At 37.9% G+C, this 57,671-nt stretch carries 48 protein-coding genes, 1 rRNA gene and 1 riboswitch (2 of these 50 cut by a window edge); of the genes, 6 read left to right on the forward strand and 43 right to left on the reverse strand.

Annotation, left to right across the window (positions count from 1 at the left end; translation table 11 throughout):
- The 13 genes from IGJ18_RS12710 to pth form a co-directional block, all read right to left on the reverse strand.
- Positions 1–786 (reverse strand): 16S ribosomal RNA (locus IGJ18_RS12710) (it extends 774 nt beyond the left edge of the window).
- A gap of 887 nt (positions 787–1,673) precedes the next feature.
- On the reverse strand, positions 1,674–3,170 hold the full coding sequence (gene lysS / locus IGJ18_RS12715) for a lysine--tRNA ligase (protein ID WP_010720573.1): 1,497 nt from the start codon (positions 3,168–3,170) through the stop codon (positions 1,674–1,676).
- A 118-nt stretch (positions 3,171–3,288) separates the two neighbouring features.
- The gene (gene dusB, locus IGJ18_RS12720) at positions 3,289–4,284 is read right to left on the reverse strand and encodes a tRNA dihydrouridine synthase DusB (RefSeq protein WP_034700012.1); all 996 of its coding nucleotides are present in this window, start codon (positions 4,282–4,284) and stop codon (positions 3,289–3,291) included.
- Positions 4,285–5,172 (reverse strand): Hsp33 family molecular chaperone HslO, encoded by an 888-nt coding sequence (gene hslO, locus IGJ18_RS12725; protein ID WP_010720575.1) that lies wholly within the window; start codon positions 5,170–5,172, stop codon positions 4,285–4,287.
- 175 nt (positions 5,173–5,347) lie between these two features.
- Positions 5,348–7,459 carry an ATP-dependent zinc metalloprotease FtsH gene (ftsH, locus tag IGJ18_RS12730; RefSeq protein WP_010720576.1) on the reverse strand — a complete coding sequence of 704 codons (2,112 nt, stop codon included), beginning with the start codon at positions 7,457–7,459 and terminating at the stop codon, positions 5,348–5,350.
- A gap of 90 nt (positions 7,460–7,549) precedes the next feature.
- A complete protein-coding gene (hpt, locus tag IGJ18_RS12735; protein ID WP_010737292.1) occupies positions 7,550–8,095 on the reverse strand; it encodes a hypoxanthine phosphoribosyltransferase in 546 nt (181 codons plus the stop codon).
- Positions 8,095–9,537, reverse strand: coding sequence for a tRNA lysidine(34) synthetase TilS (gene tilS, locus IGJ18_RS12740; RefSeq protein ID WP_207413799.1), 1,443 nt, complete (start codon positions 9,535–9,537; stop codon positions 8,095–8,097). The genes hpt and tilS overlap by 1 nt, the downstream gene beginning before the upstream one ends.
- Positions 9,538–9,647: 110 nt before the next feature.
- Complete coding sequence (locus tag IGJ18_RS12745; RefSeq protein WP_010720579.1) at positions 9,648–10,130, reverse strand: S1 domain-containing RNA-binding protein; 483 nt, start codon at positions 10,128–10,130, stop codon at positions 9,648–9,650.
- Positions 10,131–10,174: 44 nt separating this feature from the next.
- Positions 10,175–10,588 (reverse strand): FtsB family cell division protein, encoded by a 414-nt coding sequence (locus tag IGJ18_RS12750; RefSeq protein WP_010737290.1) that lies wholly within the window; start codon positions 10,586–10,588, stop codon positions 10,175–10,177.
- Between the two features lie 62 nt (positions 10,589–10,650).
- Positions 10,651–10,926, reverse strand: a complete 276-nt coding sequence (locus tag IGJ18_RS12755) for an RNA-binding S4 domain-containing protein (protein WP_010720581.1) — start codon at positions 10,924–10,926, stop codon at positions 10,651–10,653.
- On the reverse strand, positions 10,926–12,536 hold the full coding sequence (locus tag IGJ18_RS12760; protein ID WP_010720582.1) for a putative polysaccharide biosynthesis protein: 1,611 nt from the start codon (positions 12,534–12,536) through the stop codon (positions 10,926–10,928). Before IGJ18_RS12760 ends, IGJ18_RS12755 begins: the two co-directional genes overlap by 1 nt.
- Positions 12,537–12,551: 15 nt before the next feature.
- Entirely contained in the window at positions 12,552–16,073 is a 3,522-nt protein-coding gene (gene mfd / locus IGJ18_RS12765) for a transcription-repair coupling factor (protein WP_438843402.1), read from the reverse strand.
- 15 nt (positions 16,074–16,088) lie between these two features.
- Entirely contained in the window at positions 16,089–16,649 is a 561-nt protein-coding gene (gene pth / locus IGJ18_RS12770; protein WP_010720584.1) for an aminoacyl-tRNA hydrolase, read from the reverse strand.
- A gap of 353 nt (positions 16,650–17,002) precedes the next feature.
- Here pth and IGJ18_RS12775 point away from each other — a divergent pair, with 353 nt between their 5' ends.
- From IGJ18_RS12775 to IGJ18_RS12785, 3 genes are all read left to right on the forward strand, one after another.
- Positions 17,003–17,977: an L-lactate dehydrogenase gene (locus IGJ18_RS12775; protein WP_005875171.1), complete on the forward strand. Its 975-nt coding sequence runs from the start codon at positions 17,003–17,005 to the stop codon at positions 17,975–17,977.
- A gap of 170 nt (positions 17,978–18,147) precedes the next feature.
- On the forward strand, positions 18,148–19,554 hold the full coding sequence (locus IGJ18_RS12780) for a L,D-transpeptidase family protein (protein ID WP_438843403.1): 1,407 nt from the start codon (positions 18,148–18,150) through the stop codon (positions 19,552–19,554).
- Between the two features lie 111 nt (positions 19,555–19,665).
- Positions 19,666–20,109 (forward strand): hypothetical protein, encoded by a 444-nt coding sequence (locus IGJ18_RS12785; RefSeq protein ID WP_063627632.1) that lies wholly within the window; start codon positions 19,666–19,668, stop codon positions 20,107–20,109.
- A gap of 238 nt (positions 20,110–20,347) precedes the next feature.
- Here the strand turns inward: IGJ18_RS12785 and IGJ18_RS12790 are convergent, their stop codons facing one another.
- On the reverse strand, positions 20,348–20,854 hold the full coding sequence (locus IGJ18_RS12790) for a VanZ family protein (RefSeq protein ID WP_010720587.1): 507 nt from the start codon (positions 20,852–20,854) through the stop codon (positions 20,348–20,350).
- A gap of 118 nt (positions 20,855–20,972) precedes the next feature.
- Between IGJ18_RS12790 and IGJ18_RS12795 the strand changes: the two genes are divergently transcribed.
- Positions 20,973–22,775 (forward strand): M3 family oligoendopeptidase, encoded by a 1,803-nt coding sequence (locus IGJ18_RS12795; protein ID WP_088775058.1) that lies wholly within the window; start codon positions 20,973–20,975, stop codon positions 22,773–22,775.
- A 463-nt stretch (positions 22,776–23,238) separates the two neighbouring features.
- Here IGJ18_RS12795 and IGJ18_RS12800 read toward each other — a convergent pair whose 3' ends face one another.
- The 18 genes from IGJ18_RS12800 to IGJ18_RS12885 all read right to left on the reverse strand — a co-directional run bounded on the left by IGJ18_RS12800 (position 23,239) and on the right by IGJ18_RS12885 (position 41,443).
- Positions 23,239–24,801 (reverse strand): C40 family peptidase, encoded by a 1,563-nt coding sequence (locus IGJ18_RS12800; protein ID WP_034700024.1) that lies wholly within the window; start codon positions 24,799–24,801, stop codon positions 23,239–23,241.
- Between the two features lie 217 nt (positions 24,802–25,018).
- Complete coding sequence (gene mreD / locus IGJ18_RS12805; protein ID WP_010737284.1) at positions 25,019–25,528, reverse strand: rod shape-determining protein MreD; 510 nt, start codon at positions 25,526–25,528, stop codon at positions 25,019–25,021.
- A 3-nt stretch (positions 25,529–25,531) separates the two neighbouring features.
- On the reverse strand, positions 25,532–26,386 hold the full coding sequence (gene mreC, locus IGJ18_RS12810; protein WP_010720591.1) for a rod shape-determining protein MreC: 855 nt from the start codon (positions 26,384–26,386) through the stop codon (positions 25,532–25,534).
- A 155-nt stretch (positions 26,387–26,541) separates the two neighbouring features.
- The gene (locus tag IGJ18_RS12815; protein ID WP_053765936.1) at positions 26,542–27,177 is read right to left on the reverse strand and encodes a thiamine diphosphokinase; all 636 of its coding nucleotides are present in this window, start codon (positions 27,175–27,177) and stop codon (positions 26,542–26,544) included.
- Complete coding sequence (gene rpe, locus IGJ18_RS12820) at positions 27,178–27,828, reverse strand: ribulose-phosphate 3-epimerase (protein ID WP_010720593.1); 651 nt, start codon at positions 27,826–27,828, stop codon at positions 27,178–27,180. It abuts the gene before it with no gap.
- A 12-nt stretch (positions 27,829–27,840) separates the two neighbouring features.
- The gene (rsgA, locus tag IGJ18_RS12825) at positions 27,841–28,740 is read right to left on the reverse strand and encodes a ribosome small subunit-dependent GTPase A (RefSeq protein WP_053765937.1); all 900 of its coding nucleotides are present in this window, start codon (positions 28,738–28,740) and stop codon (positions 27,841–27,843) included.
- 128 nt (positions 28,741–28,868) lie between these two features.
- Positions 28,869–30,902: a Stk1 family PASTA domain-containing Ser/Thr kinase gene (gene pknB, locus IGJ18_RS12830; protein WP_161638052.1), complete on the reverse strand. Its 2,034-nt coding sequence runs from the start codon at positions 30,900–30,902 to the stop codon at positions 28,869–28,871.
- The gene (locus IGJ18_RS12835) at positions 30,899–31,639 is read right to left on the reverse strand and encodes a Stp1/IreP family PP2C-type Ser/Thr phosphatase (RefSeq protein WP_010720596.1); all 741 of its coding nucleotides are present in this window, start codon (positions 31,637–31,639) and stop codon (positions 30,899–30,901) included. Before IGJ18_RS12835 ends, pknB begins: the two co-directional genes overlap by 4 nt.
- Positions 31,640–31,651: 12 nt before the next feature.
- Positions 31,652–33,010 carry a 16S rRNA (cytosine(967)-C(5))-methyltransferase RsmB gene (gene rsmB, locus IGJ18_RS12840; RefSeq protein ID WP_010720597.1) on the reverse strand — a complete coding sequence of 453 codons (1,359 nt, stop codon included), beginning with the start codon at positions 33,008–33,010 and terminating at the stop codon, positions 31,652–31,654.
- The gene (fmt, locus tag IGJ18_RS12845) at positions 33,010–33,951 is read right to left on the reverse strand and encodes a methionyl-tRNA formyltransferase (protein WP_010737278.1); all 942 of its coding nucleotides are present in this window, start codon (positions 33,949–33,951) and stop codon (positions 33,010–33,012) included. The genes rsmB and fmt overlap by 1 nt, the downstream gene beginning before the upstream one ends.
- The gene (def, locus tag IGJ18_RS12850) at positions 33,944–34,435 is read right to left on the reverse strand and encodes a peptide deformylase (protein ID WP_010720599.1); all 492 of its coding nucleotides are present in this window, start codon (positions 34,433–34,435) and stop codon (positions 33,944–33,946) included. The genes fmt and def overlap by 8 nt, the downstream gene beginning before the upstream one ends.
- Positions 34,436–34,448: 13 nt before the next feature.
- Complete coding sequence (priA, locus tag IGJ18_RS12855) at positions 34,449–36,857, reverse strand: primosomal protein N' (RefSeq protein ID WP_088745194.1); 2,409 nt, start codon at positions 36,855–36,857, stop codon at positions 34,449–34,451.
- 245 nt (positions 36,858–37,102) lie between these two features.
- Positions 37,103–37,408: a DNA-directed RNA polymerase subunit omega gene (gene rpoZ, locus IGJ18_RS12860; RefSeq protein WP_010720601.1), complete on the reverse strand. Its 306-nt coding sequence runs from the start codon at positions 37,406–37,408 to the stop codon at positions 37,103–37,105.
- 4 nt (positions 37,409–37,412) lie between these two features.
- Complete coding sequence (gene gmk / locus IGJ18_RS12865) at positions 37,413–38,027, reverse strand: guanylate kinase (RefSeq protein WP_010720602.1); 615 nt, start codon at positions 38,025–38,027, stop codon at positions 37,413–37,415.
- A gap of 303 nt (positions 38,028–38,330) precedes the next feature.
- Positions 38,331–38,615, reverse strand: coding sequence for a hypothetical protein (locus tag IGJ18_RS12870; protein WP_010720603.1), 285 nt, complete (start codon positions 38,613–38,615; stop codon positions 38,331–38,333).
- Positions 38,616–38,630: 15 nt separating this feature from the next.
- Entirely contained in the window at positions 38,631–39,521 is an 891-nt protein-coding gene (locus tag IGJ18_RS12875) for a YicC/YloC family endoribonuclease (protein ID WP_063627638.1), read from the reverse strand.
- Positions 39,522–39,539: 18 nt separating this feature from the next.
- A complete protein-coding gene (locus tag IGJ18_RS12880; RefSeq protein ID WP_010720605.1) occupies positions 39,540–39,758 on the reverse strand; it encodes a YdbC family protein in 219 nt (72 codons plus the stop codon).
- Entirely contained in the window at positions 39,728–41,443 is a 1,716-nt protein-coding gene (locus IGJ18_RS12885; protein ID WP_438843404.1) for a patatin-like phospholipase family protein, read from the reverse strand. Before IGJ18_RS12885 ends, IGJ18_RS12880 begins: the two co-directional genes overlap by 31 nt.
- Before the next feature lie 261 nt (positions 41,444–41,704).
- On the opposite strand from IGJ18_RS12885, the gene IGJ18_RS12890 reads away from it, so the two are divergent.
- The gene (locus tag IGJ18_RS12890) at positions 41,705–42,481 is read left to right on the forward strand and encodes a hypothetical protein (protein WP_010720607.1); all 777 of its coding nucleotides are present in this window, start codon (positions 41,705–41,707) and stop codon (positions 42,479–42,481) included.
- 76 nt (positions 42,482–42,557) lie between these two features.
- Here the strand turns inward: IGJ18_RS12890 and thiT are convergent, their stop codons facing one another.
- The 9 genes from thiT to mprF all read right to left on the reverse strand — a co-directional run bounded on the left by thiT (position 42,558) and on the right by mprF (position 53,482).
- Positions 42,558–43,118 (reverse strand): energy-coupled thiamine transporter ThiT, encoded by a 561-nt coding sequence (thiT, locus tag IGJ18_RS12895; protein WP_010720608.1) that lies wholly within the window; start codon positions 43,116–43,118, stop codon positions 42,558–42,560.
- An 84-nt stretch (positions 43,119–43,202) separates the two neighbouring features.
- Positions 43,203–43,304: riboswitch (TPP riboswitch) on the reverse strand.
- An 18-nt stretch (positions 43,305–43,322) separates the two neighbouring features.
- Positions 43,323–44,291 carry a ribose-phosphate diphosphokinase gene (locus IGJ18_RS12900; RefSeq protein WP_010737274.1) on the reverse strand — a complete coding sequence of 323 codons (969 nt, stop codon included), beginning with the start codon at positions 44,289–44,291 and terminating at the stop codon, positions 43,323–43,325.
- A 93-nt stretch (positions 44,292–44,384) separates the two neighbouring features.
- Positions 44,385–45,758: a bifunctional UDP-N-acetylglucosamine diphosphorylase/glucosamine-1-phosphate N-acetyltransferase GlmU gene (glmU, locus tag IGJ18_RS12905; protein ID WP_438843405.1), complete on the reverse strand. Its 1,374-nt coding sequence runs from the start codon at positions 45,756–45,758 to the stop codon at positions 44,385–44,387.
- Positions 45,759–46,124: 366 nt separating this feature from the next.
- A complete protein-coding gene (purR, locus tag IGJ18_RS12910; RefSeq protein ID WP_010720611.1) occupies positions 46,125–46,943 on the reverse strand; it encodes a pur operon repressor in 819 nt (272 codons plus the stop codon).
- A 165-nt stretch (positions 46,944–47,108) separates the two neighbouring features.
- Positions 47,109–47,933, reverse strand: coding sequence for a metal ABC transporter permease (locus tag IGJ18_RS12915; protein WP_010720612.1), 825 nt, complete (start codon positions 47,931–47,933; stop codon positions 47,109–47,111).
- Positions 47,906–48,586, reverse strand: coding sequence for a metal ABC transporter ATP-binding protein (locus tag IGJ18_RS12920; RefSeq protein ID WP_438843406.1), 681 nt, complete (start codon positions 48,584–48,586; stop codon positions 47,906–47,908). The genes IGJ18_RS12915 and IGJ18_RS12920 overlap by 28 nt, the downstream gene beginning before the upstream one ends.
- A gap of 17 nt (positions 48,587–48,603) precedes the next feature.
- The gene (locus IGJ18_RS12925; protein ID WP_438843407.1) at positions 48,604–49,554 is read right to left on the reverse strand and encodes a metal ABC transporter substrate-binding protein; all 951 of its coding nucleotides are present in this window, start codon (positions 49,552–49,554) and stop codon (positions 48,604–48,606) included.
- Positions 49,555–49,878: 324 nt separating this feature from the next.
- Entirely contained in the window at positions 49,879–50,727 is an 849-nt protein-coding gene (gene ispE / locus IGJ18_RS12930; protein ID WP_081128934.1) for a 4-(cytidine 5'-diphospho)-2-C-methyl-D-erythritol kinase, read from the reverse strand.
- Between the two features lie 241 nt (positions 50,728–50,968).
- The gene (gene mprF / locus IGJ18_RS12935; protein WP_438843467.1) at positions 50,969–53,482 is read right to left on the reverse strand and encodes a bifunctional lysylphosphatidylglycerol flippase/synthetase MprF; all 2,514 of its coding nucleotides are present in this window, start codon (positions 53,480–53,482) and stop codon (positions 50,969–50,971) included.
- A 234-nt stretch (positions 53,483–53,716) separates the two neighbouring features.
- Between mprF and proC the strand changes: the two genes are divergently transcribed.
- Entirely contained in the window at positions 53,717–54,523 is an 807-nt protein-coding gene (proC, locus tag IGJ18_RS12940; protein ID WP_010720617.1) for a pyrroline-5-carboxylate reductase, read from the forward strand.
- A 153-nt stretch (positions 54,524–54,676) separates the two neighbouring features.
- On the opposite strand, the gene IGJ18_RS12945 is transcribed toward proC, so the two are convergent.
- A complete protein-coding gene (locus tag IGJ18_RS12945) occupies positions 54,677–54,838 on the reverse strand; it encodes a hypothetical protein (RefSeq protein ID WP_010720618.1) in 162 nt (53 codons plus the stop codon).
- Between the two features lie 124 nt (positions 54,839–54,962).
- Positions 54,963–57,671 carry the 3' portion of a type 2 lanthipeptide synthetase LanM gene (lanM, locus tag IGJ18_RS12950; protein WP_438843408.1) on the reverse strand. 195 nt of this gene lie beyond the right edge of the window, so the window shows 2,709 of its 2,904 coding nt (coding positions 196–2,904); its start codon lies beyond the right edge, outside the window; the stop codon is at positions 54,963–54,965.

Consider the following 57,671-nt stretch of genomic DNA (forward strand, 5'->3'; position numbering starts at 1 on the left):
TTTCGAGCCTCAGCGTCAGTTACAGACCAGAGAGCCGCCTTCGCCACTGGTGTTCCTCCATATATCTACGCATTTCACCGCTACACATGGAATTCCACTCTCCTCTTCTGCACTCAAGTCTCCCAGTTTCCAATGACCCTCCCCGGTTGAGCCGGGGGCTTTCACATCAGACTTAAGAAACCGCCTGCGCTCGCTTTACGCCCAATAAATCCGGACAACGCTTGCCACCTACGTATTACCGCGGCTGCTGGCACGTAGTTAGCCGTGGCTTTCTGGTTAGATACCGTCAAGGGATGAACAGTTACTCTCATCCTTGTTCTTCTCTAACAACAGAGTTTTACGATCCGAAAACCTTCTTCACTCACGCGGCGTTGCTCGGTCAGACTTTCGTCCATTGCCGAAGATTCCCTACTGCTGCCTCCCGTAGGAGTTTGGGCCGTGTCTCAGTCCCAATGTGGCCGATCACCCTCTCAGGTCGGCTATGCATCGTCGCCTTGGTGAGCCGTTACCTCACCAACTAGCTAATGCACCGCGGGTCCATCCATCAGCGACACCCGAAAGCGCCTTTCAAATCAAAACCATGCGGTTTCGATTGTTATACGGTATTAGCACCTGTTTCCAAGTGTTATCCCCTTCTGATGGGCAGGTTACCCACGTGTTACTCACCCGTTCGCCACTCCTCTTTTTCCGGTGGAGCAAGCTCCGGTGGAAAAAGAAGCGTTCGACTTGCATGTATTAGGCACGCCGCCAGCGTTCGTCCTGAGCCAGGATCAAACTCTCATAAAAAGTTCGAACAATCTTGCGATTGTTAAGCTCAATTGTTTGCTAGCATATTGCTTGCTTGTTAAAAATGTTTGTTGTCTTGAATCAATCAAGACGCCCTACACATTTGGTTTGTCTTTGCTTTGTTCAGTTTTCAAAGGTCTACTTGATTAAAAGCTAATCAGTTGAGATTGCCGTAGCAACTTTTATATCATATCAGAGCGACGTTTATTTGTCAACTCTTTTTTAAAAGTTTTTTTAACTTCATTTTTCAGAAGTGTTTCAGCAACTCATTTATCATAACTCATCATTTGTTATTTGTCAACAACTTTTTTGAAGTTTTTTTCGATAGAATCAAGCTTCGTAAGCTATTGTTTTTTAACGACTCAGTTATCTTATCATGTGATCTCTCACACGTCAAGAACTTTTTGAAGTTATTTTTTATTTTTGTCAGAAGTTATTTAGTGATAACTTTTGAACAAATAATAATATACCAACTAAACCTTTAACGGTCAACGAATTTTTTGTATTTTTTCAAGTTTTTTTTCATTGGACGATCATTTCTGTAATTTTAAAAATAATCATTCGTATTTTAATAGTTTTCCTGCGATATTACTCATCCCTTATTCTTTAATATTCGTTATAAATAAGAAGATCGTTTAATCAATCCACTCAAATACAAGCAAGCAATTCCTTTATCTATGCCTCCACATAATAAATTTCTCGATTATCCTCGCCTTGCGTTTTTTACCGTACCTCATTATTTCAAAAAAGAAACTGACAAAAAGTGGTGTAAGTTTTACGCTATCTATTAAAAATAGAGTGATCCTTTGACTTCTCTCTTTTACTAGATTATAAAAAAAGAAGCCAACAGTTCTTGGCTTCTTTTTTATTCATCATATTTACCATACCTAACGCATCGTTGGGAATAGTAAAACATCACGGATCGACTGTGCATCCGTCAATAACATAACTAAACGGTCAATTCCGATACCTAGACCGCCAGTTGGTGGCATACCATATTCTAAAGCTTCCAAGAAGTCTTCATCGACACCGTGTGCTTCATCGTTTCCTAGCTCACGTTCTTTTTCTTGGGCTTCAAAACGTTCTCTTTGATCAATTGGATCATTTAATTCGGTAAAGGCATTCGCAAATTCCCGACCAACGATAAACAATTCAAAACGATCGGTAAAGCGTGGATCTTCTGGATTCTTTTTCGCCAATGGAGATACTTCTACTGGATGTCCGTAAACAAAAGTTGGTTGTGTCAATGTTTCTTCCACAAAAGTTTCAAAGAACTCATTGATGACATGTCCTACGCCCATTGCTTCGGTCACTTCTACGTGATGCTCTTCAGCAAGTGCTAATGCTTCTTCTAATGTCATTTCTTTCCAGAAATCGACACCTGTTTGCTCTTTGATCGCATCTACCATATGGATACGTTTAAAGTCACTTTCCAAATCAACTGCTTGGCCATCATAAGTGATTTCTGCTGTACCAAGAACTTTTTGGGCTGCATTACGAATGATTCCTTCAGTCAAGTTCATGACATCCTGGAAATCTGTATAAGCGGTGTAAGCTTCTAACATCGTAAATTCTGGATTATGAGTTGTATCGATTCCTTCATTGCGGAAAACGCGACCGATTTCGTAAACTTTTTCCATTCCACCCACAATTAGGCGTTTTAAATGAAGTTCTAACGCAATACGTAAGTATAAATCAATATCTAGTGCGTTATGGTGTGTAATAAATGGACGAGCTGCAGCACCACCGGCTTCATTGTGTAAGACTGGTGTTTCTACTTCAATATAGCCATTACCATCTAAGTAACGACGGATTTCGCTAATAATTTGGCTACGTTTCATGAAGCGATCAAAACTTTCACGGTTACTGATCAAATCAAGATAACGTTGACGATAACGTTGTTCGATATTAGTCAATCCATGGTATTTATCTGGTAGCGGACGTAAAGCTTTTGATAAAATAGTGATTTCTGATGCCTTGATTGAAACTTCGCCAGTATCAGTCTTCATGATTTCACCTGTTACGCCAAAGAAGTCTCCTAAATCAGCATGTTTGAATACATCATAGGCTTCATCACCTACTTGATCTTTACGTACATAAATTTGGATTTGGCCTTCACGATCTTGTAAGTGAGCAAATCCAGCTTTTCCTTTACCACGACGAGTGATCATTCGACCGGCTACACTTGCAGTTAGCCCCATCTCTGCTAATTCTTCTTTTGTTCTTGGATCAAACAATTCATGTAATTCTTCTGAATTGTGCGTACGTTCAAATCGTTTACCAAAAGGATCAATCCCATTTTCTCTTAATTGCTCCATTTTTTGACGGCGAACAAGCATTTGATCGTTTAAATCTTCTACTTGATGTTGTTGTTCCTGTGTCACAAAAGTTCCTCCATTCTCATGTTATTCTCTTTCCTATAATGCCAATGAAACACAAAAAAAGCAAGCCGAACTTAAAGTTCGACTTGAAAATTCACGAAAAACTTAGAAAATCACTAGATTATTTCACAGATACTTTTTCTGTTTTCTCTAAAAAGCGGTCAAGCAGTTCATTGATTTCTACTTGTTTTTCTGCTTGATTGATTGCAACTTTTACTTTTGCTGCTCGAGAGATTCCTTTTAAATAATAGGAAGCATGTGTCCGAAATTCTCGGCACGCAACAACCTCCCCTTTTAAATCGACTAAACGTTTCAAATGTAATTTAGCGGTCTCGATTTTTTCTCTTGGTGTTGGTTCAGGGATTAACTCGCCGGTTTCTAAGTAATGCTGGGTGCGATGGATCATCCAAGGATTGCCTAACGCTGCACGCCCGATCATCACACCATCCGCTCCTACGTATTCTAACATTCTTTTAGCATCTTCCGGAGTTTTGACATCTCCATTGCCCATAAATGGGATTTTGAGCTGACTTTTAACTTCTTTCAATACTTCCCAGTTTGCTTTACCTTCATACATTTGTACTCTCGTACGTCCGTGCATGGCGATTGCACTGGCGCCAGCTGCTTCAGCCGCTAAAGCATTTTGCACAGCAAAGACATGTTGTTCATCCCAACCGATTCTCATTTTCACAGTAACTGGTACATCAACGGCAGAAGAGACAGCTTGCACCATCTCATAAACTTTATCTGGATCCAATAACCATTTAGCGCCTGCTTCTGCTTTGATGATTTTGTTCACTGGGCAACCCATATTGATATCAATGATGTCAGCCGCTGTATTTTCTTGAACGAATTGGGCAGCCTCGACCAAAGTATCTTTGTTTCCACCAAAAATTTGCAAGCTTAGTGGATGTTCTGTTTCTTCGATATGCAGCATCTCTAATGTTTTCTTGTTTCTAAAATGGATTCCTTGGTCACTGATCATCTCACAGACGACTAATCCAGCACCGAACTCTTTGACGGTCACACGAAAAGCTGAATTAGTGATTCCAGCCATCGGTGCGACAACTACTCGATTGGGAATTTCAACATGTCCGATTTTCCATGTATGTTCCACTTATTTTCCTCCCAGCGCTTCTGCTTTTAGCTCGGATAATTCTGCTTCACTGTATTCATACTTGTTGTTGCAGAATGAACAAACGGCTTCTGCTCCGTGATCTTCATCAATCATCGCTTGGATTTCTTCTGCCCCTAAAGCAATAATTGCTTCCCCAAATTTTTCTTTTGAGCAATCACATTTGAATTGTACCGGCATTTTCTCTAAAATATTCAACTCACTAGTTCCTAGTAAACCTTCCAGAATTTTTTCAGGTGTTAATCCTTCGTCTAATAAAGTAGAAATACGTGGTGTCGTTTTTAATTGTTCTTCGATTTTACTGATAGTTTCTTCATCTGCACCAGGCATGATTTGGATCATAAATCCACCAGCTGTTTTGATACTGTCATCCGTGTTAACTAAAACGCTCAATCCAACTGCTGAAGGAATCTGTTCTGAGATTGCAAGATAATAGGTAAAGTCTTCCGCAATTTCTCCAGAAACAATAGGTGTTTGTCCCGAAAATGGTTCTTTCAAACCGAGGTCTTTAGTAACACTGAACATCCCTTGCGTTCCCACAGCACCACGCACATCAATTTTTCCTGCTTCATTCAAAGGTAGGCTCAAATGAGGGTTTTGGATATAGCCTTTGACTTCTCCTTTGCCATTCGCATCTACCACAATCCCATTAGCCGGACCATTCCCTTGAATCCGCACAGTTAACTTGTCTTCGCCTTTTAGCGTCGAACCTAGTAAAAGTCCGCCAACAAGCGTACGACCTAATGCAGCCGATGATGTATGCCAAGTGTCGTGTCGTTTTTGGGCTTCTGCAACAGTATTTGTTGCTTGAACTGCATAAGCACGTACATAGCCATCATAGGCCAGTGCCTTGATCAAATAATCTTCCATTTATTTATGTACCTCTTTTCCGATTTTTAAATTCATAGTGAATCATACTAGTTACGCTGATAATTTTCAACTTATGAATGTTATCTTTTCTTTTATTTGCCTATTCTATAATAAAAAATAAAACAACTACTAAAAAAGAGCCACGACTTTTGTCGTAGCTCTCATTTTTTAGCGATTATTTCGGTTGATCATCCGAATCATCTGTTGAAGAAGTTTGATGTTCTTCTTCATTTAATTCTTTTTTCTCTTCTTCAAATTCTTTCTTATCGTGCTCAAAATCTTGCTTTTCTTCCGCTTGTTTTTCTGCGTCTTTTTCTTCCAAAGCACGTTTTGCTTCTTCAAAAGTTTGCGCTTCTTTTTCACTAGGATAGTTAGCAGATTCTGAACCTTCAGGCATAACACCTTTTTCAAATAAAGATTTGATTGCTTTCGCATCGAGTGTTTCAAATTCTAACAGTTTTTCAGCGATCAATTTATGTTGTGCTCGATGTGCTTCGATGATCTCATGCGCTTTTTGATGAGCTTCCATCAAAATCTTACGCACTTCTTGGTCAATTTCAAAAGCCACTTGTTCAGAGTAAGCTTTCGTTTGACCATAGTCACGACCAACGAATACTTGATGATTTCCTTCATATTGAACTGGACCTAAACGATCACTCATTCCATATTCAGTTACCATGCTTCGTGCTAGAGCTGTTGCTTGTTCAAAGTCATTAGAAGCCCCAGTTGATTGAACGTTGAAGATGATTTCTTCTGCTGTTCGACCACCAAGCAAACCAACGATTTGTTCAAACATATCTTCTTTTGTCATTAAGAATTGATCTTCTTTTGGTAAGGCGATCATATAACCACCTGCACGTCCACGTGGAATAATGGTTACTTTATGAACCACACGTGCCCGACTCAAGACTAAACCAACGATCGTATGACCTGCTTCGTGATAAGCCACCATTTCTCGTTCTTTTTTGCTGATTACGCGATCTTTCTTAGCTGGACCTGCAATCACGCGATCTTCTGCTTCATCAATATCTGAAGCATCGATTTTCTTCTTGTTACGACGAGCCGCAACTAAAGCTGCTTCGTTTAAGACATTTTCTAAATCTGCACCAGCAAAACCTGGTGTTTGTTGTGCCACGACTTTCAAATCAACGTCATCTGCCATCGGTTTGTTTCGTGCGTGAACACGTAAGATTGCTTCACGGCCTTTCACATCTGGACGACCAACTAAAATTTGACGGTCAAAACGTCCTGGACGTAAAAGTGCAGGGTCAAGTACATCTGAACGGTTTGTTGCAGCAATGACGATAACACCTTCATTCCCATCAAATCCGTCCATTTCAACTAGCAATTGGTTCAGTGTTTGTTCACGTTCATCATGTCCACCGCCCATGCCTGCGCCACGTTGACGACCAACAGCATCAATTTCATCGATGAAGATGATTGCTGGAGCATTTTTCTTCGCTGTTTCAAATAAGTCACGAACACGACTTGCCCCAACACCCACAAACATTTCTACAAAGTCAGAACCTGAAATAGAGTAAAACGGTACACCCGCTTCTCCAGCTACAGCTTTTGCTAACAATGTTTTACCAGTTCCTGGAGGTCCTTCTAAAAGAACACCAGCTGGGATACGTGCGCCTAACTCAACAAAACGTCGCGGATCTCTTAAGAATTCAACAACTTCAACCAACTCTTGTTTCTCTTCTTCTGCACCAGCGACATCTGAGAAGCGTACACGGTTAGCTTTTTTGTCGGCTTCTTTGGCTTTTGATTTACCAAAGTTCATGACACGGCCACCGCCGCCTCCGCCACCACCTTGTTGCCCCATCATCATATAGAAGAAGAACACAAGGATGATAATTGGTAAGAAGCTTAGCAATAAGGATACCCATACGCCACTGCTTGATTCTTCTTTGACTGTTGTAGCTACGTTATGTTCTTTCGCTAAATCAGTCACTTGGCTAAGTGTGGTATCGTTTGGCAAAATAATCGTTGTAAAGTGTGTCGTTTTTGTATCTGTCGATCCTAAGATAGCAAGTCCACCACTGTTAGAGACGGTTTGCTGTTCTTTATACTCTCCAGAAATTTTATATACACCATTTGCAGGTTGCACTTCAAATTCTTTGATTTTACCTGCTTGTAATTGTTCTGTAAATTTTGTGTACTCGATATCTGACGATCGTTGGCCGTTATTACCAAAGATAAAATATACGACCATAACCATCGCTAAGATTACGAGGACATAATACAAGGCATTTTTCATCATGCCATTGTTTTTTTTGTTCATAGTTGCCCTCCCTATGCGTTATTTTAATTTAGCATTTTTTTTATCAATCCTGACCATTCTATTGTAACACAATTTATAGTAGATACAGCACTAATTTGATTGATAAACGCTAGGCTTCAATACACCGATGTATGGTAAATTACGGTAAGCTTCTGCATAATCTAATCCGTAACCCACTACAAATTCATTAGGAACATTGAATCCAACATAGTCTGCTTCAATATCAACTACTCTACCTTCTGGTTTATCAAGCAATGTGACAATTTTCACTGATTTTGCTTTACGGTATTTAAATAGATCAACCAAATAAGCGAGTGTTCTTCCACTATCGATGATATCTTCAACGATCAGTAAGTCACGACCTTCAACATTGGTATCTAAATCTTTGACGATTTTGACTTCTCCTGATGAAACCGTTGCATTTCCATAACTTGAAACATCCATAAAGTCTATTTCCAAGTGAGCATCAATCGAACGTATGATATCTGCCATGAATGGAACAGCGCCTTTTAGAACACCAACAACGAGTGGATTATTATGCTTATAAGTTTCTGCCAATTCTTTGCCTAGTTCTTCACAACGAACTTGTATTTCTTCTCTTGTAATCAAAACTTTTTCAATATCCTTTTCTAACATCAGGTTCTCCTTCCAATTGCTTCTTTGTGATATTTGTAAAGAAGTATGTAGTGTATTTTATCAGTTTCTACACCAATACTCAAATAGGAATAGGTAAATGGGACCAAACTATAAATATTTTCATTTTGATCCCTCACGACCCATGCCTCTTTTCTTTGTGAATCAGGTACTTTGTTATCAATCAAATATCTGGATATTTTCTTTTTTAGTTTGCTATTTAGCTGGATACGCTCTCCTGCTTGTCTCTTTCCTACAAACAGTTCTTGATGTGAAGATAGCCAAAGATCATGAGAAAACTCGTCCCAATCATCTGCTTTTCTAGCTTCTTCGGCTGCTTCAGGTGTAAACAAGCCGATCCAGCAGCTTTCATCTAACCTGATGCGTTGATTCAACTCCAACTTATGTGCCTCTGTTCGTTCTTGTATTGTTTTTGAGGGATCAGCTTTCTCTTGGATAAGATAGATTTTTTCATAGCTACGTTGCAGAACCCACCCTCGTTCAAGAGTAATTTTCCATTGGCCTTTTTTCTGTTGACACTGTTGTAAAATCAGTTGGATTTGTTTTTCTTTGATCACGATCGCTGTTTTTTCAAAAAAATGATCAAAGAATGCGTATAAGAAATAATAGCTTTCTTCTTCTGGCATCTCCGCTAATAGTTTCCAAGGAAAATGCACCCGTTCGTTTTCTTCTACGACATTTTCCATCAAGACTTTCTTCATATGTGTTTGAATCAATCGATCTGCCCATTGGATCTGCTGCGAAAAACGTTGAAAATGAACCATTGCTTGTGGATTTTCTTGTTTTAGTTGAGGCAGAACCAAATGACGAAGGCGATTACGTTGAACATCCAACTCTTGATTCGTATGGTCTTCAAAATAAACCAGCTCTCGCTCTGAAGCATATTGATATAATTGCGCCTTACTAAATCCTAGTAACGGACGAATCAATCGACCATTGGAGAAGGGTTGGGCTTCTTTGATCCCAGCATAGGTACTAAGTTGCCCCCCACGCAACAACTTCATTAAAACCGTTTCCATTTGGTCATCCCCATGATGTGCCGTCATTAGGCAGTCATAGCTGCCGCTTTGCATCTGCTTCGCAAACACTTGATAACGAAACTCTCGAGCCGCTGTTTCAATGCCCTTTTTTGTTGGCTTTTCCCAAACTTCCACTTGTAACGGGAGTTGATGTTGTTGACAATACTTCTTTAAATACGCAACTTCATGAACAGATTCTTCTCTTAATTGATGATTGATATGGGTCACTGCCAAAAAGAAACCCCATTTTTTTTGCGCTTCCATCATTAAATCCAGAAGAACCATAGAATCTACTCCCCCAGAAACCGCCAGTAGCGCTCTTGTTTTTTCATTCAAATAACCATTGATTTCACAATTTGTCAAAAAACGTTGTCTGATCTTCCTTGCGTCTTGTTCTTCTTCCATCGAATCACTTCCTTGTTCCTTCTCGGCTTCGATCAACCTACCATCAAAGATTCCAATGAAAAAAAGAGCGGACAAAAGTCTGCGACAATTGCCTGCTCTTAAGTTTTTGGTTAGCTGCGACGTCCGCCGCGTCCGCCACGTTTACCTTCTGTATTGCGCTTCAAGGAAGTCAATCGATCATCACTATCCTTTAAAAATGAACTCATTAATGAATCGAAGTCTTCTTTATGGTTATTAGAAGATTGACTGCGAGAAAAAGGTTTTTTCTGTGTTGAACGACCTCGATTATCGCGAGGATCTCTTTGTTGGTATTTTTTTGGACGCTTATCATCATCTGATTCTGTTGATTCCGCTGGTTTTGGTTGTGTTTGACGGATTGATAATCCAATTTTACCATCATCATTAACTGAGATAACTTTAACAGTTACTTCATCACTGACACTTAAAACATCATGAATATCTTTGATATAGCCATTTGAGACTTCACTGATATGAACTAGACCAGTTTTTCCAGCTCCTAAATCAATAAACGCGCCAAAATTTGTAATTCCTGATACTTTTCCTTGCAGTTTTGCTCCTACCTCGATTGACATAAAAAAAATGTTCCTCCTAATTATTAACCTATTTATAATACTGCTTATTTTGCAGTTGTTGAACTAGTTGTTTGGTCTGTGTCATCCGTATTTGATTCTAATACTGGATAAACCTGCTCGCCTTCTTTTGAATAAAAGTATTTGCTTCTCGCAAGTTTCGCCACATAGTCATCATCTTTCAATAATGAGACATCCTGTGTTAGCTGATCCACATCAGCATTGACTTGGCTTAATTCCGTATTTGCTTCAACTTTCAATTCGTTTAATTGATTCATTCTTTGCATATCACGAAAAATTTGAAAACCTAAAATTGCGAAAATGACCAAAGCACCTATAAAAATAACTGCTAATCGACGTCTACGAAAAATCAACTGGCGTTGTTGTTCTTGAAATTCGACATATTTTTTCTTTGCATACTCTGTATCTAAAGCAGCAATTTTGTTGCTTTTTTTTGTCACTTCTCTTCGCTCCAATCTTTTTTGATTGTCGTTTTCATTATACCAATATCATTGAGGGTTGTCTAATCTATTTCGTCAGTGTTTTGCTTGCGAATCTCCGAAATGATCTCATACATTTTTTGAGCATCTTCTTTTTTCGTTGACTCATGTAATTCATTGACTTTTACTTCCATTGTTTTGTTTCCAAATTGGATCTTCAATTGATCGCCTACCTTGACATCACTAGAAGATTTAGCCAATTTTCCGTTGATTTGAATTCTTCCTTTATCTGCCACTTCTTTTGCTACAGAGCGGCGTTTGATAATTCGAGAAATTTTAAGAAATTTATCTAATCGCATTAGGATTCCTCACTTTTATTTTTTATAAGTTTATTAAATCGTAAAATCTTTTTTCCAAACGGTAACATCAACCATTCTCTAACCGTAAATAATTTTGTCCAGATCACAGCATTCACAAAGACGAACGCCCCGATTCCTACACCTGCTAAACTGGCAAAGAATGCAGAAGACCGATGAGCAACCGGGCCAAAAATCATCGTCAGTCCGCCATAATAAATCAGTAAGGCTAAGATCATCCATCCCAAACATTGAAGCAATTTACTTCCAAAGCGACGTTCTTTCCAGAACTGATTGATTTCACTAGTCTCCGTGTGGACAAAATACCATAGAGTGACAGCCAATCCTAGCAAGGTCGACAAACTAGCACCTACTGTCCCTAGATAACCAGTTAGAAACGGGGTTGCCAAAGCTTTGGCTAACAGCCCCCAGCCTGCACCTTTCAAAGAGGGACGAAAAGAATTTTTACTTTGGGCAATACTTTGATAGGTTTGGATGATTGCTGTTAAAGCAATTGCAAAGACGAATAGCACCAACGCTGCATTCCCAGCGTAATCTTTAAATAGCGCATAGTTGATATACGGTAAAAGCATAGCTAGACCTACAGAAGCAGCTAATGCTAAAGTCGTTGTTAACCGTAAATAGATTTTGGCAGTCTTTAGAAATTGACTATGCACAGCCGTCATCAAGTACTTCGTCAATGCAGGTAAGAAAGTCGCACTTAATGCAGTTGCAATCACTAGTCCTAATTGAACTAACGGTTGCCCACGATCATAGACCCCTTTTGCAATTTTTGCACTTTGTTCAGATAGTCCATAAACTTGAAGCGCATTTTTTACAAAAAATGAGTCGATCAGCTGAAAGAAAATCAGCAGACCACTATAGATTGACACTAAGCCCCCTTCAACTAAAAAACGCCGGATCAATCGTTTGTCAGGTCGTTTCGTGACCGAAAAATGTCGAAAACTTAACGCCCCACCATGGATCTTTTGTTCATAATAGCGCAACACACCATAGGCACAAAGTCCCCCGATGACTGCACCACTCATAGCCGCAGTTCCTGTTTGGTAAACTGACCAGCCAAATAGTCGAAAAGCAAAGGCACTGAAAACGATGATCGCCACTCTCACAAATTGTTCAACGACTTGTGAAACAGCTGTCGGTTCCATCAAAAATCTGCCTTGGAAATTTCCTCGATAAAAAGATAGTCCTGGCATCAGTAAGAAAGTAAATGAAACGATTTGGATCAGCGGTCGTAATTGCTGATCCCCCATCATCCAAGCAATCCAACGGCTAAAGAGAAAAGTAAACAGCCACAGAACAATCCCTGTCCAAAAAACTAATGGATAAAGCCGTTGCAGTGCTTCTTTTCGCTGAATTGGATCTTTTCGTTCAGCGACATATTTTGAAATGAATTGCGGTAAACCAGACAACGCTAAAGTCATGGCAATCCCATATATTGGGTATACTTGTTGGTATACATAAAATCCTTCATCACCAACTAAGTTTTGGAGCGGAATGCGGTACAGCGCACTTAGGACTTTTGCTATGAAAGAAGCAATCGTCAATATAAATGCGCCATGCATCACGCGACGCATCTCTTTATGGTCCAAAGTATTCGCTCCTTCCTAAGCAGACAGATATTTTTGTTCACGTAAAGCTTTGACAAAACGTTGGATTTCTTGCAACCAAACTGCTTCATCGGTCTTGTTAGAAACCGTTAGTCGAATCACCATTTTTTCTTTTTCTACACCTAAACTTGCTTTTAGTTTTGTTGCAGTCAAAGCTTCAAATAACTGTTCTACAGTATAGCGTTTTGTTCCTGCTTTACTTAGATTAAAGACGATAGTCTGCTGTTGCTTGCGAATTGTTTCAATCAAGGCGCGATCGCCATCCATTTTGATTTGACCAATCGTTAAGAGATGTGCCACCTCTTCAGGGTATTCCCCAAAACGGTCTAGAAGATCATCTTCTAATTCATCAAGCATTTCTTGTGAATCAAGTTCCCTGATCCGTTTATAGATTTCAATTTTCTGTCTTTGGTCCGAAACATATTCTTCTGGCAAGTAAGCATCGACCCCAAGATCGATTTCAACTGCTGTTTTTTCCACTTGGTTGTTCTTTCCTTGTTTACGTAAAACAGCATCACTTAACATTTGCGAATACATGTCGAATCCGACAGCATCAATAAAGCCGTGCTGCTGCGCACCTAGCAGATTTCCTGCTCCTCGGATTGATAAATCCCGCATAGCGATTTTAAAACCAGAGCCTAGTTCGGTGAAATCTTTAATGGCTTGAAGACGTTTTTCGCTGACTTCATTCAAGATTTTTTGTTGTTCATACATGAAGTAGGCGTACGCCACTCGGTTGCTTCGTCCCACACGACCTCGTAATTGATAAAGAGTCGATAGCCCCATGTAATCAGCATTTTCAACGAAGAGCGTATTCGCATTTGGAATATCGACACCCGTTTCAATGATCGTCGTTGTGACTAACACATCATATTGTCCTTCAATAAAATCAAACAATGTATTTTCTAATTGTGCTTCAGTCATTTGACCATGCGCATAACCGATTCGTGCTTCTGGTACAAGTTCTTGGATTTCTTCCACTTTTTGTTCGATCGTCTCTACTCGATTATAGAGATAGAACACTTGACCGCCACGCCCCATTTCTCGATGGATAGCTTCACGAATCGCTCCAGGATTTTTTTCCATCACGTAAGTTTGAATCGGATAACGATTGGCAGGCGGTGTTTCGATCACTGATAAATCACGAACCCCGAGCATTGACATGTGGAGTGTCCGTGGGATCGGTGTCGCTGTCAACGTCAAGACGTCCACTTGGGCACGTAGTTGTTTCAAACGTTCTTTATGTTTTACACCAAAACGCTGTTCTTCGTCAACGATCAATAACCCTAAGTCACTAAATTCAATGTCTTTAGATAAGATACGATGCGTTCCGACTACGATATCGATTTGTCCAGTACGTAATTGTTCAATCGTTTCTTTTTGTTGTTTTTTCGTTCGGAAACGACTCAATAGACCTACATTTACTGGAAATCCTTCAAAACGTTCCAACATCGTTTCATAATGTTGTTGGGCGAGAATGGTCGTAGGAACTAAAAAGGCAACTTGTTTACTTTCCTTGACGGCTTTAAAAGCAGCTCGTAAAGCCACTTCCGTTTTACCGTAGCCAACATCACCAACGAGCAAACGATCCATCGGTTTTTCTTTTTCCATATCTCGTTTGATCTCTGCGGCACTCCGTAATTGGTCATCCGTTTCAGAGTATGGGAAGGCATTTTCAAATTCTTTTTGATACCCATCATCCGGTCCAAACGCATACCCTTTTTCTGATTCTCTGGCAGCATATAGTTTGATCAGATCATCTGCGATATCTTCAATTTTAGACGAAACCTTTCTTTTGGTTTTCGTCCATTCACTACTGCCTAATTTATTGATACGAGGTGTTTTTGATTCAGAAGCAACATATTTTTGGATCAAATTCAGCTGGGTAACCGGAATAAATAATTTATCGTCATTTTGATAAAGGATCGTCATATAGTCTTGATGGACACCATCCACTTCTAACGTTTCCATCCCAATATATTTACCGATCCCGTGATTTGCGTGAACGACATAGTCGCCTGCTTTTAGTTCATTATAGCTTTTTAAACGTTCCGCATTAGTTACGGTTTGTCGCCGTGTTTGTTTCTTCGTCGTTTTTTGGAAAATTTCTTTTTCCGTAATTGCGACTATTTTCTCTTGAGGAAGTTCGAACCCTGTTTGCAGCGCCCCTTCCACTAGTTGCACTTGTCCTCTGATCAGTTTTTCTTTTTCGGTTTCCACGACTAGGATCTCTTCATCACGTAACATCTGCTCCGCTTTTCTAATCCGTTCTTTCGTAGGAATAAAGATGACTACTGTTTGTTCTTGCTTACGCCATCGGTCCATTTCTGTTTTCAATAATGGCATTTGACCGAAAAATTGTTGCATCGTACGATATTGAAAATTGTGAATCGCTTGAAAACGTAAATTCCCCATACCCTTTTGAAAAAGCGCAAAAAAAGTCGTCACAAATTTTTCTTTTTGAACTAATTTATGGACATCATTGACAAAGACTTGCTCTGAGAAGACACGTAATTCACTTATTTTTTGTGTTTGCCATTCAGCTGCTTCTCTTTCGATCTCCCGATTTGTTTCCATGATTCGTTGATAATCATCCACAATGAATAAACTACTTGTTGGAAAATAATCAAGGATCGTCGTTTCTTCTTGATAAAGAAGATCAGCATAAAGTTTCGCGTCTTCTGTCGGATTTCCTGCTTGCCATTGCGCGATCACTTGTCCAAAATAATCCTGCACGAATTGGCGGTCTGTTTCTTCTGAAATCGTCGCTAGTTTCTTTTCTAACAACTTTTCCAGTCGGTCGATCCCATGAAGTAAATCAGCTTGGTCGTAGACCTGTTCACTTGTCGGTGCGATCCAAATTTCTGTTACTTTTTCGATCGAGCGTTGAGTTTCTACTTCAAAATATCGCATGGAGTCAATCTCTACATCAAATAATTCGATACGTACGGGATGTTCGAGATTGATCGGATAGATATCAATGATGCTGCCACGAATACTATACTCTCCCGTTTTTGCCACCATCTCAACTCGTTCGTAGCCTAATAAAGTCAATAGACGAGGCAGATCGTCAACGGCTATTTCCTCTCCCGTTCGCCAAGTCAATTGGGCTTGTTTCCAAACTTTTGGACTGGGTAATCGTTTATGCAATGCTGCTACTGGTAATAAATAGACCCCTGGTTGTTTTTGTTGCAGGGCATTTAGTGTAGCAACTCGTTCTCTTCTTGCTTCTGGGGAAGAAAAAGCCATTTCCGCAGAAAGAACTTCATCTACTGGAAAAGAATGTATTTGTTCTGCTGGCAAAACATGTTGCAAATCTTCTGCTAGTTGATTCGCATAATACAGATTAGGCATTAATACGACTAAGTTTTTCTTTGTTTTTTTGAACGCTCGAGCAAAGAGAAGAGTTTTGGCTGAACCAGCTAAACCAGTGATCAATTGTCTTGGTGATTTTTCTTCTATCTGGTTGAGCCATTCCTTTACCTGTGGATCTTTACCAATTAATTGAACGATATCCATTTTTTTCCTCCTTCGCTAATTGAATTTGTTCATCGTATCGATAAACGAATGACCATCCAGCATAAACTCGAGTGCTGCCACTGACTGATCGATACTTGCTTCAATCAATGGTTGAACTTCTTTACTAAATGGGCTTAGTACGTGTTGAACAACAGTTTTGTTTCCTTCTGGTCGACCAATGCCTACTTTGATACGGTCAAATACATTTGTATTCAAGTGAGAAATGATACTTTTTATTCCATTATGCCCTCCAGCACTCCCTTTTTGGCGCAAGCGGATCTTGCCAGTTACAAGATCTAAATCATCATAAACAACAACTAATTCTTCCGGATAAATACCGAAATAAGTCATTAATGGTCCTACAGCACGACCAGATTCGTTCATAAAAGTTTGCGGCTTCACTAATAAGATTTTTTCTCCTTGATAGAAAAACTCTGCAACTTCCGCTTCAAATGTATTTTTTTTAAACACAGCTTGTTGCTTTTCAGCCATGCGATCAACGACCATAAAGCCGATATTATGTTTGGTTTGTGCATATTTGGTTCCTGGGTTTCCAAGCCCTACGATCATTTTCATTTGTTCTACCACCTAATTGAAAAAAGCAGCACAAAAGGCTGGAGCGCCCTAAAGCAATCCAGTCTTTGACTCATTTTTTCATTTTTTTACTTTCTACTATTAAGTATAACACACAAGTACCTGTTTCAACAAAAAGAGAATGTTTAACAAATGATAAAGAAATTAAAATTTTCTTCAAAGTCTAATAAATTAATAACCTTTTAAAAATAGTGAAATCACGCACATGTAAGCTTTTACATATAATACAACCTTGTTATCTGTTATATTTTATAGCCAAATAGCGTGACAGCGGGCTTGATAAATGTTAGCATAGGCATGGGAAAAAACAAAATCAATGGAAGGATTGATATATAATGACTGCAGCTGCAGAAAAAAAAGATCATCAAAAAGTAATTCTTGTTGGAGATGGCGCCGTAGGTTCTAGCTATGCCTTTGCTCTAGTTACTCAAAACATTGCACAAGAAGTAGGTATCGTAGATATCAACACAGCAAAAACTGAAGGAGATGCTATTGATTTATCACATGCTCTAGCATTTACTTCACCTAAAAAAATCTACTCTGCTACTTATGCAGATGCACATGATGCTGACTTAGTAGTTATCACTGCTGGTGCACCACAAAAACCAGGTGAAACTCGTTTAGACTTAGTAAATAAAAACTTAAAAATCAACCGCGATGTAGTAACACAAATTGTTGAATCAGGATTCAATGGTATTTTCTTAGTTGCTGCTAACCCAGTAGATATTTTAACTTACTCAACTTGGAAATTCTCAGGCTTCCCTAAAGAACGCGTAATCGGTTCTGGTACTTCACTTGACTCAGCTCGCTTCCGTCAAGCACTTGCAGAATTAGTTGATGTTGATGCACGTAACGTCCATGCTTATATCTTAGGTGAACACGGTGACTCAGAATTTCCTGTTTGGTCACATGCTAACGTTGCTGGTTTACAAATTTATGAATGGGTTAAAAACAATCCAGACGTTGATGAAGAAGCAATGGTTAACTTATTCTTTGGTGTACGTGATGCTGCTTACACAATCATTGAAAAGAAAGGCGCTACTTTCTATGGTATCGCTGTAGCCTTAGCACGTATCACTCGTGCCATCTTAGATGATGAAAATGCTGTACTTCCACTATCTGTATTTATGAATGGTGAATACGGCTTGAACGATATCTACATTGGTGCCCCTGCAGTAATCAACCGTCAAGGTATCCAAAAAGTTATCGAAATCCCTCTAAGTGACAGCGAACAAGATCGTATGGCTGCTTCAGCTAAACAATTAAAAGAAATCTTAGATGAAGCTTTTTCTAAATTAGACGCTGAATAATTAGAATAAATTTAACCACTTAATCAAGCAGAATGTCAGCATTCTGCTTGATTTTTTTACTTAACGATCGTTAAATTTTTGCTAAATCATTTGTCCCCTTCGTCTTTTTTCTCAAAATATGCTATGATTAGTTCGTTATACGCTAAACTATCAAATAAGGAGCTGCCCGCATGACAAGATCTTCTCATCATAAAAAATCGAAATCGCTACACATTGGTCTATTAACTACGCTAGGCGTATTCCTCGCATTAATCGGCTTTTACGCTTACCGCAGTACATATTACACCAATCATTTTTTACCTAACACGGAAATTAATTCCATCAATGTAAGTAACCTGACCGTGCAACAGGCAAATGACAAATTAAAAGACACCTTTTCCAATAAAAAGCTGACGATTGAAGAAAATGGGAAAGTTTGGGAAGAGATCGCAAAATCTGAGCTTGGTTATAAAGATGACTTTTCAGCAGATTTATCTCGATTGTTAAACCAACAAAATGCTTGGTCATGGGGCATGAACTATGTTTCCGCTAGTGAAAAACAAGAAATTGATCCACAAGATACTGATCATCAAAAACTAGATGAAACGCTGGCTTCCACGACGAATAAGCTAACCGAATTAAATAAAGATCGGACACAGACACAAGATGCGACGATTGAAAAATCTGGTGACTCTTTCAAAATAAAACCAGAAGTAACTGGCGATACGATTGATGTGACAGCAGCTATCAACGCGCTGAAAACCAGTGTGAAGGATGGCAAAAACAAAATTGATTTAACTAAATTTCAAACAAAACCAAAAGTGACAGCGACCGATAAAAATTTAACAAAACAAGTCGATGAAATGAATGCCATTGCTAATATCAAAGGAACCTATAGTATCAACGGCAATACTTTCCAGATACCTCGTTCTGAAATTGCTAACTGGCTAACTTACACAGATGGTAAAGTGGATTTAGATACAACACAAATTAAAAACTATGTAACAGGTTTAGGAGAAAAATATAACACAAGTACGAATGACACAAAATTTAAAAGTACAAAACGTGGTGAAGTAACGGTTCCTGTGGGTACCTATAGTTGGTCAATCAAAACTGATGCAGAAACAGAAGCTTTAAAGTCAGCCATTTTAGCAGGTAAAGACTTTACCCGATCACCAATTGTTCAAGGTGCCACAACAGCTGATCATCCTTTAATAGAAGATACCTATATCGAAGTTGATTTAAAAAACCAGCATATGTGGTATTACAAAGATGGTAAAGTTGCGCTAGAAACTGACATCGTGTCTGGAAAACCTAAGACCCCTACTCCAGCTGGTGTTTTCTATGTTTGGAACAAAGAGGAAAATGCTACATTAAAAGGAACGAATGATGATGGAACCCCTTATGCAAGTCCTGTAAACTACTGGATGCCAGTTGACTGGACCGGTGTTGGTATCCATGATTCCGACTGGCAACCTGAATATGGTGGCGATCTTTGGAAAACTCGTGGATCTCATGGATGTGTCAATACGCCGCCAAGTGTCATGAAAGAATTGTTTGGCATGGTAGAAAAAGGTACACCAGTAATCATTTTCTGATAGCTTCAATAAAAAATGAATTCGTAAAAAAACTGGTTTCTCAACAAAGTTTATCTTAAACTTTAGAGAGACCAGTTTTTTTACGTCTATCACTATCAAAGGGGGAATAAAATGGACGATAAGTTACAAGCTAAAAAAACTTATTATCAACAGTTTCTTGATTACACTGAGCAACAGATCTTAGAATTATCCGCCAGTATCGCAGACCAGCAAAAACTACTCGTCAAACCAGAGAATAATGAATTTGAACAAAAGATTTTAGTCAAAAAACTAGCTAGTGACAAGAGAAAAATGCAATCATTTTTAAATGGTGAGGGCCTCCTCCGTTCAATCCTTCAGCAACTGGATAATATTCATACTACGATCGCGAATCAAGATCAAAATAATTCGCTATGGAATAGGTTTTTTCGCTCATCATCCAATGAGTTGGCTAATCACCAGAAATTATTACATACATATGAACTTCTGTTTGAAGAAATAATGAAAGGATTATACAGCGATACACAAAAGGCGTCACCGTATAAAAAACTAGTGCCCAAAGAGAGGTACAGATAATGATTCAAGGATAAAATCAACCACTCCTAAAATAAATTACAATCCAATCTATCCATAAATAAACAACAGCTGGCTTTGATCCACAAGTTCTATTTTATAAAAATGAATCACAAGTATACTACGAAATGAAGCCAAAAAATCCTACAATAGAAAACTATTTTAGGATTTTTCGGCTTCATACTCAATTTTAATTACTTCTATAACTCATTTTTTCATGTACACTAATTGATCCTTCTACCTAAAATTTTTTTCTCACAAAACCAACGATCAAGCATAAGACAATCGCTGTCAATGCCCCCATTGAATCGAGCATGACATCTTGGAAAGACGGTGTTCGATCCCCTGTAAGCATCTGATGAAATTCATCTAACCCAGCATAACCGGTCGCCGATAACCAAGCTAAGACACTTGTTAACCACCAGATTTTCATTTTAGGAAAGACCCCTAAAAACAAACTACCACCTAAAATAAAATAAGACCCAAAATGAGCACCTTTTCGTAAGAAAAATTCAACGAATTTACCATAACCTAAATGATCTACACTCACTACACCATCGCCATAAGTAAAACGAATATTATCAAATACTTGTTTAAACGGATGATTGGGAAACCACTCTTCGATCCTGGAGACTTGGGATTGTTGTCCGTAAGTTTGCGATGAACTGTAAAATAAGAGAGCCATGATGAGTACTGCAATAACTAAATAAAAGTTGCCATTTTTCATTTGTTTTTTTATTGAATTCATAAGTCACCTCTGCCATTTATAATAGCTCTTTTTTTGCGAAACAACAAACTTTTCTTAGAGACTTAAATAAGAAAATAATGCTATACTAATTGTATTATAAATTGAAGGGAGCTTTTTCATGACATATTCACTAAATTGGGATCTTGATTCAATTTTTTCAGGTGGAAGTGATTCCCCAGCCTTAAATGAACGCTTAGAACAATTAGAAAAACAAATCACTACCTATTATCAATCCGTTAATCAATGGGATCATTCAGTCAGTACAAATGACGAACTTACGACACTGATCAAACAACAAGAAACAATTACAGAAGGTTTTTCTCAATGTAATAGTTATATTACGGCTTTGTTATCTGCGAATGTCAAAGATACCCAAGCAAAGCTTTTATCAGGAAAATTATATGCACTATTACCACGTTGGCAATCAGCCGATACGATTTTATCGAAAAAATTTGCAGAAATATCTGACAATAATTGGCAAACATTGCTCCAAACAGATGAATTTTCTTTGATTGCTTTTCGTATGAATGAGATTCGCAGAGACGGTCATCGTTTATTGTCCGAAGCAGAAGAAAACATCATCAATACACTCTCATTAGACGGGCTGAACGCGTGGAGCAGTCATTACGACACAATTGTGGGAACAATCGTGATTCCATTTGAAGAAAATGGCAAGGTAACTGACTTGTCAGCAGGTCAAGCCTTCAATAAAATGATGGGTGATCCAGATCCACTCGTACGTGAAAAGTTATTTATTGCCTGGGAAAAAGCTTGGCAAGAAAAAACGTCTTTACTATCGGACACATTAAATCACTTAGATGGTTTCCGTTTATCAACCTATAAACTACATGGTATGAACGACTATTTACAAAAACCATTAGAATACAATCGTTTGAAAAAAGAAACACTTGATGTGATGTGGGCAACTATCCAAAAAAATAAACAACCGTTAGTTGATTACTTAACAAGAAAAGCCAATCTTTTCGGTAAAGAAAAAATGGAGTGGCAAGATCAAGATGCACCAATTATTTTAGGAGATCTAAAGGAAAAGACGTTTACCTTTGACGAAGCTGCCTCTTTTATCATTGAGAATTTCCAAAAATTCAGTCCCAAAATGGCAACCTTTGCACAATCTGCATTTGAAAAAAGTTGGATTGAAGCAGAGGATCGTCCGGGAAAACGACCTGGCGGGTATTGTACTGAGCTGCCAGAAACCCAAGAATCCAGAATTTTTATGACCTATAGTAACTCAGTCAATGAAGTAGCTACGCTAGCCCACGAATTAGGTCATGCCTTTCATAGTAGTGTCATGTGGGATCTGCCAGCATTGAACCGTGATTACGCAATGAATGTTGCAGAAACTGCTAGCACGTTTGCTGAATTGATTGTCGCTGATGCTACCTTAAAAGCAGCCAAAACGAAAGAAGAAAAAATCAATTTATTAGATACTAAATTACAAAATGCTTTGGCCATGTTTATGAATATCCATTCTCGTTTCATTTTCGAAAATCGTTTCTATTCTGCGCGACAAGAAGGACTTGTTTCAGAAGAAGAAATCACTCAAATGATGGTTGAAGCTCAAAAAGAAGGTTATCATGATGCCTTAGCTACTTACCACCCACACTTCTGGGCAGCTAAATTGCATTTCTTTATTGATGATGTTCCTTTTTATAACTTCCCTTACACGTTTGGCTATTTGTTTAGTTTAGGTATTTATGCTTATGCAAACAAAAAAGGGACAAGTTTTGAGCAAGAATACATTGAGTTATTAAGAGATACAGCTTCAATGACAACCGAAGAACTTGCTCAAAAACATTTAGGTGTTGACTTAACGAAACCAGATTTCTGGCAAGCTGGCATCGATATGGTTTTAGAGGATATCAATAGTTTCATGACACTTTCTGAAGAATATGTACATTAATTGATCAAGCTAAATCATTACTAGATAAAATGATCGATTCATAAACAGTAAAAATAGCAGTTTTTTCATTCATTGGAAATCCTATTTTGACTAATAAGTCCAAATGAGCTAGAGAGAATAGTGATTGGTTTACACCAACCTTCTTCACTCTAGCTCATTTATTTTGGTTGCTTCGTCTCTCATTCCAAACATCCATGATCATTTTTTGTGAAAATCACCAATGTCCCCTACTATTTTATAGCTACATATAAACTTCATTCTTTACTCACTGATTGCATTACAGACTAAAAAAGACACGTTGTCAAAGGATATTGGTAAAAAGAAATCTTAGAATCATAGGGTATCATTTTTATACTTTTTAAACCATAAAAAAGATGTTGGTGAATTTCACCAACATCAAAAAGAATAGAGCCACAAAAAAAATGAACAGGAAGATTTCCCTTCCTGTTCATTCTATTTATTATTACATACTTACTGCAAAATCAGGTGTGTACCATTGAACTGAACCAACTTTAACATTTTCACCTGGTTGTGGTGCATGGATATATTGTCCGCCACCTAATGAAATAGCTACGTGATAAGTTCCGCCAGCAGAACCCCAGAATAATAAGTCTCCAGCTTTTGCTTGAGAAACTGAAATTTTTGTTCCAGCTGATTCTTGAGGTACTGTCCAACCACCGATGTCACGGCCAGTTACTTGTAAATATACATAGCGTGTAAATCCAGAACAGTCAAAGCCACTTGGATCTTTACCACCCCATACATATGGAGTACCAATATATTTGTAAGCTTCTGCTACAATCGCAGCGCCGTTCACACTACCAGAAGGATTTGGTGCTGGTGCTGGAGCAGGCGTTGGTGTAGGTGTTGGAGCTGGTGTTACAGTATTATTGTTATTGTTGTTATTTGTTGTACTGTTATTAGTGCTATTATTAGTGCTGTTATTAGTACTATTGTTTGTATTATTATTTACATTTGTATTAGAGCTGCTTGAACTGCTTTCTGTATTCGCAGGTGTTGACTCTTGTGTAGAAGATTCAGGAACTGTTGATTCTTCTGTTGAAGATGATTCAGTAGAAGAAGAGCCAGTTGATGAATTTTCTGTTGTTGTAGAAGATTCAGTAGATGTTGATTCTTCTGTTGTTGAAGACTCAGGAGCTTTTGATTCTTCACTTGAAGATTGTGCAGCTGATGAGCTTTCTGTTGTAGTTGATGCTGATGATGAAGCTTGTGTTTGTGCAGCTTGTGCAGCAGCTTGTTCACGTGCTTCTTTTTCAGCTTTTTCTTGAGCTGCTTGTTGACGAGCTTGTTCTGCTAAGCGAGCTTGTTCACGGATACGTGCTTGCTCTGCTTCAGCTTCAGCTTTCTTACGGTTCAAGTCAGCTTTCTTATCTTCTGCTGTTGCTTGTTCAGCAGCCAATGAAGTTTTCAAGACATTTAAGTCAGCTTGTTTTGCTAATAAATCGCCTTTTTGTGACTCTAAAGCAGCTTGGTTGTCAGCAAGTTCTTTTTGTTTTGCTTCATTTTCAGCTTTTTTCGCTTCTACTGCTTGTTTGTCTTCTTTTTGTTGTTGTACTAAGTCTTGGTTTGCTTTAACGATTGTAGACATTGCTTGGATACGACCAACAGCATCTGCTAATGAATCTGCATTTAACACAGCGTCAATATAGTTTGAACTAGTATTTTTTACTTGTGTTTCACGTGCTTGTTTTTGGATTGTTGCTTCACGTTTTTCAATACGTTCTTGTAAATCTTTGATTTCTTGTTTTAATTGAGCAGATTCTTTACGCAATGTATCTTGTTTAGTTAATAAATCTTGCGCTTTTGTGTTAATAGCAGAAACTTGACCTTCTAATGCTTCAATTTGTGATTGTGCACTTGCTTGTTGGTTTTGTAAGTCTGCAATTTTTTTGTCTTGTTGTTGTATCTGAGAATCAAAATCGTCCGCCGCGGCAGCGATCGGTGATCCTACGGCAGTTAAAGCGATTGAACTTAGCATTACCGCTGATAATAAACTCTTTTTCACTCTTCATTCCTCCGACTGGCTTAATTTAATAAATATCTAAATATATTTAAGTCTTTCTTAACGATATAAAAATTGTACCATAGCAGTATGTCAACGATATAATAGTTATGTTACAAAAACATTTCAAAATAAAATCTTAAAATGACAAACATGTAAGTTTCAATGATTATTCACAAAATATGACATTTATTTCAGAAATCAGTACAAAAAAAAGAAATTATTCATCACTGAATAATTTCTTGAATGGAAAAACAAAAACTGCGAATAGAATCATCGTTAATAATAAAGTTGGCCCAAGATATCTAGTAATAAAGTAAGTGTTATTTACAGATACTAATTTGAAAATCAATTGTACAGCTAAAGTGAACAACTCATACCCCGTAACAAAAATAATCATACTAAAAAATTCTGTAAAGATATTAAAGTGGATATAAGAACTCATCGAATACATAATAAAGACCATCAGTGGTAATGCCACCGCATAGATCCCGATTACACCGATATAGTAGGTATCAAAGATTGCTCCAAGGACGACCGTTGTAATCAATAAATACCTTTTAGGAAATTTCATACTGCAAAACAGCAAAGCCAAAATGAGAAAATGGGCACTAGCCATGTATTGCCCATTTGACCACTCGACAAACATTCTAGTCAAATGCCCATCGATCAACATCAATAAGAACAATACAACTGGCAAGTAATATTTCATTGTATCTTTTTTCAGCATAGGTTAATCCTCCACCAGTCGTTGCACGATCGTCACAACTGGCAGATCATACATTCCAGCGTAAGGCTTAACATATACTTCACGATCCAAGCCATAACTATCTGGTTTGGTCTTGATGACTGTTCCGATCGGCAGATCTGCTGGTGAGTTCCCACCTAAGCCAGAAGTTTGAACGACGTCGCCTTCTTTGATATTCGTATCTCCAGTTAATTGTGTCACGACTAACGCTTGCAGTTTTTCGTCATAGTTTTTCAATAATCCAAATGCTTCTCCACTAGAAGAAGATACCCGAACTGGGAAATGATTCGAACTTTCATTTGACGAAGTCAGCAGCTCGATCTTAGAAGAAGTACGATTGACTTCAACTACTCGACCAATTAATCCTTTTTGTGCCATTACCGCCATGTTCACTTCAATGCCATCTTTTGATCCTTTATCAACGATCAACATATCTTGCCAAGTATCTGGTGAGCGTGTAATCACATTCGCCGTTACTTTTTCATAGTTAGTCAATGTTTGATTTAAGTTAAGTTCTTTCTTTAATGCTTCGATTTCTTTTTGGTCATTTTTATTTTTTAATGCTAATTCATCATAACTATCGATTTTCTCTTTTAATCGCTCATTTTCAGAATAAGTCGTGAAAAGATTATGGACTGAATCCACTCCATTTTCGACCCATCTTACGGGCGCAGAGATTGCACGGTCAACAAATGAAACACTGTCATTGACAAAAGACTGGAAGAAATTAGGTTTTCCTTCATTCGCTCGTTGCGCGGCAGTCACACTTAAGATTGTCACCACAATGATAACAATGATTAAGGTAATAATAATATTTTTATTAGGATTGAACTTCTTCACAAAGACACCTCGAATTAATTAGACTCTTATGGTCAATTTTATCACTAATTGAGGCGAAACAAAAGGTATGACACCTCTCTTAAGCTTTTTTTTAGTAAATAATTTGACTTGTCATTTTTAACTATTTCTGTTGTATTTACTCGGTTAGAGCAAACTTAATCTTTACTTTGAATCACTGCGACCATCCCAGTTGAAAAAGAAAAATCAGCCGTATCTGAAACAAATTCATTGCTTGCATAAGAAGTTGCTTGGCTCACATCAGTTGTTTCCAGTTCATACTTGCTCTTTTGGATGGACAGCTCTGTTACAGGCGTCAAACAACAATAGGCCAAATAACGCATCTTATCCATTTTGGTAATCACATGTTTGCCAGGTAAATAGTAGGTGACATGATTTTGACGATCCCAAATAATGATCTTTTGAGCATGTGGTTTAAATCTTGGTTCTAACGGCAGCCAAAGGTTAGCAAGCAGGTGATCCAATCGACCACCAGTTGCGCCAATGATCGTGATTGTTGCTTCTGGAAATCGTTCAATGGCTTGACACAACCCCAACTGCGTATCTGTATCATCTTTTTCTGCTGGTGCTTGGATCAGTTCATTCGTTGCTTGTTCAACTTGTTTTTTTTCATCTGCCGATAACGAATCAAAGTCACCGATTGCTAAATCCAAAGGGAAATTGTTTTGAAGAAGATACCATGCACCACGATCAATGCCTACATAACAGTCATAACTGTTTTGTAGTTCTGGCCAATTTTCAGGAGAACCTCCTGCCACTAATAAAACCTGCATTTATTTCAATGCCTCTTTTAACTGGTTGATTTGACCCACTGGATCTTCTGAGTTATAGATATAAGAACCGGCAACGAAAACATCTGCTCCAGCTTTTTGACAAATTTGTGCGGTTTCAGGAACGATACCGCCATCTACTTCAATGGAATAATGCCAATTATTTTGCTCGCGTAATTCTGATAATTCAGCAATTTTCTCTACCGTTTCTTCAATGAAACTTTGTCCACCAAATCCTGGGTTAACAGTCATCACTAAGACCTGATCTGCTATCGGTAAAACATGTTTGATCATCGTTATAGGTGTGCCTGGATTAATCACGACTCCTGATTTCACGCCTAGATCTTTCATCATTTGCAATGCTCGATGAATGTGTGGAGTGGCTTCCACATGCACCGTGATGATATCTGCTCCAGCCTTCGCAAACGCCGGAATATATTTTTCCGGGTCAACAATCATCAAATGCACGTCTAGTGGTAACTTAGTAATTGGTCGAATAGCTTGTACGATATTGGGACCAAATGTAATATTTGGAACAAATTGTCCATCCATTACATCTACATGGATGTAATCTGCCCCTCCTTTTTCTACTAGTTCGATGTCTCTTTGTAAATTAGAAAAATCTGCGCTTAAGATAGATGGTGCTATTTTCATTAATGCTTCCTCCTATTTTCGTTTACCTTCTTTTTTAGAATAGATTGGTTTTCGATTTTCGACTTCCTGTAAAAATTGCAAATAGTTCTCATAACGTGTTTGGGCAATCTCACCTGTTTCGACCTGGCGTTTCACCTCGCACCCAGGCTCTTTAGCATGCATGCATTCTCTAAAACGGCAATGGTTCGATGCACTGACAAATTCAGGAAATTGTTTTGGTAATTCAGTCGTTTCGATCGTCAAAAAATCGATCGAGCTGAATCCTGGTGTATCTGCTACTAAACCATCATACAATGGGAGTAATTCCACATGTCTCGTTGTATGTCTCCCACGTCCTAAAGAATCAGAGATTTCCCCCGTTTCTAAGTTTAGATCTGGCGAAATTTGGTTTAAGAGTGTAGATTTTCCAGCACCAGATTGGCCCATAAAAACGGTCAATCGTTCTGGGAAGTAACGAATTAATTCTGCAGTATCTCCAGGATATTTCGGAACAATCACTGGATAACCGATCGTTTCATACGTTTGCTTGATCTCATCGATTTGCTGTTCGTTTGAAGCGAGATCTGTTTTTGTCAAAAATATGACAGGTTCAATGGATTCATATTCTAAAGTCACTAGAAAGCGATCCAATAAATTATAAGAAAAATTTGGTTCTACCAAGCTTGTAACTATGACACCTAAATCGACATTTGCTACCGGTGGACGCACCAGTTGATTTTTACGAGGCATCACTTCTAACAAATAACCGTCCGTCTTGTTTTCGCTTTCAAATAGTACTTGGTCACCCACTAACGGAGTGATTTTTCGATTACGAAAGTTTCCTCGTCCTCTCGTTTGATAGGTCTCACCGTCTGCGTGTACATAATAAAATCCACTAATTGCTTTTCTGATTTGTCCTTTGATGTATGCCACCTCCAGTTTTCCTTATTTTACCACAGGAAAGAAAAATCATGTGGCGTTCCTGACAAGAAACTTAGCGAAACCCAATAAAAAATAGCAGAGCACGTTTAGAAACGCTCTGCTATTTTTTATTGTTATTACTATTTGGATGAAGACGACGTGCTTTCTTCTTTAGACGTAGTAGTACTTGAACTTTCTTTGCTGCTTGACGATTCTTTGGTTGAACTTGATGATTCTTTTGATTCTTTGGTTGGTTCTGGTCCTTTTGAATAAATGACATTGACGATCGTTCCTGGAGTGATCGATGCCCCCACGCCAGGAGCTGTTCGGATCACTTTATCTTTTTCTACGGTATCAGAATATTCATAAGACTCATGTCCGATGTATTCTGCGCCAATACTTGATAAATAACTTTGTGCATCACTTTTCGTATAGCCTGAAATATCATTTAATGTTTTCGCATTTGGTCCTTGACTAACGACAAAACTGATATAGCTATTTTCAGTCAATGGTTCACCGTAACTAGGTAATTGGCTAATGATTGAACCAGCTGGAACCGTATCGCTGTAATCATACGTCTCACTGATCCTTTTATAACCATTTGAGCTCAATATCCCACGAACGGTGTCATAATTTTGACCAGTATAATCCCCCATCGTTGGTTGCGCACCTTGGCTCACAACAAATGTGATCTTATCTGTCGTTGGATCGACTTCCGTTCCTTCTTCATCCGACTGGGAAATGATTCGTCCATTTTCTACTTCATCACTGAACTCGTCTTTTTTCTCGATACTATCAGCTGGAAAACCAAGCTTCTTCAATCGGCTACTTACTTCGTCAAAATTCATCCCAGTATAATCATCTAACTTGACTTTTTTCTTACCTGTGCTGACGTAAAGGGTAACTTCACGGTTTTGTTTCACTGTAGTTCCCGCTGCTGGGTCCGTTTTGACAACGTCTCCTTCTTCGATTTGTTCATCAGGGATCTCTTCGGTTTTTGTTGCTACTTCTAATTTAGCTTTTGCTAAAGTATCTCTGGCAGACGCTTCTGATAATCCCGAAACGTCAGGAATTTCGACTTCTCCACGACCTCCAGAAGCAAAAAAGACGGCTGTTCCGATTCCTAATAAGGCTAAGACCACCAATAAAATAATCCACCATTTTTTATGCTTTTTACTCTTTGGATCAGGAACTGTCTCTTCTGCCATCACAGGAGTTTCTTCTGATTTTTCTTTAGGTAATGGCATGGATTTAAATGACTCTGGCATTGGTGTATCTTCTTCTAATGGTGTGATCACTTGAGTTTCTTTGGTCATTGCTTGTGGCACCCATTTGGCTTCATTTGCCCGAGCAGGAGACAGCGCTGTTGCTAAGTCTTCTGACATTTCTTCTGCTGTTTTATATCGATCTGCCGGTTCTTTTGCAGTAGCTTTCAATACCACATTTTCTAAAGCTTGCGGCGTTGTTGGGTCTAGATCCTTGATTGAAGGTAACTCATCTTGGAAATGCTTCAAGGCAATCGTCACTGCAGACTCACCATCAAAAGGAACACTGCCAGTTAATAATTCGTAAAGAATGATCCCTAAGGCATAGATATCTGATTGTTTCGTAGCCATACTTCCTCTAGCTTGTTCAGGAGATAAGTAATGGACAGAGCCTAACATCGTATTCGTTTGTGTGATCGATGTTTCAGATAATGCGATTGCTATACCAAAATCAGTGATTTTGACCACGCCCTCATTATCGATCAAGACATTTTGTGGTTTCAAATCACGATGAATGATTTGGTGCGTATGTGCTAAAGAAATAGCTGATAAAATTTGTTGCATAATATTGACTGCTGTATCATAAGGAACAGGATAATGGGTTTGAATATAGCGTTTCAGGTCCATTCCTTTTACATATTCCATCACGAGATACTGCATGTTGTCTTCTTCTCCAACATCATACACACTAACAATATTAGGATGAACTAGTTCAGTCGCAGCTAGTGCTTCTCGTTGGAATCGTCTAATTGCCGTTTGATCATTTTGGAAATCGAATCGTAACACTTTGACTGCGACATCACGATCTAAAATAAGGTCATGGGCTAGAAAAACATTTGCCATGCCCCCACTACCAATATTTCCAGTGATTTGATAACGACCATTCAACTTTTTGCCTAACTCAATCATGCTACGTCCTCCTTGTATTCGATCAGAAGAACGGTAATATTATCTGCTCCGCCTGCTTCATTTGCACGTTCGATTAATTCTGTTACCTTGTCGAACAAAGCCCCTTCTTGATTGATAATCGTTCCAATCGTTTCTTCAGATAACATGTTCGTTAACCCATCCGAACACAACAACAAACGATCTTTTAATTGCCAAATATAAGTCGATACATCGACTTCTACAGATCCTGGCATTCCTACAGAACGAGTTAAAATATTTTTTCGTGGGTGGTTCGCTGCCATTTCTTCACTGATTTCTCCAGATTTTACTAGTTCATTCACTAAAGAATGATCTTCTGTCAGTTGAATGATTTTATCTTCACGGATCAAGTAGGCACGGCTATCCCCCACATGAGCAATAGTAAACTGATCTTCTGATAAAGCTGCTGCTACGATCGTCGTTCCCATCCCATTGTATTCTGGTTGCTCTTGGCCACGTTGATAAATACGAGTATTTTCTTCTTGGATCGTTTGGATGAACCATTGCGCTACTTTTTCGTCATCACTTAAACTTAGATTTTCCCAAGCAGTTCCTAAGTTTGTCACTGCCATCTGGCTCGCGATATCACCTGCACGATGACCGCCCATTCCATCTGCCAATACTGCAAGTTTAATTCCAGCTTGATTCGTAAAAACACTCGCATAGTCTTGATTTGTATTACGTCGTCTTCCTACATCTGATTGATATTCAATCTGCATTCTTTCACCTCATTACTTTTTACGCAAACAACAAATGAAAAACCCATCTGTATAGAACTGATGTGGGTATAAAGTCAACATTTTATCTTCGATTGATGATTGTAGCACAGGATCAACTAAAACATCAATCCTTTCAAAATCAGTATGTCGCTGTAAAAATGTTTCAATGACTTCTTGGTTTTCCTCTTTAAGAATCGTACAAGTACTATAAGTTAATATTCCAGAAGATTTTAACACAGATGCACAACTTTCCAAAATCGCCAATTGGATCGCTGGTAAATTAGCTAACTCGCTGGCATTTTTTTTATAACGAATATCCGGTTTTCTTCTCAATAGTCCTAATCCTGAGCAAGGGGCATCAACTAAGATACGATCAAATGTTTCAGCTGAAAATTCCTCTTTCACTTCACGTGCATCCATTTTTTGTGCATAAACAGTTGTAAAAACACCTAAGCGTTCCGCATTTTCTTCGATGAGTTTTACTTTATGTTCATGAACATCCAGTGCTGTAACTTCGCCACCACATGTTGGATCTAAAAACGTGGCAATATGCGTTGTTTTTCCTCCTGGTGCCGCACAAGCATCTAAAACATGATGTTCTGGCTCGATTTGCATAGCGGGTGCGACCAGCATCGAACTTTCATCTTGGATCGTCATGACCCCGTCATGGAATAAGGAACTAGATGCTAAATGTCCTTTTTCAGCAATTACCCCATAAGGACTAAGCTTACTTGCTGTCGCTGAAATTTCTTCTGCTTGGAGTGTCTCGATTGCTTGTTCTCTAGGGTATTTTCTGATATCTACTCGACCACTGACGTGACTTGGCTGGTAGAGGGAAAGTCCTAATTTTTCCGTTTCTTCATAACCGATTTGATCAGTCAATCGCTTGGTTAACCAGATCGGTAAACTGATTTTTACGGATAAGCGTTCAATCGGATCACTGATTTGTTCAACATCTGGTTTACCTTGTCGTTGATAATTTCTTAAAACACCATTTACAAATTTCCCAGTACCAGGATTTCCCTTGATCTTAGCAATTTCGACCGCTTCATTTAAAATCGCATGAGCTGGAACTTTATCTAGAAATTCCAACTGATAAACTGACAAATAAAGTAATGTTTTAACCCAATCATCCACTTTTTTTGCTTTTGCTATCAATGGAGCGACATAAAATTCCAGTAAAAGTTGACGACTGATCGTTCCATAAACCAATTCAGTAAACAAGCCAACATCTTTTTGATTTAAATCCCCTTGATTGATCATTTCGTTCAATAATAAATTAGAATAAGCACCGCCCTTGTTTACTCTTTCAAGGGTGATCAGTGCCATATAACGAACAGATTTTTTCATTTTTTTTGGTATTTTTGCCATTATTTCACCTGCTGCCCAATCATTACCTGTTGTCCACTACCATTCAAAAACTCATTGATCGCTTGTTTTCCTTTACCTGCTGGCTGTAATTCTTTGATTGCCAACACCGTTTGTTTACCACAAGCAATCCACAGATTTTTCTTATCTTTTTTGATGATGGTCCCTGGCTCCGCCGTAGTTTTCTCAGCTAACGCTTCTACATTTAAAAGTTTCCAACGAGTTTGTTCGTATGTCGTAAATGCAATCGGCCATGGTCGCATCCCACGGACTTGGTTGTCGATCTCTTCTGCTGTCTTGTTCCAATCAATTGCTTCTTGCTCCCGTGTGATATTTGGCGAAAAAGTTACCTTTGATTCATCTTGTGGACGTGGACTCAAATTTCCATTCAAAATATCAGGTAATGTTTTAAGTAATAGTTGTTTCCCTAATGCACTTAACTTTTCAAACATGGTTCCCACATCGTCTTGTTTAGTGATTGGTAAACTTTCTTGAGCATAAATGCCCCCTGCATCCATCTTTTTGATCATTTCCATGATTGTTACACCGGTTTCTTTTTCCCCGTTGATAATCGAGTAATGAACTGGCGCCCCTCCTCGATATTTTGGCAATAAAGATGCATGTACATTTATAGCTCCGTGAACAGGTGCCTGTAATAATTTTTCTGGTAAAAATTGACCAAATGCAGCTGTGATAATCACATCTGGTTGTAGGGCAATGATTTTTTCCATTTCTTCTGAACCAGAGATTTTTTCAGGTTGTAAAACCAATAAACCGTGTTTCACGGCTGCTTCTTTTACTGGGGTAGGGGTGATGATTTTTTTACGTCCCACAGGGCGATCAGGTTGTGTCACGACTGCGACTACTTCATATCCTTCTTCTAATAAGCCTTCAAGGATCGGTACTGAAAAAGCTGGCGTTCCCATAAATACTAATTTAGTCATCAAGATGTTCCTCCATATACTCTTCTAATTCGGCTTCTGGAATTTGCTCAATCATTTTTTCAACGAATAATATACCGTCTAAATGGTCGATCTCATGCTGAAAGGCACGAGCTAAGTAACCAAAGGCTACTACTTCGATTTCTTCGCCTTCACGATCATAATAGCGAACCGTTACTTCGTCAAACCGTTTGACGGTCCCATAAACATGAGGGATGCTTAAGCAACCTTCTACATCAATGCTTTCTCCCTTTGCATCAATAATTTCTGGATTGATTAATTCAAACTTTTCACCTTCATCTACTTCTACGATTGCAACTCGCTTGTTTTGACCAACTTGTGGAGCGGCAATGCCAATACCGTCGTTAGCAACCATCGTTTCATATAGGTTATCTAGTAAAGTAATTGTTTCATCTGTGATCACATCGATTGGTTGTGCGACACGTTTCAATTTATCATTGGGGTGGATCAATATAGGATAGCGCATGTAAATTCCCTTCTTAAATAAAGTGTAATGGTTCATTATCAATCGCGACAAATAATCCTTGTCGTTGTTCTTTTTGGCTCTGGTCTAAAATATTTTTTAAGATATTCGCTAAATTAGGCTCATGTTTATATTTAATGATCAACTGGTAATAGTACCGATTTTTTACCCGATTCACTGTACTAGGGGTCGGTCCTAATAACAAGCTTTGATTTCCTAACACTTGACGTAACTGATTCGCAACCTCAAAAATCTTCTTAGCAGCAACCTGTTCTTCCTCATGGCTGGTCGTGATTTTGACAGTAAAATAATAAGGTGGGTATCCACTACGATGTCGGACGGCCATTTCTTGTTGATAGAATCGCTCATAATTTTGTTCTTTTGCTAATTCAATTGCATAATGTTGCGGATTAAAGGTTTGGATAATCACTTCGCCTGCTTTTTCGGCTCGGCCTGCCCTTCCCGAAACTTGCGTAAGCAATTGGAACGTATGCTCGCTTGAACGAAAATCAGGCAAGTTAAGAGAAGTATCAGCATTCAAAACGCCGACCAACGTCACATCAGGAAAATCCAACCCTTTGGCAATCATTTGCGTCCCCAGTAAGATATTCGCCTTTTTTTGACCGAATTGTTGCAAGATACGTTCATGCGCACCTTTCTTTCTGGTCGTATCAACATCCATACGTAAAACACCAGCTTCTGGGAAAAGGGTCTTTAATTCTTCTTCGACTTTTTGGGTCCCTGTTCCATAGTAACGAATTTTATTCCCTCCACAGTTAGGACAACGGTGTGGGATTGGTTCTTCATGTCCACAGTAATGACAACGCATGGAGTGGGTGTCCATATGAAGGGTCAGAGAAATATCACAATTGGGACAAGGTAAAACAAAACCACAATCCCGACACATCACAAAGGAAGAATATCCTCGCCGATTTAGTAACAGCACAATCTGTTCTTTTTTCGCCAAACGGTCTTGGATTTTTGCTTGTAACTGTTTGGAAAATGTGGACGTATTATGTTGTTGCAATTCTTGTCGCATGTCAACAACTTCAATTGTTGGAAGTTGAGCAGACAAGTTGGCTCTTTGACTCAAATGGAGTAATTCATACAGCCCTTTTTGTGCTCGAGCACGTGATTCAAGAGATGGTGTCGCGCTTCCTAGTACTACTGGACAATGATGATAATTTCCACGCCAAATCGCTAGATCTCTGGCATGATAACGTGGCGTTTCATCTTGTTTATAGCTTGATTCATGTTCTTCATCAATGATGATCAATCCGATATTTTCTAAAGGGGCAAAAATTGCCGAGCGGGCGCCAACAACAACCTGGGCTTCATTTCTTTCGATTTTACGCCACTCATCGTATTTTTCTCCCTGAGATAGCCCGCTATGTAAGACAGCTACCGCCTCTCCAAAACGCCCTTTAAAACGCTCTACCATTTGTGGTGTCAAAGCAATTTCAGGAACAAGCATAATCGCTGTTTTATTTTGAGCTAATACCTCAGCAATGGCCTGTAGATAAACTTCTGTTTTTCCACTTCCAGTAATTCCTTCTAATAAAAAAGTGTGACTCTTCTCTTGTTGCCCTGCTTCAACGATACGTTCTACTGCATGTTGTTGTTCTTTATTTAGCTGGAATGCTTGTGTTTGTTCAAACGTGCGATTTTTATAAGGATCACGATAACTTTCTACTTCTTCAAAAGTTAACCAGCCTTTGTCTTTTCCTTGATTCAAAGTTGCCGTGCTGATACCTTTTTCTTTGTAATAGCTAATTGGTTCAGCCTTTTTTTGCTCAGATAAGCAAAGCAGAAGTTCTTTTTGTTTCTTCGCATTCGCTCTTAACTTTCCCCACTCTTCCTCAAGCTGGACACTATTCAAATTTGAGCGGATCAAACGAATCGTTTTGACTTTGTTCTTAGTGTGTACTTCATATCTGATATCTACTAACTTGTCCTGACGCCAACGGATCAATTGGGATAAAATGCCCTCTTCTTGCGCTTCTTTCCAGGAGATTTCTGTTCGTCCTTTAAAGAATGCCTGGACGTCCGCCGCTTCACTTACAGGATAGATTTGTTTGTCATAGGATGCTTTCATGACAGCAGGAAGCATCGTTTGTAAGCAAGTGATCTTAAACGCATAAGTGATCGTCTTCATATAATCAGCCAATTGAAGTAGTTCTTGATTAACCACAGGTGCTAAATCTAATACTTGGACAATCGCTTTTAAATTTTTTTGTTCGATGCTATCTTGTACTCGCAAACCTACAACGAACCCTTGAACATGACGGTTGCCGTTACCAAAAGGAACTTCTACTCGCATCCCGACTTGAATCGCCGTTTCTACTTCAGAAGGAACCAGATAGGTGAAAGGCTGATCGGTTTGCATAGTGGGTACGTCGACGATAACATCAGCTGTGATTGGCATGGTTTCCTTCCTCCTTTAGTTACTCTATCAAATAGACAAAATCGTTCTTGCCTATTTTACTAGAGATTGCTTGGTTTGTCTTATTTTCTGATGAATCCTTACAAAAAATTAACGGCGCAGCAGCATTCCGCAGAAAAGTCATTCTTATATGCTAAAACGTGATCCTAAAAAGAAGCCGAAATTCCACAAAAATTTGAGAATACAAATTTCGGAAATTTCGGCTTATCCAAAGAATCTAGCACTTTTTATTGGTTTTGCTCTTCACGGATACGTGACTCTAACTCTTGTTGTTCACGATCTTTTTTGGCTTTACGCTCTTCATCTTCCATTCTCAAGCGTTCCCGTTTTAATTCAGGATGAGGATCATTGATCACATTTCCTGCTTCGATTTCTTCTAATGCCTGTCCAACACTTTTTACTGATTCAAATGAATCCATCGTAGGTTGTGCTTTTGCATCTAGCTCGTGTGCACGTTTGCTTGCTAAGATAACTAGAGAATATTTTGAATTTACGCGATCTAACAATGAGTCGATTGAAGGTTTTAACATCATAAGACTACATCTCCTTTAACATTTTGATATATTTGCCGATCACACGGTCGACACGAAAGTGTTCACTGGCAATGATATTTTTGATTCGTTCTACCGCCAGGGGTACTTGGTCATTGACTACGGCATAATCATATAGTGCCATCATTTCAATTTCTTCTTTGGCAACTTTCATTCGTTCTTCGATTACTTCATCTGCATCTGTCCCACGGCCAACGATTCTTGATTTTAATTCGGCTAAATCGGGAGGAGTTAGGAAGATAAATACGCCATCTGGTACTTTTTCTTTGACTTGTTGAGCACCTTGGACTTCGATTTCTAAAAATACATCTTTTCCTTCGTCCAATGTTTTATTGACATAAGACAAAGGTGTTCCATAATAATTCCCTACATATTCAGCATATTCCAGCATTTCTCCGGCTTCGATCATTGCTTCGAATTCTTCTTTGCTTCTAAAGTAGTAATCGACTCCTTCGACTTCTCCTTCACGCATCTTACGAGTAGTCATTGAAATCGAATATTGGAAATCATTATCCTCACTCTCAAAAATTGCTTTTCGCACTGTGCCTTTTCCTACACCTGATGGTCCAGACAACACGATTAATAATCCACGCTCTGACATGACGACGTCCTTTCAACTAGTCTTTTTATACTAACGTTTATTTTGCACTTTTTTTCGACAACTTTCAAGGGCATCTTTGATTATAGCAAAAAAAAGCGCCTTTGACTGGCAAAACCTTTGCTTTTCACTCGGGCTTTTGATGATAGTGATTAACTATCAAGTTCATCCTTCATTCAAAAGTTCAAAAAAAGGTCCCTCTCACCTTACAGGTTCTAACTGAGCAGCATTCTTTTTCAAAAAAATAGTGAGAAGCGCAACATATGGTTGCAGCTCTTCTCACTAACATGCCGATTACCGTCGTTTTTAAAAACCCATGTTTGACAAGGTATTGACAACACCCATGATCTCATCTTTTCGAGAGAGTGCTTTTTCAGTTGGGTCTTTCACTTCTTCTGCATCGATTCTCACAATAAATTGACGATTCATCGTCACATAAGTCCCATCGTTAACTAACAATTGGATTTCTTTCTCCGTCACTTGCGCACAGGCATCCTGCCAAGCTTCAAATCCTGCTTTTTCAGAAGGAACATTTCTTTTGATGACCGTTTTCCCACTTAATTCATGAAACGTGATATCATAATAGTTCATTTTTTCGTCTCCTTGCTATTCAATATTTTGGATCTGTTCTCGGATTTTTTCTAAAATCGTTTTTAACTGGATCACTTGGTTTTTGATTTCAATCGCACTTGATTTTGAACCAATCGTATTGATTTCTCGATTCATTTCTTGGATCAAAAAGTCAAGTTCTCTGCCAACTGGCTGTTTTACTTGAAGTAATTCATCCAATTTGCCGATATGGATCACTAAGCGATCCAATTCTTCATGAATATCTCCTCGCTCTAATAAAATAGCGAGTTCAGTCAGCAATCTTTGTTGATCGACCGTTGCTCCCAAGTAATCTTCTAGTTTCTTTTGATATTTTTCCTGATACTCTTGTTCGTATAACTCAACAAATTGTTGTAAGTCATTTAATACTTGTTTCAGTTCATCACTGTTTTTCTGAATGATCGCCTCCAAAGCTGTCCCTTCTTTTTGGCGACTTTTTTCAATTTCAGCTAGTGCTTCATGGACCGTTTCTAAAACCAAAGCTGTCAGTTCATCCATATTGTTTTCATTTTTTTCTTCAATCACGACAAAAGATTCATTCGTTGTCAAAGTCTCTAATAGACGTCCAATCTGTAATTGCTGTTTCTCTCCATAACGTTGGGTTATTCCTTCAGTTAAGTTCGTCATCAGCTCGTCAATCAAATTCCAATCGACAAAAACTTGTTTTTGATTTTGTCCCAAATACGTCAGATTGATAAAAACTTCGACTCGACCTCGACTTAAATGTTGTTTCATCAATTGGCGAATATCATTTTCGAGATAATTTAACAATTTAGGACTACGTATTTGCATATCTAAAAAGCGTTGATTGACACTTTTGATCTCAACTTCTATTTGATACTCTGCGGTTTCACGGGTGGCTTTACCAAAACCAGTCATACTTTTCATTCAACAGGGTCCTTTCTGTTACATATTTTCGATAGCTTTTTGTAATGCCTCAAATTCTTCATTGGTTAAAGTAAGCCCTTTACCCATTTTCTCATGTTCGGGCGCCCAGTCACGAAGATCGAATTTAGGTGGGCGGCCATTCCAGCTGACTAGGTTCAGCTCTTTTCGCCATCCTTTATTATTTTCGGATAAAACAGCGATCTCTTCTATGATTTCGTAGGAAAATTCTTGTGCCATGGTTGTTCCTCCTTTAGATAAAGTAAATATAAATTCAATAGGGTGTCAAATAACTGCGTATGAAGCTTAGATTGAAGTTGCTCGTTCTTTTTTTGTTTAACTAAATGAGCAATTTCATTGATTTGTTCCTGTTCACTCTTTTGCTTTTTTTGGTATTTTTGGACTCTGCGCCACTCATTACTATTTAATTGTCCGACCTCTCGAATCATTTGATCGAAAAATGAACTTGATTCTTTTTGAATGATCTGTTCGATCAATTCATCTACATCATAAACTTTATTCGGTAAAACGAGCTTTTTTTTGGCTAATAGTTCAAGCATCGCCACCCCGCATGTTTCAATTACTACCCTGTCTTTATATATATTACGCAGAGTTTGCCAAAATTTTGGTTGTTGAACAAAAGTTGTTTTTAGCTGAAGATCATTCACTAGATAGCTTAAAAATTTACGCCAATATTGTTCTGCAAGTTTCGTTGAATAGAACGTATACCAATTCCCCTCAAAATCACCTAACTTTTTTTTCATTTCCAGATAGCCTAATTGGAGATTGAATTGGTTTCTCTGCCGATCAAAAATCAAGAAGGTTCCCAATGACCAATTAGAGCGGCAGAGCCATGGAACAGTCTCTTCTGGTATCGTAATCTTCTTAGTCACACCGGGACCATCCACATCTACTATTAAGCACTCCGTTGCCCCTTCTTTAATTGCTACATCCACAGGCAAATTATTTCGATAACCACCATCAATATATTTTTGTCCAGCAATGTTTCGATAACTCATAGCGGGATAAAACGAGGCCGAAGCTAGGATCCAATCAGCAATTTCATTGCTTGCCAATTGCTGGATCGGTGTCACCACTTCTTTAAAATCAGGAAGTCGAGTCGAAACGGTAAATAAACGAGGACTTTTCATTTTTAAAATCTTCTCAGCATCTAATTTACTTTTGAGTAACTTTTCCAAAGGGGTGATTGAGGCTCCCCCCTTGATAATTGCTGCTCTCGTCATTTGCCGTGTTTCTTGGATAAACCTTTTCCGTAGATCTTCTGATAATGCAGTTTCTGGTAGCTGTAATACTTGATTCGTTGCGAGGGATTGCCATAAAGAAAGAGCTTGCGATAAATCATCTTGCAAGATCAATACACCGTTTAACGCACCAACTGAAGTTCCCGTAATTACTTCAAAATGAATCTGATGTTCTTTTAACGTTTGCCAAACACCGATTTGATAGGCACCATGAGCGCCACCGCCACCTAATACTAAACCAATATGATAGGTCAGTTTTTTTTGCCAAATTATCTGAGCCAACTGATTGTCTTGCGTATAACCATGATGAGATAGGAGTGTCTGCCAATATGTCGACAGTGGTTCAATCCATTGAAAAGAACAATATTTTTTGAAATAAAAACGGGAACACCACTCTATCTCTTTAAAAAAAAGCGTCCAACCAGGCATGTCACCAACCACTAGCACATTTTTAATCAGCCATTGTTCACTGGTTCGTTCGGCAATAAAATAAAGGGTATGTTTGTTACCGATCATCCGCCAAGCTTGCCTTTTCTTTGTTGCCAACCAAAAGGCATCACGGCTTTCCTGATGGGTAGCATAAAAGGGTAGCAATTGTTTGGCTCGTTGAAGTGTAGAGTAGAGGACTGTTTTTTCTGAACCGTACACTTGTTGAATCAGCATAATCTTCTCCTTTTTTATTATAACAAGACAAATATATTCTTTTAAAGTATACTATTTTTTTGAGAAATACTAAAATGAATACATTGTTCTTGTAAAAGCTATAACAAAATCCATTCCATCCATTTATACAAAAACAATGAAAATGTCCATGTTTATCACAAAAAAAGTGATTTTGTAATGGAATTTTAAAATAAAAGAAACAAGCTTTTTTTTAATAAATGTTGTAAAATGAAAGTGATAATGAGTGAGAGGAGGAGCATGATGTCTGAGTCAGTTTATGTACATATTGATACTACTAGCAATGCGGTTGTGACTAAGGGGCTGACTATTAGTGATTTTTCAAACAACATCGTGCATTTCCCACAAAATTTATTGTTATTAGATCCTTCAGAAAATGCTGGTGAATACGAATCCCATACTGGGTTGAAAGTGATTCGTGGAACAGAAAATATCCAACGCTTTTTCTCTTCTGCACGTAATCGTAATCATTCGAGTGATTTAAAATGGATCGATTTTAACGACTTAACGATGCTGAAAGAATTAACGCCATTAGAAATTTCAGAATTGTTATATTTTGGACACATGAAGACCCATCTTCACTCACCATTTTTTTATAAATTACAAAATAATTTCGTCTACTTCGATCTTAACGATCAATTAGAACGAATCTATTATCGCTATTTAGATGAATTTTATCGGATTTTTGCCAATAAACTAAGTATCATCTTGTCAAAAAAAATCAATGAGAAAAAATCGTTTTTCAAACGAGATATTCCTGTCGAAAAAATTAGTGTGGAATTACTGAAGAATATGCGTAATTTGATGCAAGAAGGAATCATTTTTTCTTTTGAACAAGGTGGATTGATCGATAACGATTATCATATCCCGATCTATGTCATTGAAGATTATATTTGGAAGCTAAAAGGAACAAGATACCTTGATGAAGAAGCAATTGGCACCTTAGTTTATCATGCAGAAGAAAAACGCTGGGAGCTTGTAGGAGAAGCTGCGGAACTCAACTATACTCCTTTAAGCTGATGCTTGGATGTTCCATCATTTTATACTTATAAAAAAAGAGCCTAGACACTTTTATAGTGACTGAGGCTCTTTTCGTTTATTTTTTCCCGATGAACAAAGCTGGAACTGTCCGACCGATTCCAAGCAAAACAACCATTGTAACAATTCCTGTAGCCAAGGCACTTGCACCATTCATGACTAAAGAAAAGAGCCATGGATTCATTCCCCACAAAGCATAACTTCCCCAAAAAACGACGCCTGCGACAAAATGCCAGAAATATCTAGCACCAACACCAACTAAAGTTCCTAATATAATAGTGGTTGTCATCCCTTTTTTATTGCCCATCGTTAGACTGTTTTGCAGCCTTTTAGCGAACACTCCTGCAAATCCTGCAAAGGTAAAAGCAATCGGATACTCGATCAATACTTGAATGACACTGAGATAATACACTTGTCCTGTTGGAAAATGTAAAATCCCCCAAATAAATCCTGATAAAATCCCTGCCTTCCAACCTCTTCTTAACGCAAACAATGTCAGTGGAATCTGTCCTAATGAAATCTCAAAGCTACTACCAATTTGAAGAGGAATAAAGGATAACACCATCGCTAGTGCAGCTACAAGTGTACCCTCAATCCATACTTTATATTTTTTCTCCATAAAAAAACTTCCTCCGTTCATTTGAAATCACAAAGGAGGAAGTAAATACAACATACTTCTACAACTAACGTTACATGACTAACGTCAATTGATCGTCACAATTCCTACGCTCGCATAACCGATACAGGTACGAAGGGTTTAGAAAAACTTCAATCTCAGCCTCATAAGGCTCCCCTTTGTGATACTATTCAATTTTTTTAATTCTTATTTTTTTGTTTCAAACAATGGACTAACAGGTTTGTTTTCGTGGATACGTTTAATTGCATCACCCATCAAACCACCGACACTTACTTCATCGATTTTTTCGATCTTACGGTCATCTGGCAGATAGATCGAATCTGTTACAACTAAGCGTTCAATCGCAGAATCTTCAATACGCTGTAAAGCTGGTCCAGATAATACTGGATGTGTACATGATGCGTAGACACTTACTGCGCCTGCTTCTTTTAGTGCGTTAGCCGCTAAGGTAATCGTCCCTGCTGTATCGATCATATCATCAATCAATACACAAGTTTTTCCTTCTACTTGCCCAATAATATTCATTACTTCTGCTACGTTTGCTTTTGGACGGCGTTTATCAATGATCGCAATTGGTGCTTTTAAAAATTCAGCCAATTTACGCGCACGAGTTACACCACCATGGTCAGGTGATACAACTACTACATCGTCCCCTTTAATCCCTTTTTCTAAGAAATAATTTGCAATCAATGGTGCACCCATCAAGTGATCAACGGGAATATCAAAGAATCCTTGGATTTGGACAGCATGCAAATCAAGCGTCAACATTCTAGTTGCTCCAGCTTTTTGAATCATGTTCGCCACAAGTTTTGCAGTGATTGGTTCTCTGGCACGAGCTTTACGATCTTGACGTGCATATCCATAGTAAGGCATTACTACGTTAATCGTTTTTGCACTGGCACGTTTCAAGGCATCAATCATGATCAGCAATTCCATTAAATTATCATTTACAGGACTACTCGTTGACTGAATAACATAAACATGTGATCCGCGAATACTTTCTTCAATATTCACTTGGATTTCTCCATCACTAAATTGAGTAACCGATGATTTACCCAATTCGACACCGACAGCTGCAGCAATTTTTTCTGCTAACGGGCGATTTGAATTTAACGCAAAAATTTTTAATCTTGGGTCAAAGTAATGTTTTGACATGGGGACCTCCACTTTCTTTTTCACAACTCTAGAATTCTACCTATTAAATACTAGTCATATTTTCTGAATAAATCAAGGGGTTTTACAAAAGTCTTAGTTTAAATAAGGGAGTTTTTTAGCATACTCTTCTTTATTGACCTGTCTTGCACGGGCAATTGCCATAGCATATTCAGGGATATCCTCTGTGATTGTTGACCCTGCAGCTACTGATGTATTTTTAGCAATTTCCACTGGGGCAATAATATTTGCATTAGAACCGATAAAACTATGATCACCAATTGTCGTGCGGTGCTTGTTTTTCCCATCGTAATTCACAAAGACCACGCCACAACCAACATTGATTTCTTCACCTAATGTGGCATCACCGACATAAGTCAAATGACCAACTTTGGTATTTTTACCAATTTCAGCATTTTTGACTTCCACAAAATTACCAATATGGACACCTTCACCAATTTCTGCTTTTGGTCGTAAATGAGCAAATGGTCCCACGTCCGCATGACTTTTCACAAGACTTTTTTCGATCACAGAATGTTCAACTACCACATGATCTTCAATCACACTATCTACGATTCGAGAATGGGCACCGATCACGCAATATGATCCAATGACGGTTTTACCTTGAAGTTGGACGCCTGCTTCGATCACTGTATCAGAACCAATCTCTACCCCGGCATCAATATAAGTCGTTGCTGGATCAACAAAACTTACACCATTGACCATATGCATTTTGTTGATTCTTTGGCGCATCAATTCATTAGCTTTAGCTAATGCAATACGATCATTGACTCCCATTGATTCATCAAAGTCTTCTGTCTGATAAGCTGCTACTGTTTTTCCAGCATCTTTAAGGATTTCAATGATATCGGTTAAGTAGTACTCCCCTTGTGCATTGTCTGTTCCTACTTTGTTCAATGCTTCAAACAGAGCTTGATTGTCAAAACAATAAGTTCCTGTATTGATTTCTTGGACCAATGCTTCTTCTGGTGTAGTATCTTTTTGCTCAACGATTTTTTCAACGATCCCAATATGGTCACGAATGATACGACCATATCCAGTTGGATCTTCGGCTTGTGCGGTTAGAATCGTGGCACTCGCATTTTTTCCTTGGTGATACTCAAATAAATTGTTCAATGTTTCAGTGGTTAAAAGCGGTGTGTCGCCACTGATCACCAGTGTCGTGCCTTCTTTCCCTTGTAAAAAAGATGCGGCTTGTAATACTGCATGACCTGTACCAAGTTGTTCTGCTTGCAGAGCGTATTCACTACGTTCACCCAACTGTGCCTTTACTTGCTCAGCGCCATGCCCGACGATCGTGATGATTTGATCTGGGTTGGTTTCACTTACTCGATTGATAATATGTTCCACCATCGGCTGTCCTGAAACTGGATGTAAAACTTTATATAATTTTGACTTCATGCGAGTTCCTTTTCCCGCTGCCAAAATGATTGCATAACGTGCGTCCAACTGCGTCACTCCTAATTGTATTTGATGGTTTTAAGTTTAGCCCACTCTACTCAATTTTTCAACCAAGCAGACTATATTTGTAACTAGACCATTTTTATCTTGGGGGTTTTAGTCAATCAACAATAGTGAGAGAAAAATAGGGTTATATGAAAAAGGAGAACGAATTTCTCTCATCTGACAGATAACAGCTGGATATCTGATTTGTTGTTGCTGATTGCTGTAGTGTTTCTATCGAAAATAAGCCAAAGAATTCCCAAAATAGGTGAAACTATTTTCGGATTCTCCGGCTTATTTCTCAGAGCTGGACACTTCTGACACAATCTCTTCCAGCTATTATTGATCGGCAAATAGATAAATTTTCAATCTCTAATCTTTGAAATAATTTCCTGGTACAACTGTAATGTTTTTGGTCTTCGTGTCGACATCTTTCACGTATAGTAATGAAGTATAATCGTCAATTGCACGATGACCATTAAATTTGGATTCTGCAAAAACGGTGATTCCTACAAGTTCAGATTCAAACTCTTCGATCAAGCTCTTCATTCCATTGACTGTGCCGCCGCCTTTCATAAAATCATCAACGACTAGGACACGAGAACCCCGTTTAAGACTTCTTTTTGACAATTCCATCTTTTCGATTCGTTCAGAAGAACCAGAAACATAATTCACACTAACTGTCGATCCTTCTGTGATCTTTGAATCACGGCGTACGATAACAAACGGTGCATTTAAATAATAGGACACAGCTTGCGCGATCGGCACGCCTTTCGTAGCAACTGTCATCACTGCATCGATTTTTTCACCTAAATACTTAGAAGCAATGATTTTTCCAACTTGGCGTAATAATTCGGGCTCACCTAGTAAATCGGATAGATAAACATAACCTCCAGGCAACAAACGATCTTGTTCAGACAATCGTTCAGCTAACGACTCAATGTATTTTTTGGCTTCTTCGTAAGAAATCTCTGGTATAAATAAAACCCCACCAGCGGCACCTGGAATTGTTTCTAGGGTACCATACCCTCGTTCCTTAAATGTTTTTTTGATAATTGCCAAGTCTTCACTGATCGAAGATTTAGCAGATTCATAACGTTCGGCAAAACTTGTCAATGAAATTAATTCGTGAGGATGATCTAATAAATACTGAGTCATATCAACAAGACGTTCACTGCGACGTACTTTCACATATTTCAGCTCCTTTTAAGAAATTATATCGTTTTACATTATATAAGTTTTCATTTAAAAATTCGAGCATTTTGTAAGAAAATAAGTTAAATAGTTCGGTATTTATCTAAATATAAGAAAAAGCAATGAAAATTTTTCGTTTTCATCGCTTTTCTTTTTGATTTTTTATTTATTTTTTCGCTTAATGGAAACAAGCACCCGCTTGAACAAATTGACCACAAGAAACAACACGATAAAGACTAGTGTGATCGTCGCACCCGGTGGCGTATCTAGATAAAAGGAACTTGTTAGTCCCGATAACATGCCGATAAAGCCAACACCGATACTAATGGCAATCACCACATTGAAACTTTTGCCTAAGCGCATACCGATCGCTGCAGGCAGGACCATAATTGCTGAAATCAATAATGCCCCGGCAATTGGAATCATGACAGCAATCGCAACACCCGTGATCACGTTGAACAGCATTGACATACGGTGAACAGGCAGACCATCAACATGGGCGGTATCTTCATCAAAAGTCAGCACGTACATTGGTCGCTTGAACAAAAAGAATAAGAAACCAATAATAACAAATAATACACCCAAAAAGATAACTTGATCCCAAGTAATCGTCACAATCGAGCCAAAGAGGTACGATTGGATACTTGTGGCTGAGTTTCCACCACTAAGATTCATCAAAACTAATGCCAGCGCCAGTCCGCCAGCCATTAAGATCGCAATTGAAATTTCTGAGTAAGTACGATAAATCGTACGTAAATATTCTAAAATCACCGCAGCTAATATTACTACGAACATCGTAGTCAACGTTGGATTGATATTCAAAAAGAAACCCAATGCCACCCCTGCCAGTGAAACGTGTGACAGTGTATCTGCCATCAATGATTGTCTTCGGATCACTAAAAAGACACCTAACATTGGAGCAATCCCCGCAATAAAAATGGCTGCTAAAAAAGCTCGTCTCATGAATTCATATGAAAGCAACGCCATGGAGAATCCTCCTTTCTTACCAAACGAATTTGTCGATCTGCATATTGCTTGATATCCTCATGATCATGAGTAATCATCAAAATTGCCTTGCCATGTTCATGGGCACTATGACGCAATAGTCGATAAAATTCATTACGAGATTCTTCATCCATCCCCGTTGTCGGTTCATCCAATATAAATAAATCTGGGTCAGTCGCAAAAATACGGGCTAAGCTAATCCGTTGTTTCTGTCCACCGGATAATTCTCCGATCCGTCGATGACGCATCTCCCACATTCCAACAGATTCTAAAGCTCGTTTAACATGCTGATGATCTTTTTCAGAAAGTCGTTTGAACCAACGTCCTCTCGGATAGCGACCGGAACGAACCAATTCTAAGACTGTACTTGGTAAGCCAGCATTAAAAGATGCCACTTGTTGGGGAATGTAACCAATACTTAATTTTTGTCCTTCTTGATTTTTGGGGGCGATTTTCACTGTTCCCTTAGAAGGTTTTAACAAGCCTAAGGAAGCTTTGATCAATGTTGATTTTGCTGCACCGTTTTCTCCTGTTAGAATAACGAACTCTCCTGCATCAACGTGATAAGACACATCTTCTAATACAGGTTCTTCATCATAATAAAAAGTCAAATCGGATATTTCGATATAATGCACGCGAAATGCCTCCGTTCTTAATTAATACTTTCTTTTAACGCTTTTAAGTTCTCTTCCATTACCGAAATATAATTTTCGCCGGCTTTGATTTGTTCACTTGTCAAACTCTCTAATGGATTCAATACTTCTAATTTAACACCCGTTTCTTTCGACAATGTTTCCGCCACTTTGGATGATGCATTTTCTTCAAAGTAAATCACTTTGATCTTATTTTTGTTCACAAAATCTTTTAGTTCAGCTAAGCGGCTTGGTGTGGGTTCTTGATCAGGCGTTACCCCTGCAATCGCTTGTTGGTGTAAATCATACTGATTCGCTAAATACGCAAATGCGGCATGTTGCGTCACAAACGTGCGGTTTTTGGCATCTTTGAGTGCATCCGTATATTTTTGGTTCAGGTTTTCTAATTTTTTGATATAAGCATCCGCATTTTTATCAAAAGTTGCCTTTTTATCAGGATACTTTTTCCCAAGCTCTGAAGCAATTGTTTTGACCTCTTTGATTGCTAACACAGGATCTAACCAAATATGTGGGTCATACTCATGCGAATGACTTTCAGAAGAAGCTTCTTCATGTTCATGATCATGGTCATGGTCTTCTTCTTCTGATTTCAGACGATCAATTCCTTTAGCTGCTTCAATCATCAATGTTTTATTCGTATCGACAGAATCTTTCAATGAGTCAACAAAAAATTCCATATCTGGACTATTATAAACAAACACATCCGCATCAGCGATTTCTGCTTGTTGTTTTGCACTAGGTTCAAAATCATGTGGTTCAGTCCCAGACGGGATCAACAACTTGACGTTTCCTTCATTTCCAACTACTTCTTTCGTAAATTCATACATCGGATAAAAGGTCGTAACAATCGTTAACTCATTTTTCTTTGAATCCTTTTGGTTCGTACCACCACAAGCCGCTAATAAAAACATCCCTACAGCTAGTGTTAAACCAATCATATATTTTTTCATAAGACTCTCCTTTCGAACAAATCGTAAAATTACGATTTATCAACGGAACTTAATGTATCAGAATAAAAAAATAGAGTCAATAGAAATCCTTCAATTTCTGATTTATACGAATAAATTCAATGTAAACCGTAAAATGAATGATAGTTTGTTCATGTTACTGAGAGCCAAACAAGCTTTCTAGTCCATTTTTTCCAACTTCTAAATAGAATAAATAACGTTTAGAGTAGCTAAACTGCAACCAACTCAAAAAAATCTCAAAACAGCTTCTTCTGTTTTGAGATTTTTTATTCTTCATCTCTTAGCAACAACTAGTTCTGGCCTATTTTACAACGTGCGTACTAAATATACTTCATCACAGAAACCTTTCAGCCCGTTATAGACTCTTTGTGCTCTTGAATAATGTTGACATAAGGCAAAGACTGTCGGTCCGCTTCCGCTCATCAAAGCGGCATCTGCCCCATACTTTAACATGCGTTCTTTGATTTGATGGATAATTGGATGACGTTTGCCGGTAACATCTTCTAAACTATTTCCCATGTATTGAATCATCGTATGGTAATCTTGTTGCTGGATTGCCTCCACTAGTCTAGGAATGTTCTGATGCTGGATTTTTTGCGCATCTACTTCTTTGAAGACGGTCCTAGTCGAAACACTCATTTTAGGTTTAACCAAGATTACCCAACACTGAGGCATTGAAGGGAGAACTTGGACCACTTCTCCTTTGCCGCCAACAAACGCAGTATTACCATAAACACAATAAGGCACATCCGTACCAACTTCCAAACCAATCTCAGCTAATTCTTCCAGAGAACAACCGAGATTCCATAGTTGATTGATCCCTCTCAGTGCAGCTGCACAATCTGTGCTGCCCCCACCCAGTCCAGCTGCAACTGGAATATTTTTTTTCACAAATATTTTTACGCCTTTTTTGATATGATACTTATTCTTAAGCAATGTTGCTGCTTGATAAACGTTATTTCGTTGATCTACTGGCAAAAATGCCTTATTCGTTTCTACGATGATTCGATCCTCAGGTATCTCTTCAAAGAATAAGTGATCTGCTAAATCTACACTCGACATTACCATTTCCAGCTCGTGATACTCATCGGGACGCTTGTACAAGACATCTAATCCCAAATTGATCTTAGCTGGTGCTTTTACTATCAGTTCCATCCTCTCACCCATTCAAAAAGTCTAAGTCGCAAGTATTCTATCACAGAGAAAAATAAAAGTATAGCTCATACGAGTGACGTGTTTACGATCTTAGCGGTTTTCTCAGACCTTTTCTGTCTACAGATAAAACAAACCATCCTTCGACCACATTCATTTTCTCTAGCTACCGTCAATCGCTTTTTCACGTTTTAAACTATGGGTAGCTAAAACACGTCACCAGTTATTCCTCTATTTACGCAATTTACAATTCCGTTAATACTTCTTCTGCAAAACTGATACTTTTTTCTTTTCCCTTCCCAATTAGTATAAACAACTGTAATGTGGCAAATGTAAAACTGCTTCCCTTCATGTAAGCAAAATAGCGACCTTCCCAGCGAGTGACATAGCGCAGTTTTTCTTCATAGGTCGATTGAAAGGAGTAAAAGAAACTACCATAATTATAAACAATATGCATGATGCGCTCTTGAAAGAATGCAAAGTCTGTTTCCCCTACATTTGCTAACGGAGCTAAACCAAGATTTGTCTCAAGATAGCCCTTTTCTTGGTAGACAACAAATAGATTGACTAATAAATAATCGGATAGTTCAGCAGGTTCATCTGGCAATACACGTAATAGATCATAGCCTGCTTGGCTTTCAGATATTGGTTGCTCTGTAATAAATCCAACCACTTTTTGTTCTTTGCGTACCACTCCAACACCGCTGGCTAACAGATAAGAATCGTCAAAACGCCCAACAGAAAAATGCTTTTCTCTCGCACCATGTAACCACTGATCCGAAACCTCACTCACCGCAGCTAATAATTCCTCAGGTAATTGTTCGTACCAAGTGAAATGATAGCCTTCATTAGTTAGACGCTGGTACTCTAGCTGTTGATTGACCCAAGGCATTTCTTCTGTAGTCAAATCTGCCATTCCCACCTCGCCGACTTTTGTAAAATGAAAACCTAATTCATGCAACATTACCACATATTTTTCTGAGATCTTGTAAAAAGCAATTTGATACCCTAAGCAATCAGCTTTTTGCATAAATTCTGTAATAGCAGGACGAATCATTTTAGGGTTGCCAATCGGGTCTCCCAAAACAAAGCATTTATTTCCTTTGATCTGGTAACCAAAGACGACTTGATCCTCTCCATTTTGTTGATAGTAATAATATTTATATCCTGGTAAACGAAGATAATGACTAGCAGATGTCCCCTGATAGACGGTCAACATCTGTTTGAATCTTTCGATTTGTAAATCTGACCCTAACTCATTCGTTTCAGAAGCAAGGTACTGATACAATGCTACTAATGCCAACAGCGAGATCCCTAGACCAATCAAGCCTGAAAACCAAACTTCATCGGATGGGAACAGGAGAAAGCGATCAGCTGTCAATCGATTTACCCAAAAACGTCCACTATGATACCCTGCAATTGCATAGACGATAAATAGAAACCCAAACAAACATAGATCAAAAAGAATGGCACCCCATGAATAAACAAATTTCTTACGGTAAAATTCTTTCCGAGCTAGCCAGACAGCCAGAAGAATCAAGATATACACTAAAATCAATTGCCAAGATAATGTTCGAGTAACTGTGTTAATGATTCCAAAAGCTAATAAAGCAATAGTTGGTAAAAAAGCCTTCTTCACTTTCATTGCTAACGCTCTTCCCAACCCAAGCAATAAGAATCCAATCAATAGATTCAACGTTTGGTCTAAAAAATTAAACGAGAAAGGTAATAAAATCTGAAACAATCGACTGATCGCAGAAAGATTCGTAATCGTAGATAGTAACACCATCATGATCCCTGCAAAATAAACGGCTGTGACCAAAATAAAATGCGCGATTTTTTGAAAGAGCAGTCGTGGTATATTGTCTAAAAAACGATTCACTTTTACTCCAGTATGTGACAGAAATAAAAATAAGCCAACCGCAAAAGGAACCACATAATAAAACAAACGGTAATAAAGTAACCAAACCACTGCAATATCTTGTCGAACAGCTAACTGACTCATACCTAAGATCATCAACACATCAAATGTCCCGACACCCCCAGGAACCATTGTCAACATACCGATTAACGTAGCGATAATAAACATTGGATAAATCGAAAATAAGGAAATATCTACATCCATCAAATAACCAATCGCTAAAAAAACGACCAATGCTCCAGTCCATTGCCCCACAGAAGCTAACAGTAACCCGACTAGACCCTTAGGATAGAATTCCGCAAATAAAGTTCTTCTTTTTAAATAAGCAAAGAAAAAAATAGCCGGTGCTATCACACTACCGCCAAGTAACCAAATCCAATAACTTCTAAAAATACTAGTAGTTTGTAGAAAAAAAACATCAATGAATGTTAGAAATGACCATAATGATAAACCAGTCAACATAAATAATGCAACTTTAGAAACGGTAGCAAGTACCATTTTCCGATTTGTTTCTTTTCCATAAAAATTTGCTCTAAGACTAGCTCCAACAATTCCTCCAAAGCCCGCTAAGTTATTAATTGTATTCGTAATAAAAGCAGCTAAGAAAAAATCGTGACGCTTCATTTTAGGTTTCCCTTGTTTTTCCAACACGCGAATCGTCACCCAGTCATACAACAACATTGGCAAAACACCGATCAACCCCACTAAAACCATTAAACACAGCGTAACATAACTTTGTTGTCGCATAGTTTGCCAAATATCTTGCCAACTCATTCCATTTGCAATATTTACGACTTGATTGGCAACGAAAACTATAATAGATCCAAAAAAAATCATTTTTAAAATCAAGCTATGATTTTTCAACCACTGAAATGCCGTATGACTTTTATTTTTCACACTTTACCATCCTTACTTGAAAACTTTCAATTTATAAATCAATGTTAGCTTATTTACCTTATTTTTACCACTTATGCACTAGTTTCACCTGTTTATGTATCTATCCACACGCTTTATTCTTTGCTTGCCCTTCATTGAAAAGAAAGCTATGCTAAAACAAAAGGAGAGGATAACATGAAAATTGGATTCATTGGAACAGGTAATATGGCGCAAGCAATCATTAACGGCTTGATTGAACACGAAACAGTGGCTAAAGAAGATATTTTTGTCTCAAGTGGTCATTTCGAAAATGCACAACGTTTTGCAGAAGCAACTGGTGTAACCGCCTGTCAAACAAATCAAGAAGTCGCAAAACAAGTAGATGTCATTTTACTGGCAGTCAAACCTAAAATCATTGACCAAGTACTGAAGGATTTAAGAAAATATAGTCAGAAATGTCTCTTTATTTCAATTGCTTCAGGAAAATCATTACATGATCTGGAAAAAGCCCTAAATGACCCCGAAGCGAAAATCATTCGTGTCATGCCAAACGTAAACGTTAGTGTAGGTGCAGGTGTCTCTGCTATCTGTAAAAATCATCATGTCACATATGAGGAATTCAAAGAAGCAACGCAGATCTTTGAAGCGATCGGCAGTGTCTATCCACTGGCAGAAGGTGATTTCAGTACGTTTATTGGGTTAGCCGGTAGTTCACCAGCATTTATTTATATGTTGATCGATGCCATGGGTCGTGCGGGTGTCTTTAATGGCTTACCTAAAAAAATGGCAACCGAGATCGCTGCCAAAGCTATTATGGGATCTTGTCAAAAATTCCTAGCAAGTGATGAAAACCCTTGGGAGCTAGTTGACCAGGTTTCTTCCCCTGGCGGAACAACGGTTGCGGGTGTTGTGGCTTTAGAAGAAGCTGGCTTCATTCCTGCTATTATCAAAGGGATCAATACAACGATCGAAAAAGATCGAGAAATGCTGGATAAGAAATAAAACGAATGAGTCTGAAGGAATCTTTTTACTAAAAAAAGTAGGACATTAATCAGATTTTTTCTGATTAATGTCCCAGATTCAGACTCTTCATTCTGAATTATTATTTTTCAATATTCACAATAAAACCTCTGAAACCTTTCATCCGTATATATTTTAGCAACAGCTAGATAAAGAGCCACAACCAAAACTACCACAACCAAGGCTACCCATTGTTCCGCAGATGGTATCTAGCGAAGCATTCAAACTATGTTCGTTGTTTAATACTGCTAATTCTTCAGAAACATTGCCTGCTTTCATTAATAGTCCTACTGCCATTTTCTTCACCTCCTTTCAAGTTGATCAATCATTTTTTATTGTCATCAACTGTTCGTTACACTTATCAATCTATTATTCAATCAGATCCTATCTCTTCATTCGTATTTTCGATTGAAGGATTTATCTATAAATCGAATAAAAGTATGTTTGGTATGTTAGGGTTCTCCAACGCTAACAATCCCAAAATCACCCCGGAAAGACCGGTCATCAAACCAACATCTAGAAACTCGTCTTCTAAACAACTTTCATTAATTGTTCGTTTGTCTAAGTATGCATTCCAATCATCGAGTAAGAACGCATATGACTTTATATTATGATGAATGAAGAAATGACGGTAAAGCCACATATTTCCTAAAAAGCCATGACATAAGCAACTATCTACACGTTCTTTGTTTAATTCTTCTTTTAATCGAGCAAAATATAATAGCTCCTCTGGGCTTTCTCCTTCCATAAGATATCGATGAGTAAGCATTCCTACAAGACCATTACAATAAAAAGTATTTTGCTCAATCCATTTTTCTCCTCTTGTATCAAACCACACACCGTTTTTACGATGTTGGTTTTCAAATAAGGTAACTGCGCCAATCGTTTCTTTTATTTTGGTTACCGAAAACAACTCTTCATAAATCGCTAAAGCATAAAGAATACCTGATGTTCCGTGAGAAAAACCTAAAATAAGTTTCTTTTCTACAGAGGATTCCCAATAACTTCCTTTTCCCTCTGATTCTATTAAATTATTTAATAAATTCTCCACACAAAGTCCAATTAATTTTTTTAATTCTTTATTAGGGCTCTTTTTATAAATATTACAAAAAAGTAGTAATAACCCCGCCGTACCACTCATAATATCCAGAATTTTGTCTTTTTTTATTTTTTGTCCCAGATATTGAAGGATATCTTGCTCAATTGCGATCAGTTTTGATGTTCGCAAGGATGGAGCAATCAAATTAAATAAATAGATATAGCCACCTAATCCAGAAAAAACCCCTATATCATAATTTTTTTGATTAGATAAATCAAAATGATCAAGTAAATCATTCAATATTAATAGAAATCTGTTTTTGTAATCAAAATCATTTTTCGTTTTCCATAAATAATAGTAAGTGATTGCTACACCAATTTTCCCATTATACAAACTGTTATTCATTGGCTGCAGTTTTAAACGAATTTTAAAGTCTTTGTCTTTTGTTAAATCTTCATAACCGGTATGAAGCCACGTCACCTGCTTATTGTGTACTATCCTTTTACTATGGATGTAAGACTCTAAAGTCTTGATCTCATCATTTTTTTCTCCAATTATAAAAAGATCTTCTAACGTAATATTTTTATCTCCAAAGCTTTTTTGCAAAATATTTAATTGGTAGTTTAAATCTTTCTCACTAAGAGAATGGATCTTTTTTTTCCATAGTGTTAAGAAATCTATACGACTGTTATTCGTAAATGTCATTTTTTTTGAAATGTTAAGTGTATTTGAGTTAAGTTTTGAAAAAACATAAGGGATATCCCCCTCTAGTATGTCCTCAATTTCATAGGTAAGAAATGGTGTAGAACCAAATCTTGCCATTTGAGAATAGACAAATAACAAGCGATCAAACGGTGCTGTCAAGAACCTAGGATGATAACTTAAAGTCGCTACTTTACTGTAAGTTGCTGTTGGTTTTATTAAATGTCGGATAGTAATATCATTTTTATAGCGCTCAACAATATCAATCAGCTCTGATTTTTTATCCAAAAATAGGTGAAATGTTTCTGTAAATCCTTGATAGATCTGTTGCTTATAGTCTAAAAAACGATAATTTTGTCCATGATACATCGGAACATTAGAATATGAATATTTAAATTCATCAGAATTTTCAGTGAATTTAATTTCTAAATCATCTTCTGAAACAATCAATTGTGGTACTGAAAAACGTTGGAATAAGTTTTCATGGCTTCCTAAAGCCGAAATATCATCTTTAAAAAATTCGTTGTACATAGGTACAATTCCAGAATTAAGAACAGAATTAGTCAAAATTTCATGTATCTTATCATTTACAGATAATGCTTCCATACGATCTAAATTGTTAAACAAGCATTCTAAATCAATGAGCATGGGTGAACCACCACTTGCAATTAGATTTTCAAGATGAATATCCGAAGCATTTAAATAGAAAAGAATTGCAATAATTGCCCCCATTTTATAATAGAAATCTTGAACTTCTTCTTCTGATTGACAAGGATCACTTACAATAAATTCTGACCAAGAATACGTTTTACGATTCAATAATTTTATTTGTGCTAGTTGTTTGTTAAAATTATTTTTATTAAATAAAGCAACGCATTCTCCAAATAATAAATCATTGTAATTACTTCGTGGTTTATAAATAATTTTATTCTTTTTACCTGTTATCACGAGTGGAAATTTTCCTGACAGATGCGGATCACCCAAAGAAAATTCAACTCCTATTTCTTGATCAAGTTGAATACTAAACAATTCGTTAATTTCCTTTGAATCATACTCTACATGTTGGATAACTTCAGAAATGTAACAGATTGTTTCTTTGATTTTTTTATCTATTAAATTGAATAAAACAGGAAATCTTTGAAACAAACCTGTGACGTATTTCTCATTAGATAAATAATTTCTAATATAACTTTTCACAGAGAGTTTTTGTAACTGTGACTTTAATAGATTAAAGTCATAAACAATCGTTCGCAAAAGAATCTCATGAATATCTTTGCAAAGGTTTTCATTAATGTTATTGCTAACATTTTTGTATTTTATTAGATTTGGGTACTTCATAAAATATTGCTCAGTTAGCTTTATTGTTACTTGTTGCGAGAATTTTTCAAT

Origin of the sequence: Enterococcus sp. AZ078 (genome assembly GCF_051714985.1) — a bacterium.
GTDB classification, from domain to species: domain Bacteria; phylum Bacillota; class Bacilli; order Lactobacillales; family Enterococcaceae; genus Enterococcus_B; species Enterococcus_B hirae.

What these genes read in the sequence shown, in the direction of transcription:
- hslO (WP_010720575.1), bottom strand. Translation starts at nt 5,172, where the DNA reads ATGGAAGATTATTTGATCAAGGCACTGGCCTATGATGGCTATGTACGT.
- ftsH (WP_010720576.1), bottom strand. Translation starts at nt 7,459, where the DNA reads ATGAACAAAAAAAACAATGGCATGATGAAAAATGCCTTGTATTATGTC.
- hpt (WP_010737292.1), bottom strand. Translation starts at nt 8,095, where the DNA reads ATGTTAGAAAAGGATATTGAAAAAGTTTTGATTACAAGAGAAGAAATA.
- tilS (WP_207413799.1), bottom strand. Translation starts at nt 9,537, where the DNA reads ATGGAAGAAGAACAAGACGCAAGGAAGATCAGACAACGTTTTTTGACA.
- IGJ18_RS12745 (WP_010720579.1), bottom strand. Translation starts at nt 10,130, where the DNA reads ATGTCAATCGAGGTAGGAGCAAAACTGCAAGGAAAAGTATCAGGAATT.
- IGJ18_RS12755 (WP_010720581.1), bottom strand. Translation starts at nt 10,926, where the DNA reads ATGCGATTAGATAAATTTCTTAAAATTTCTCGAATTATCAAACGCCGC.
- mfd (WP_438843402.1), bottom strand. Translation starts at nt 16,073, where the DNA reads ATGGATATCGTTCAATTAATTGGTAAAGATCCACAGGTAAAGGAATGG.
- pth (WP_010720584.1), bottom strand. Translation starts at nt 16,649, where the DNA reads ATGAAAATGATCGTAGGGCTTGGAAACCCAGGAACCAAATATGCACAA.
- IGJ18_RS12775 (WP_005875171.1), top strand. Translation starts at nt 17,003, where the DNA reads ATGACTGCAGCTGCAGAAAAAAAAGATCATCAAAAAGTAATTCTTGTT.
- IGJ18_RS12780 (WP_438843403.1), top strand. Translation starts at nt 18,148, where the DNA reads ATGACAAGATCTTCTCATCATAAAAAATCGAAATCGCTACACATTGGT.
- IGJ18_RS12785 (WP_063627632.1), top strand. Translation starts at nt 19,666, where the DNA reads ATGGACGATAAGTTACAAGCTAAAAAAACTTATTATCAACAGTTTCTT.
- IGJ18_RS12790 (WP_010720587.1), bottom strand. Translation starts at nt 20,854, where the DNA reads ATGAATTCAATAAAAAAACAAATGAAAAATGGCAACTTTTATTTAGTT.
- IGJ18_RS12795 (WP_088775058.1), top strand. Translation starts at nt 20,973, where the DNA reads ATGACATATTCACTAAATTGGGATCTTGATTCAATTTTTTCAGGTGGA.
- mreD (WP_010737284.1), bottom strand. Translation starts at nt 25,528, where the DNA reads ATGCTGAAAAAAGATACAATGAAATATTACTTGCCAGTTGTATTGTTC.
- IGJ18_RS12815 (WP_053765936.1), bottom strand. Translation starts at nt 27,177, where the DNA reads ATGCAGGTTTTATTAGTGGCAGGAGGTTCTCCTGAAAATTGGCCAGAA.
- rpe (WP_010720593.1), bottom strand. Translation starts at nt 27,828, where the DNA reads ATGAAAATAGCACCATCTATCTTAAGCGCAGATTTTTCTAATTTACAA.
- pknB (WP_161638052.1), bottom strand. Translation starts at nt 30,902, where the DNA reads ATGATTGAGTTAGGCAAAAAGTTGAATGGTCGTTATCAAATCACTGGA.
- IGJ18_RS12835 (WP_010720596.1), bottom strand. Translation starts at nt 31,639, where the DNA reads ATGCAGATTGAATATCAATCAGATGTAGGAAGACGACGTAATACAAAT.
- rsmB (WP_010720597.1), bottom strand. Translation starts at nt 33,010, where the DNA reads ATGGCAAAAATACCAAAAAAAATGAAAAAATCTGTTCGTTATATGGCA.
- fmt (WP_010737278.1), bottom strand. Translation starts at nt 33,951, where the DNA reads ATGACTAAATTAGTATTTATGGGAACGCCAGCTTTTTCAGTACCGATC.
- def (WP_010720599.1), bottom strand. Translation starts at nt 34,435, where the DNA reads ATGCGCTATCCTATATTGATCCACCCCAATGATAAATTGAAACGTGTC.
- priA (WP_088745194.1), bottom strand. Translation starts at nt 36,857, where the DNA reads ATGCCAATCACAGCTGATGTTATCGTCGACGTACCCACTATGCAAACC.
- rpoZ (WP_010720601.1), bottom strand. Translation starts at nt 37,408, where the DNA reads ATGATGTTAAAACCTTCAATCGACTCATTGTTAGATCGCGTAAATTCA.
- gmk (WP_010720602.1), bottom strand. Translation starts at nt 38,027, where the DNA reads ATGTCAGAGCGTGGATTATTAATCGTGTTGTCTGGACCATCAGGTGTA.
- IGJ18_RS12870 (WP_010720603.1), bottom strand. Translation starts at nt 38,615, where the DNA reads ATGAACTATTATGATATCACGTTTCATGAATTAAGTGGGAAAACGGTC.
- IGJ18_RS12875 (WP_063627638.1), bottom strand. Translation starts at nt 39,521, where the DNA reads ATGAAAAGTATGACTGGTTTTGGTAAAGCCACCCGTGAAACCGCAGAG.
- IGJ18_RS12880 (WP_010720605.1), bottom strand. Translation starts at nt 39,758, where the DNA reads ATGGCACAAGAATTTTCCTACGAAATCATAGAAGAGATCGCTGTTTTA.
- IGJ18_RS12885 (WP_438843404.1), bottom strand. Translation starts at nt 41,443, where the DNA reads ATGCTGATTCAACAAGTGTACGGTTCAGAAAAAACAGTCCTCTACTCT.
- IGJ18_RS12890 (WP_010720607.1), top strand. Translation starts at nt 41,705, where the DNA reads ATGTCTGAGTCAGTTTATGTACATATTGATACTACTAGCAATGCGGTT.
- thiT (WP_010720608.1), bottom strand. Translation starts at nt 43,118, where the DNA reads ATGGAGAAAAAATATAAAGTATGGATTGAGGGTACACTTGTAGCTGCA.
- IGJ18_RS12900 (WP_010737274.1), bottom strand. Translation starts at nt 44,291, where the DNA reads ATGTCAAAACATTACTTTGACCCAAGATTAAAAATTTTTGCGTTAAAT.
- IGJ18_RS12915 (WP_010720612.1), bottom strand. Translation starts at nt 47,933, where the DNA reads ATGGCGTTGCTTTCATATGAATTCATGAGACGAGCTTTTTTAGCAGCC.
- IGJ18_RS12925 (WP_438843407.1), bottom strand. Translation starts at nt 49,554, where the DNA reads ATGAAAAAATATATGATTGGTTTAACACTAGCTGTAGGGATGTTTTTA.
- ispE (WP_081128934.1), bottom strand. Translation starts at nt 50,727, where the DNA reads ATGGAACTGATAGTAAAAGCACCAGCTAAGATCAATTTGGGATTAGAT.
- mprF (WP_438843467.1), bottom strand. Translation starts at nt 53,482, where the DNA reads ATGATTTTTTTTGGATCTATTATAGTTTTCGTTGCCAATCAAGTCGTA.
- proC (WP_010720617.1), top strand. Translation starts at nt 53,717, where the DNA reads ATGAAAATTGGATTCATTGGAACAGGTAATATGGCGCAAGCAATCATT.
- IGJ18_RS12945 (WP_010720618.1), bottom strand. Translation starts at nt 54,838, where the DNA reads ATGGCAGTAGGACTATTAATGAAAGCAGGCAATGTTTCTGAAGAATTA.